This is a genomic window from Streptomyces sp. NPDC033178 (assembly GCF_055577685.1).
The window spans coordinates 284,136-340,930 of the sequence record NZ_JBVIPT010000012.1 but is presented as its reverse complement, the minus strand read 5'-3'; the positions used below and the strand labels follow the sequence as shown (position 1 = coordinate 340,930).

48 protein-coding genes (1 of these 48 only partly in view) are annotated in these 56,795 nt (G+C 69.9%); 23 read left to right on the top strand and 25 right to left on the bottom strand.

Going from position 1 to position 56,795, the window contains the following annotated elements:
* Positions 1-337, top strand: the 3' portion of a protein-coding gene (locus ACZ5VQ_RS29185) for a heavy metal translocating P-type ATPase (protein ID WP_469107472.1). Its footprint begins 1,934 nt before the window's first position; 337 of the gene's 2,271 nt are visible here — the last part of the coding sequence; the start codon falls outside the window, past its left edge; it ends in the stop codon at positions 335-337.
* Positions 338-934: 597 nt separating this feature from the next.
* On the opposite strand, the gene ACZ5VQ_RS29180 is transcribed toward ACZ5VQ_RS29185, so the two are convergent.
* Positions 935-2,224 carry a citrate synthase gene (locus ACZ5VQ_RS29180; protein ID WP_189837719.1) on the bottom strand — a complete coding sequence of 430 codons (1,290 nt, stop codon included), beginning with the start codon at positions 2,222-2,224 and terminating at the stop codon, positions 935-937.
* A gap of 243 nt (positions 2,225-2,467) precedes the next feature.
* Positions 2,468-4,729, bottom strand: coding sequence for an SF1B family DNA helicase RecD2 (gene recD2 / locus ACZ5VQ_RS29175; RefSeq protein ID WP_469107471.1), 2,262 nt, complete (start codon positions 4,727-4,729; stop codon positions 2,468-2,470).
* A 240-nt stretch (positions 4,730-4,969) separates the two neighbouring features.
* On the opposite strand from recD2, the gene ACZ5VQ_RS29170 reads away from it, so the two are divergent.
* From ACZ5VQ_RS29170 to rbsD, 5 genes are all read left to right on the top strand, one after another.
* Positions 4,970-5,986 (top strand): LacI family DNA-binding transcriptional regulator, encoded by a 1,017-nt coding sequence (locus ACZ5VQ_RS29170; protein ID WP_469107470.1) that lies wholly within the window; start codon positions 4,970-4,972, stop codon positions 5,984-5,986.
* Positions 5,983-7,530 (top strand): sugar ABC transporter ATP-binding protein, encoded by a 1,548-nt coding sequence (locus ACZ5VQ_RS29165; RefSeq protein WP_469107469.1) that lies wholly within the window; start codon positions 5,983-5,985, stop codon positions 7,528-7,530. The genes ACZ5VQ_RS29170 and ACZ5VQ_RS29165 overlap by 4 nt, the downstream gene beginning before the upstream one ends.
* Entirely contained in the window at positions 7,520-9,475 is a 1,956-nt protein-coding gene (locus ACZ5VQ_RS29160; RefSeq protein ID WP_469107468.1) for an ABC transporter permease/substrate-binding protein, read from the top strand. The genes ACZ5VQ_RS29165 and ACZ5VQ_RS29160 overlap by 11 nt, the downstream gene beginning before the upstream one ends.
* Positions 9,476-9,554: 79 nt before the next feature.
* A complete protein-coding gene (gene rbsK, locus ACZ5VQ_RS29155) occupies positions 9,555-10,454 on the top strand; it encodes a ribokinase (protein WP_469107467.1) in 900 nt (299 codons plus the stop codon).
* Complete coding sequence (gene rbsD, locus ACZ5VQ_RS29150) at positions 10,451-10,843, top strand: D-ribose pyranase (protein WP_200398053.1); 393 nt, start codon at positions 10,451-10,453, stop codon at positions 10,841-10,843. Before rbsK ends, rbsD begins: the two co-directional genes overlap by 4 nt.
* Positions 10,844-11,117: 274 nt before the next feature.
* Here rbsD and ACZ5VQ_RS29145 read toward each other — a convergent pair whose 3' ends face one another.
* Positions 11,118-12,320: a serine hydrolase domain-containing protein gene (locus ACZ5VQ_RS29145; RefSeq protein ID WP_469107466.1), complete on the bottom strand. Its 1,203-nt coding sequence runs from the start codon at positions 12,318-12,320 to the stop codon at positions 11,118-11,120.
* Positions 12,321-12,451: 131 nt separating this feature from the next.
* Between ACZ5VQ_RS29145 and ACZ5VQ_RS29140 the strand changes: the two genes are divergently transcribed.
* Entirely contained in the window at positions 12,452-12,985 is a 534-nt protein-coding gene (locus tag ACZ5VQ_RS29140; protein WP_469107465.1) for a hypothetical protein, read from the top strand.
* A 60-nt stretch (positions 12,986-13,045) separates the two neighbouring features.
* Here the strand turns inward: ACZ5VQ_RS29140 and ACZ5VQ_RS29135 are convergent, their stop codons facing one another.
* The 3 genes from ACZ5VQ_RS29135 to ACZ5VQ_RS29125 are packed head-to-tail and all read right to left on the bottom strand — an operon-like array spanning position 13,046 to position 16,220.
* Positions 13,046-13,843: a sugar phosphate isomerase/epimerase family protein gene (locus ACZ5VQ_RS29135; RefSeq protein WP_469107497.1), complete on the bottom strand. Its 798-nt coding sequence runs from the start codon at positions 13,841-13,843 to the stop codon at positions 13,046-13,048.
* A 44-nt stretch (positions 13,844-13,887) separates the two neighbouring features.
* The gene (locus tag ACZ5VQ_RS29130; RefSeq protein WP_469107496.1) at positions 13,888-15,051 is read right to left on the bottom strand and encodes a dihydrodipicolinate synthase family protein; all 1,164 of its coding nucleotides are present in this window, start codon (positions 15,049-15,051) and stop codon (positions 13,888-13,890) included.
* An 11-nt stretch (positions 15,052-15,062) separates the two neighbouring features.
* The gene (locus ACZ5VQ_RS29125) at positions 15,063-16,220 is read right to left on the bottom strand and encodes a Gfo/Idh/MocA family protein (protein ID WP_469107464.1); all 1,158 of its coding nucleotides are present in this window, start codon (positions 16,218-16,220) and stop codon (positions 15,063-15,065) included.
* Between the two features lie 358 nt (positions 16,221-16,578).
* On the opposite strand from ACZ5VQ_RS29125, the gene ACZ5VQ_RS29120 reads away from it, so the two are divergent.
* Positions 16,579-17,631, top strand: coding sequence for a LacI family DNA-binding transcriptional regulator (locus tag ACZ5VQ_RS29120; RefSeq protein ID WP_469107463.1), 1,053 nt, complete (start codon positions 16,579-16,581; stop codon positions 17,629-17,631).
* Between the two features lie 391 nt (positions 17,632-18,022).
* Here ACZ5VQ_RS29120 and ACZ5VQ_RS29115 read toward each other — a convergent pair whose 3' ends face one another.
* The gene (locus tag ACZ5VQ_RS29115) at positions 18,023-18,856 is read right to left on the bottom strand and encodes an aldo/keto reductase (RefSeq protein WP_469107462.1); all 834 of its coding nucleotides are present in this window, start codon (positions 18,854-18,856) and stop codon (positions 18,023-18,025) included.
* A 161-nt stretch (positions 18,857-19,017) separates the two neighbouring features.
* Here ACZ5VQ_RS29115 and ACZ5VQ_RS29110 point away from each other — a divergent pair, with 161 nt between their 5' ends.
* Positions 19,018-19,953 (top strand): bifunctional helix-turn-helix transcriptional regulator/GNAT family N-acetyltransferase, encoded by a 936-nt coding sequence (locus ACZ5VQ_RS29110; protein WP_469107461.1) that lies wholly within the window; start codon positions 19,018-19,020, stop codon positions 19,951-19,953.
* A gap of 163 nt (positions 19,954-20,116) precedes the next feature.
* The gene (locus tag ACZ5VQ_RS29105; protein ID WP_469107460.1) at positions 20,117-20,917 is read left to right on the top strand and encodes a sugar phosphate isomerase/epimerase family protein; all 801 of its coding nucleotides are present in this window, start codon (positions 20,117-20,119) and stop codon (positions 20,915-20,917) included.
* Between the two features lie 46 nt (positions 20,918-20,963).
* On the opposite strand, the gene ACZ5VQ_RS29100 is transcribed toward ACZ5VQ_RS29105, so the two are convergent.
* Positions 20,964-21,320 carry an ATP-binding protein gene (locus tag ACZ5VQ_RS29100; protein ID WP_469107459.1) on the bottom strand — a complete coding sequence of 119 codons (357 nt, stop codon included), beginning with the start codon at positions 21,318-21,320 and terminating at the stop codon, positions 20,964-20,966.
* 211 nt (positions 21,321-21,531) lie between these two features.
* On the opposite strand from ACZ5VQ_RS29100, the gene ACZ5VQ_RS29095 reads away from it, so the two are divergent.
* The 5 genes from ACZ5VQ_RS29095 to ACZ5VQ_RS29075 all read left to right on the top strand — a co-directional run bounded on the left by ACZ5VQ_RS29095 (position 21,532) and on the right by ACZ5VQ_RS29075 (position 26,646).
* Positions 21,532-22,350 carry a helix-turn-helix domain-containing protein gene (locus ACZ5VQ_RS29095; protein ID WP_469107458.1) on the top strand — a complete coding sequence of 273 codons (819 nt, stop codon included), beginning with the start codon at positions 21,532-21,534 and terminating at the stop codon, positions 22,348-22,350.
* Entirely contained in the window at positions 22,347-22,538 is a 192-nt protein-coding gene (locus ACZ5VQ_RS29090) for a DUF397 domain-containing protein (protein WP_469107457.1), read from the top strand. Before ACZ5VQ_RS29095 ends, ACZ5VQ_RS29090 begins: the two co-directional genes overlap by 4 nt.
* Entirely contained in the window at positions 22,532-23,503 is a 972-nt protein-coding gene (locus ACZ5VQ_RS29085) for a hypothetical protein (protein WP_469107456.1), read from the top strand. The genes ACZ5VQ_RS29090 and ACZ5VQ_RS29085 overlap by 7 nt, the downstream gene beginning before the upstream one ends.
* 536 nt (positions 23,504-24,039) lie before the next feature.
* A complete protein-coding gene (locus ACZ5VQ_RS29080; RefSeq protein WP_469107455.1) occupies positions 24,040-25,854 on the top strand; it encodes a glycoside hydrolase family 3 protein in 1,815 nt (604 codons plus the stop codon).
* 153 nt (positions 25,855-26,007) lie between these two features.
* Positions 26,008-26,646, top strand: coding sequence for a hypothetical protein (locus tag ACZ5VQ_RS29075; RefSeq protein ID WP_469107454.1), 639 nt, complete (start codon positions 26,008-26,010; stop codon positions 26,644-26,646).
* A 64-nt stretch (positions 26,647-26,710) separates the two neighbouring features.
* On the opposite strand, the gene ACZ5VQ_RS29070 is transcribed toward ACZ5VQ_RS29075, so the two are convergent.
* From ACZ5VQ_RS29070 to ACZ5VQ_RS29050, 5 genes are all read right to left on the bottom strand, one after another.
* Positions 26,711-28,159: a S28 family serine protease gene (locus ACZ5VQ_RS29070; protein ID WP_469107453.1), complete on the bottom strand. Its 1,449-nt coding sequence runs from the start codon at positions 28,157-28,159 to the stop codon at positions 26,711-26,713.
* 128 nt (positions 28,160-28,287) lie between these two features.
* Positions 28,288-28,674 (bottom strand): hypothetical protein, encoded by a 387-nt coding sequence (locus ACZ5VQ_RS29065; protein WP_469107452.1) that lies wholly within the window; start codon positions 28,672-28,674, stop codon positions 28,288-28,290.
* 96 nt (positions 28,675-28,770) lie between these two features.
* A complete protein-coding gene (locus ACZ5VQ_RS29060) occupies positions 28,771-32,505 on the bottom strand; it encodes an ABC transporter ATP-binding protein (RefSeq protein WP_469107451.1) in 3,735 nt (1,244 codons plus the stop codon).
* Positions 32,506-32,613: 108 nt separating this feature from the next.
* Positions 32,614-33,630 (bottom strand): esterase-like activity of phytase family protein, encoded by a 1,017-nt coding sequence (locus ACZ5VQ_RS29055; RefSeq protein ID WP_469107450.1) that lies wholly within the window; start codon positions 33,628-33,630, stop codon positions 32,614-32,616.
* A 189-nt stretch (positions 33,631-33,819) separates the two neighbouring features.
* Positions 33,820-34,689 (bottom strand): calcium-binding protein, encoded by an 870-nt coding sequence (locus ACZ5VQ_RS29050; RefSeq protein WP_469107449.1) that lies wholly within the window; start codon positions 34,687-34,689, stop codon positions 33,820-33,822.
* On the opposite strand from ACZ5VQ_RS29050, the gene ACZ5VQ_RS29045 reads away from it, so the two are divergent.
* Positions 34,688-34,831, top strand: a complete 144-nt coding sequence (locus tag ACZ5VQ_RS29045) for a hypothetical protein (RefSeq protein WP_362088301.1) — start codon at positions 34,688-34,690, stop codon at positions 34,829-34,831. The genes ACZ5VQ_RS29050 and ACZ5VQ_RS29045 overlap by 2 nt on opposite strands.
* Positions 34,832-34,930: 99 nt before the next feature.
* Here the strand turns inward: ACZ5VQ_RS29045 and ACZ5VQ_RS29040 are convergent, their stop codons facing one another.
* The 3 genes from ACZ5VQ_RS29040 to ACZ5VQ_RS29030 form a co-directional block, all read right to left on the bottom strand.
* On the bottom strand, positions 34,931-35,530 hold the full coding sequence (locus ACZ5VQ_RS29040; RefSeq protein WP_469107448.1) for a P-loop nucleotide/nucleoside kinase family protein: 600 nt from the start codon (positions 35,528-35,530) through the stop codon (positions 34,931-34,933).
* On the bottom strand, positions 35,527-36,444 hold the full coding sequence (locus ACZ5VQ_RS29035) for a serine hydrolase (RefSeq protein WP_469107447.1): 918 nt from the start codon (positions 36,442-36,444) through the stop codon (positions 35,527-35,529). Before ACZ5VQ_RS29035 ends, ACZ5VQ_RS29040 begins: the two co-directional genes overlap by 4 nt.
* Before the next feature lie 201 nt (positions 36,445-36,645).
* Positions 36,646-37,401, bottom strand: a complete 756-nt coding sequence (locus ACZ5VQ_RS29030; RefSeq protein ID WP_469107446.1) for a hypothetical protein — start codon at positions 37,399-37,401, stop codon at positions 36,646-36,648.
* A 287-nt stretch (positions 37,402-37,688) separates the two neighbouring features.
* Between ACZ5VQ_RS29030 and ACZ5VQ_RS29025 the strand changes: the two genes are divergently transcribed.
* The 3 genes from ACZ5VQ_RS29025 to ACZ5VQ_RS29015 all read left to right on the top strand — a co-directional run bounded on the left by ACZ5VQ_RS29025 (position 37,689) and on the right by ACZ5VQ_RS29015 (position 42,688).
* On the top strand, positions 37,689-39,983 hold the full coding sequence (locus tag ACZ5VQ_RS29025; protein WP_469107445.1) for an ArnT family glycosyltransferase: 2,295 nt from the start codon (positions 37,689-37,691) through the stop codon (positions 39,981-39,983).
* Positions 39,984-40,220: 237 nt separating this feature from the next.
* A complete protein-coding gene (locus ACZ5VQ_RS29020) occupies positions 40,221-41,024 on the top strand; it encodes an endonuclease I family protein (RefSeq protein WP_469107444.1) in 804 nt (267 codons plus the stop codon).
* Between the two features lie 176 nt (positions 41,025-41,200).
* Positions 41,201-42,688, top strand: a complete 1,488-nt coding sequence (locus ACZ5VQ_RS29015; RefSeq protein ID WP_469107443.1) for an FG-GAP-like repeat-containing protein — start codon at positions 41,201-41,203, stop codon at positions 42,686-42,688.
* A gap of 85 nt (positions 42,689-42,773) precedes the next feature.
* Here the strand turns inward: ACZ5VQ_RS29015 and ACZ5VQ_RS29010 are convergent, their stop codons facing one another.
* The 3 genes from ACZ5VQ_RS29010 to ACZ5VQ_RS29000 all read right to left on the bottom strand — a co-directional run bounded on the left by ACZ5VQ_RS29010 (position 42,774) and on the right by ACZ5VQ_RS29000 (position 47,059).
* A complete protein-coding gene (locus tag ACZ5VQ_RS29010) occupies positions 42,774-44,459 on the bottom strand; it encodes a thiamine pyrophosphate-binding protein (protein ID WP_469107442.1) in 1,686 nt (561 codons plus the stop codon).
* Positions 44,456-45,457, bottom strand: a complete 1,002-nt coding sequence (speB, locus tag ACZ5VQ_RS29005; RefSeq protein WP_189837687.1) for an agmatinase — start codon at positions 45,455-45,457, stop codon at positions 44,456-44,458. Before speB ends, ACZ5VQ_RS29010 begins: the two co-directional genes overlap by 4 nt.
* Positions 45,458-45,520: 63 nt before the next feature.
* The gene (locus ACZ5VQ_RS29000; protein ID WP_469107441.1) at positions 45,521-47,059 is read right to left on the bottom strand and encodes a sodium:solute symporter family protein; all 1,539 of its coding nucleotides are present in this window, start codon (positions 47,057-47,059) and stop codon (positions 45,521-45,523) included.
* Positions 47,060-47,303: 244 nt separating this feature from the next.
* Here ACZ5VQ_RS29000 and ACZ5VQ_RS28995 point away from each other — a divergent pair, with 244 nt between their 5' ends.
* Both ACZ5VQ_RS28995 and ACZ5VQ_RS28990 read left to right on the top strand, forming a co-directional pair.
* A complete protein-coding gene (locus tag ACZ5VQ_RS28995; RefSeq protein WP_469107440.1) occupies positions 47,304-48,863 on the top strand; it encodes a PucR family transcriptional regulator in 1,560 nt (519 codons plus the stop codon).
* 346 nt (positions 48,864-49,209) lie between these two features.
* A complete protein-coding gene (locus ACZ5VQ_RS28990; protein ID WP_469107439.1) occupies positions 49,210-50,031 on the top strand; it encodes a phosphatase in 822 nt (273 codons plus the stop codon).
* 48 nt (positions 50,032-50,079) lie between these two features.
* On the opposite strand, the gene ACZ5VQ_RS28985 is transcribed toward ACZ5VQ_RS28990, so the two are convergent.
* The 3 genes from ACZ5VQ_RS28985 to ACZ5VQ_RS28975 form a co-directional block, all read right to left on the bottom strand.
* Positions 50,080-50,961 carry a hypothetical protein gene (locus tag ACZ5VQ_RS28985; protein WP_469107438.1) on the bottom strand — a complete coding sequence of 294 codons (882 nt, stop codon included), beginning with the start codon at positions 50,959-50,961 and terminating at the stop codon, positions 50,080-50,082.
* A gap of 43 nt (positions 50,962-51,004) precedes the next feature.
* Positions 51,005-51,910, bottom strand: a complete 906-nt coding sequence (locus tag ACZ5VQ_RS28980; protein WP_469107437.1) for a helix-turn-helix domain-containing protein — start codon at positions 51,908-51,910, stop codon at positions 51,005-51,007.
* Positions 51,911-52,072: 162 nt separating this feature from the next.
* Complete coding sequence (locus tag ACZ5VQ_RS28975; RefSeq protein ID WP_469107436.1) at positions 52,073-52,627, bottom strand: ATP-binding protein; 555 nt, start codon at positions 52,625-52,627, stop codon at positions 52,073-52,075.
* 154 nt (positions 52,628-52,781) lie between these two features.
* Here ACZ5VQ_RS28975 and ACZ5VQ_RS28970 point away from each other — a divergent pair, with 154 nt between their 5' ends.
* On the top strand, positions 52,782-53,657 hold the full coding sequence (locus ACZ5VQ_RS28970) for a helix-turn-helix domain-containing protein (protein ID WP_469107435.1): 876 nt from the start codon (positions 52,782-52,784) through the stop codon (positions 53,655-53,657).
* Entirely contained in the window at positions 53,654-53,863 is a 210-nt protein-coding gene (locus tag ACZ5VQ_RS28965) for a DUF397 domain-containing protein (RefSeq protein ID WP_469107434.1), read from the top strand. The genes ACZ5VQ_RS28970 and ACZ5VQ_RS28965 overlap by 4 nt, the downstream gene beginning before the upstream one ends.
* A 22-nt stretch (positions 53,864-53,885) precedes the next feature.
* Here the strand turns inward: ACZ5VQ_RS28965 and tesB are convergent, their stop codons facing one another.
* The 3 genes from tesB to ACZ5VQ_RS28950 all read right to left on the bottom strand — a co-directional run bounded on the left by tesB (position 53,886) and on the right by ACZ5VQ_RS28950 (position 56,650).
* Positions 53,886-54,758 (bottom strand): acyl-CoA thioesterase II, encoded by an 873-nt coding sequence (tesB, locus tag ACZ5VQ_RS28960; RefSeq protein WP_469107433.1) that lies wholly within the window; start codon positions 54,756-54,758, stop codon positions 53,886-53,888.
* A 34-nt stretch (positions 54,759-54,792) separates the two neighbouring features.
* Positions 54,793-55,950 carry an acyl-CoA dehydrogenase family protein gene (locus tag ACZ5VQ_RS28955; RefSeq protein ID WP_189843518.1) on the bottom strand — a complete coding sequence of 386 codons (1,158 nt, stop codon included), beginning with the start codon at positions 55,948-55,950 and terminating at the stop codon, positions 54,793-54,795.
* Between the two features lie 109 nt (positions 55,951-56,059).
* Complete coding sequence (locus ACZ5VQ_RS28950) at positions 56,060-56,650, bottom strand: SACE_7040 family transcriptional regulator (protein WP_200398016.1); 591 nt, start codon at positions 56,648-56,650, stop codon at positions 56,060-56,062.
* Between the last annotated feature and the right edge of the window lie 145 nt (positions 56,651-56,795).

Sequence of the window (56,795 nt, the reverse complement as noted above, 5' to 3'; positions counted from 1 at the left end):
GACGGTGGCGATGGTCGGCGACGGCGTCAACGACGCGGCCGCGCTGGCCACCGCCGATCTGGGTCTCGCCATGGGCACCGGGACGGACGCGGCGATCGAGGCGAGTGACCTGACACTCGTACGGGGGGATCTGCGGGTGGCCGCGGACGCCATCCGGCTGTCGCGGAAGACCCTCTCCACGATCAGGGGAAACCTCGTCTGGGCCTTCGGCTACAACGTTGCGGCGCTGCCGCTGGCCGCGGCCGGACTGCTGAACCCGATGATCGCGGGCGCGGCCATGGCCTTCTCCTCGGTGTTCGTGGTGACGAACAGCCTGCGGCTCAGGGCATTTTCATGACGAAGAGGCAAGAGTCCCCCTAGAGTCCGGCACACGCCTTCACATAAGCTCTTCACAAGGCTCGCGCATCATCCTTACGCTTGGGTTCCGGTAGCGATATCGGAGCGCTTGCGCATCTTCAGGACATACGCAAGAGACGCAGATCACAGTGATGTGAACGTAACCATCGAAGGGGTTCGTGAGTCTAGATTGGCGATGTCAGAGACGTCTTGGGGGGCGTATCTGACATCTGGGGACGTCTTGGGGGACGTTCTCGGAATTGCGTTGCCGGGGCACGTACAGCGGGGAGCTTTGAGCGGCCCTCCCGTACGTACGGGTCCCGGCAGACCGCAGCTCACCGGTCCAACCAGTTTTGCTCGTTTTGCTCGCAGCGACTCAGGCGCTGCCTTCAGACGCCCGGCCGGATCCCGTGGGGGGAATCCGCACCGGGACATGGGAAGGCGCCCCGATCTACGGCCCGTGGGGGGACCGTAGCGGGGCGCCTTCTGTTATTCCGTACGACTTGTGCGACCGAAGGGGCGTCCCCGGCCGGGGACGCCCCTTCAAGGTGCGGGGGGCCGGGCGACCGGCCCCGCGACCCGCAGACGAACGAACTGCCTAGCGCTCTTCGACAGGAACGAAGTCCCGCTCGACCACACCCGTGTAGATCTGGCGCGGGCGGCCGATGCGCGAACCCGGCTCCTTGATCATCTCGTGCCACTGGGCGATCCAGCCCGGGAGGCGGCCGAGGGCGAACAGGACGGTGAACATCTCGGTCGGGAAGCCCATGGCCCGGTAGATCAGGCCGGTGTAGAAGTCCACGTTCGGGTAGAGGTTGCGCGAGACGAAGTAGTCGTCGGAGAGCGCGTGCTCCTCCAGCTTGAGCGCGATGTCCAGCAGCTCGTCGGACTTGCCGAGGGCCGAGAGGACGTCGTGCGCGGCAGCCTTGATGATCTTGGCGCGCGGGTCGAAGGACTTGTACACCCGGTGGCCGAAGCCCATCAGGCGGACGCCGTCCTCCTTGTTCTTCACCTTGCGGATGAAGGAGTCGACGTCGCCGCCGTTGGCCTTGATGCCTTCCAGCATCTCCAGGACCGACTGGTTGGCGCCGCCGTGCAGCGGGCCCCAGAGGGCGCTGATGCCGGCGGAGATCGAGGCGAACATGTTCGCCTGCGACGAGCCCACCAGACGGACGGTGGAGGTCGAACAGTTCTGCTCGTGGTCCGCGTGCAGGATGAGCAGCTTGTCGAGCGCGGAGACGACGACCGGGTCCAGGTCGTACTCCTGGGCGGGGACCGAGAAGGTCATGCGCAGGAAGTTCTCGACGTACCCGAGGTCGTTGCGCGGGTAGACGAAGGGGTGACCGATGGACTTCTTGTACGCGTACGCCGCGATCGTCGGAAGCTTGGCGAGAAGGCGGATCGTCGAGAGGTGACGCTGCTTCTCGTCGAACGGGTTGTGGCTGTCCTGGTAGAACGTCGACAGCGCGCTGACCACGGAGGACAGCATCGCCATCGGGTGGGCGTCGCGCGGGAAGCCCTGGTAGAAGCGCTTGACGTCCTCGTGCAGCAGGGTGTGCTGCGTGATCTCGTTCTTGAAGACGGAGAGCTCGTCGACCGTGGGCAGCTCGCCGTTGATCAGCAGGGAGGCCACCTCAAGGAAGGTGGAACGCTCGGCCAGCTGCTCGATCGGGTAGCCGCGGTAGCGGAGGATGCCCTGCTCACCGTCGAGGTAGGTGATGGCGGATTTATAGGCGGCGGTGTTTCCATATCCGCTGTCCAGCGTCACCAGACCGGTCTGGGCGCGGAGCTTCCCGATGTCGAAGCCCTTGTCGCCGACGGTGCTGTCGATCACCGGGTAGGTGTACTCGCCGTCGCCGTACCGCAGTACTACAGAGTTGTCGCTCACGTCATCCCTCACCGACGTTGTGCCTCTTCTTCGAGGTGCCCTGACTGTCTCTACCATCCCCCATTTGGCGCAGGAGAGTGCACTCGGGGTCGACCATTGGGCCTATTGGCGGCACTCAGTGCCGCCAACCTGTTCATCCTGCCCGGTTCCCCCTTCTTCCGAAAGTGCCGTGTGACGTTTCCGACTCGTTTGATCGATCATTTTTTGGCCGCGGGTCGGGCGGGGCCGGGCCGACGGATGAGGTCAGTCCGGGAGGCGGGCTCCGGAGAGGCGGTGGTCCAGGGCCGTGCAGCGGCGGCCGGCGGAGACCGTGCGGACCGCCTGGCCGAGGGCCTTGCGGGAGCCGACGAGGACCACGAGCTGCTTGGCCCGGGTGACGGCCGTATACAGAAGGTTGCGCTGGAGCATCATCCAGGCGCCCGTGGTGACGGGGATGACGACGGCGGGGTACTCACTGCCCTGGGAGCGGTGGATCGTCACCGCGTACGCGTGGGCCAGCTCGTCGAGTTCGTCGAACTCGTACGGGACCTCCTCGTCCTCGTCCGTCAGGACCATGAGGCGCTGGTCGTCGAGGTTGAGGGAAGTCACCACCCCCACCGTGCCGTTGAAGACGCCGTTCTCGCCCTTCTCGTAGTTGTTGCGGATCTGGGTGACCTTGTCGCCGACGCGGAAGACGCGGCCGCCGAACCGCTTCTCGGGGAGGTCGGGGCGGGCCGGTGTGATGGCCTGCTGGAGCAGGCCGTTGAGCGTGCCGGCGCCCGCGGGGCCGCGGTGCATGGGGGCCAGGACCTGGACGTCACGGCGGGGGTCCAGGCCGAACTTGGCCGGAATGCGCCGCGCGGCCACATCCACCGTCAGGCGCCCCGCCTCCTCCGTGTCGTCCTCGACGAAGAGGAAGAAGTCCTTGAGCTTGTCCGTGACCGGCTGCTGCCCCGCATTGATCCGGTGGGCGTTCGTCACCACGCCTGACTGCTGGGCCTGCCGGAACACCCGGGTGAGACGGACCGCCGGGACCGGGCCGCGCTCGGCGAGCAGATCCCGCAGCACCTCTCCCGCCCCCACACTCGGAAGCTGGTCGACATCCCCGACGAACAGGAGATGCGCCCCCGGAGGCACGGCCTTCACCAGCTTGTTGGCGAGGAGGAGGTCCAGCATCGACGCCTCGTCCACGACCACCAGGTCCGCGTCCAGCGGGCGGTCCTTGTCGTACGCCGCGTCGCCGCCCGGCCTCAACTCCAGGAGCCGGTGCACGGTGGAGGCGTCCGCGCCGGTCAGCTCGGCAAGTCGCTTGGCCGCACGCCCTGTCGGCGCGGCCAGCACGACCTTCGCCTTCTTCGCCCTGGCCAGCTCCACGATCGAACGGACCGTGAAGGACTTGCCGCAGCCGGGCCCGCCCGTGAGGACCGCGACCTTCTGGGTGAGGGCGAGCCGGACCGCCTGCTCCTGCTCGGGGGCCAGCTCCACCCCCGTACGGTCCTTGAGCCAGGCCAGAGCCTTGTCCCAGGCCACGTTCCCGAAGCCCGGCATGCGGTCCTCGTCCGTACGCAGGAGACGCAACAGCTGGGCCGAGAGGGACAGTTCGGCCCGGTGGAAGGGGACCAGGTAGATGGCGGTGACCGGATCGCCGCCGTCCAGGCCGGGCACGCGCTCCCGCACGACACCCGCCTCCTCACCGTCCTCGCCCGGTGCCGCCAGCTCGGCGAGGCACTCGATGACCAGGCCCGTGTCCACCTGGAGCAGTTTCACCGCGTCCGCGATCAGCTGCTCCTCCGGGAGGAAGCAGTGGCCCTGGTCGGTGGACTGTGAAAGGGCGTACTGAAGACCGGCCTTGACGCGCTCCGGGCTGTCGTGCGGGATGCCCACGGACTGGGCGATCTTGTCGGCGGTGAGGAAGCCGATGCCCCAGACGTCCGACGCGAGGCGGTACGGCTGGTTCTTCACGACCGAGATCGACGCGTCGCCGTACTTCTTGTAGATGCGGACCGCGATCGACGTCGACACCTCGACGGTCTGGAGGAAGAGCATGACCTCCTTGATCGCCTTCTGCTCCTCCCAGGCCTCGGCGATCTTCCTGGTCCGCTTGGGACCGAGCCCGGGCACCTCGATGAGCCGCTTCGGCTCCTCCTCGATGATCTGGAGCGTGTCCAGGCCGAAGTGCCGCGTGATGCGGTCGGCGAAGATCGGGCCGATGCCCTTCACCAGGCCGGAGCCCAGATAGCGGCGAATGCCCTGGACCGTGGCCGGGAGGACCGTCGTGTAGTTCTCCACCGTGAACTGCTTGCCGTACTGCGAGTGGGAGCCCCAACGTCCCTCCATCCGCAGCGACTCCCCCACCTGGGCACCGAGCAACGCGCCGACGACCGTGAGGAGATCACCGCCGCCTCGGCCGGTGTCGACCCGGGCGACCGTGTAGCCGTTCTCCTCATTGGCGTACGTGATCCTCTCCAGCACGCCCTCCAGAACCGCCAGGTTCCGCTCCCCGTTCCCCGCCCCTTGCTTGGACATGATCCGACGCTACCGCCCACCTCTGACAGAGGGACGAAGTCCGCGGCATCTCCGAGGTCCATGTGCAGCCGCGGCCCGGTGGGGGCCGGTCGCGCCGATCCCCACGCCCACACGACACCCCCACCCACCCCACGCCCCTTCATCACGATCCGGTCTCAGGGGCTTGTTAACTTCCATGTAATCGATTCCAATCCTCCCTGTAGGCGCATGTAATCGATTCCACAAGGAGGTGGAGCGTCGATGGCGAGCATCAAGGACGTCGCCGCCGAGGCAGGCGTATCCGTCGCCACGGTCTCGCGCGTCCTGAACGACCACCCCTCGGTCAGCCCGGCGGCACGCGCCCAGGTGCTGGCCGCGGTCGAGACGCTGGGCTACCGCCCGAACGCCGTCGCCCGCTCCCTGCGCACCGACCAGACCCGCACCCTCGGCCTGGTCATCAGTGACGTGCTCAACCCGTACTTCACCGAACTGGCCCGCTCCGTCGAGGAGGAGGCCCGCGCCCTCGGCTACAGCGTGATCATCGGAAACGCCGACGAGCGGCCCGAGTTGCAGGACCACCACGTCCGTACGCTCCTCGACCGCCGTATCGACGGCCTCCTGGTCTCCCCCACGGACGGCGGCTCCCCGCTGATGCTGGACGCCGCGCGCGCGGGGACCCCGATGGTCTTCGTGGACCGCTGGATCCCGGGCATGGACGTGCCCGTCGTCCGGGCGGACGGACGGCAGGCCGTGCGCGATCTCGTCGCCCACCTGCACGCCCTCGGCCACCGCAGGCTCGCCATCATCGCGGGCCCGGCGGCCACCACCACCGGCAGCGAGCGCGTCGACGCCTTCCGGGAGGCCCTCCAGGAGTACGGGCTCCCGCTGCCCGACGCCTACATAGGGCAGGGCGACTTCCAGGCGGCCAGCGGTCGCCGGGTCACCGAGGAGTTCCTCGACCTCCCCGAACCGCCCGAGGTCGTCTTCGCGGCCGACAACCTGATGGCACTGGGCGCCCTGGACGCCATCCGCGCGCGCGGGATGCGGGTTCCCGACGACATCGCGCTCGCGGCGTTCGACGACATCGCCTGGTTCGTGCACACCGATCCGCCGATCACGGCGATCGCCCAGCCCACCCCCGAGCTGGGCCGCGCCGCCGTACGCGCCCTCGTCGACCGCATCGAGGGCCGGCCCCCGCAGTCCGTCACCCTCCCCGCCCGTCTCGTCGTCCGCCGCTCGTGCGGCGAGCCCCTGTCCCCGCAAAGGAGCAACACGTGAGCAGTCCCGACGAGTTGCTGCGTATCGAAGGCATACGCAAGACCTTCCCCGGTGTGGTCGCACTCGACAGCGTCGACTTCGATCTGCGCCGCGGCGAGGTCCACGTGCTGCTCGGTGAGAACGGCGCCGGCAAGAGCACGCTCATCAAGATGCTGTCCGGCGCCTACCGGCCCGACGCCGGGAAGATCGTGGTCGACGGCAAGAAGGTCCGTATCCATGGTGCGCAGGACGCCGAGCGCCTCGGGATCGCGACCATCTACCAGGAGTTCAACCTGGTCCCCGATCTGACGGTCGCCGAGAACATCTTCCTGGGCCGCCAGCCGCGTCGCTTCGGGATGATCGACCGCAAGACGATGGAGGCCGACGCCGCCAAGCTGCTTGAGCGGGTCGGCGTGAACGTGTCCCCCCGCGCGCGGGTGCGTGAACTCGGTATCGCGCGTCTCCAGATGGTCGAGATCGCCAAGGCGCTGAGCCTGGACGCACGCGTCCTGATCATGGACGAGCCGACCGCGGTGCTCACCTCCGGAGAGGTCGAGAAACTCTTCCGGATCGTGCGGCAACTGCGCGAGGACGGCGTCGGCGTCGTCTTCATCACGCACCATCTGGAGGAGATCGCCGCCCTGGGAGACCGGGTCACGGTCCTCCGGGACGGCCGGAGCATCGGCCAGGTGCCCGCGTCCACGCCCGAGGACGAGCTCGTACGCCTCATGGTGGGCCGCTCCATCGAGCTGCAGTACCCGCGCGAACGGGCCGACACCGGGACCGCGTTGCTGACCGTGGAGGGGCTCACCCGGGACGGTGTCTTCCACGACGTGAGTTTCGAGGTGCGGGCCGGTGAGGTCGTCGGCATCGCGGGGCTCGTCGGCGCGGGGCGTACCGAGGTCGTACGGGCCGTCTTCGGGGCGGATCCGTACGACAAGGGGTCGGTGGCCGTGGCCGGCACCCGGCTGCCGCGCCACGACGTGGGCGCGGCGATGACCGCCGGGATCGGGCTCGTCCCCGAGGACCGCAAGGGCCAGGGCCTCCTGCTCGACGCCTCCGTCGAGGAGAACCTCGGGCTCGTCACGCTCCGGGCGGCGACCCGCGGCGGGCTCGTCGATCTCAAGGGGCAGCGGACGGCAGCCGCGAGGATCGCCGAGCAGCTCGGCGTACGGATGGCCGGGCTCGGCCAGCATGTGCGCACGCTCTCCGGTGGCAACCAGCAGAAGGTCGTCATCGGCAAGTGGCTGCTCGCCGACACCAAGGTGCTGATCCTCGACGAGCCGACGCGCGGTATCGACGTCGGCGCCAAGGTCGAGATCTACCAGCTGATCAACGAACTCACCGCAGCCGGCCATGCCGTCCTGATGATCTCCAGTGATCTGCCCGAGGTGCTCGGTATGAGCGACCGGGTGCTGGTGATGGCCCAGGGCCGGATCGCCGGCGAACTCTCCGCCGACGAGGCGACCCAGGACTCCGTGATGGCACTCGCCGTCAGCACACCCATCGCACCACCCACTACTACTGACTCCGTTACCGCTGTGGAGGGCTCCCGTGGCCACTGACACGCTCAAGAGCACACCGGGCGCGAGTGGCGCCTCGGGCGGCCTGCGCCGGCTCCTGCTCGACAACGGCGCGCTCACCGCGCTGATCATTCTCGTCATCGCGATGTCGGCCCTGTCGGGCGACTTCCTGACGACGGACAACCTGCTGAACATCGGCGTCCAGGCGGCCGTGACCGCCATCCTCGCCTTCGGTGTGACCTTCGTGATCGTCTCGGCGGGCATCGACCTGTCGGTCGGTTCGGTCGCCGCCCTGTCCGCCACCGTCCTTGCCTGGACGGCGACTTCGGAGGGCGTACCGGTCTGGATCGCGGTGATCCTCGCGATCGCCACCGGCATAGCCTGCGGTCTGGTCAACGGTGTGCTGATCTCGTACGGGAAGCTGCCGCCGTTCATCGCGACGCTCGCCATGCTGTCGGTGGGCCGCGGTCTCTCCCTGGTGATCTCGCAGGGCAGCCCGATCGCGTTCCCGGAGTCGGTCTCGCACCTCGGTGACACGCTCGGCGGCTGGCTGCCGGTGCCGGTCCTCGTGATGATCGTCATGGGGCTCATCACCGCGCTGATCCTGGGGCGTACGTACATCGGGCGTTCCATGTACGCGATCGGCGGCAACGAGGAGGCGGCCCGTCTCTCCGGTCTGCGGGTGAAGAGGCAGAAGCTCGTCATCTACGCGCTGTCCGGTCTGTTCGCGGCCGCCGCGGGCATCGTGCTGGCCTCGCGGCTCTCCTCCGCGCAGCCGCAGGCCGCGCAGGGCTACGAGCTGGACGCGATCGCCGCGGTCGTCATCGGCGGTGCCTCGCTCGCGGGCGGTACGGGCAAGGCGTCCGGGACGCTGATCGGCGCGCTGATCCTGGCGGTGCTGCGCAACGGCCTCAACCTCCTTTCCGTGTCGGCGTTCTGGCAGCAGGTCGTCATCGGTGTGGTCATCGCGCTGGCGGTGCTCCTCGACACCGTGCGGCGCAAGGCCGGGGCGACTCCGGTCACGGCCGGTGCCGGGGGCTCGTCGGGTCTCAAGGGGCCACAGGCCATCAAGTACGGGCTCGCCGTGGTTCTCGTGGCGGCGATCGTGGGCGGGCTGTCCCTGTTCAACAACGGCTCGTCCTCGGCGAACCCGAAGGTCGGCCTGTCCCTCTCCACCCTGAACAACCCCTTCTTCGTACAGATCAAGGAGGGTGCGCAGGCGGAGGCGAAGAAGCTCGGTGCCGATCTGACCGTCACGGACGCGCAGAACGACGCCTCGCAGCAGGCCAACCAGCTGCAGAACTTCACCAGCGAGGGCGTCGACTCGATCATCGTCAACCCGGTGGACTCGGACGCGGCGGGCCCGTCCGTGCGCTCCGCGAACAAGGCCGACATCCCCGTCGTCGGCGTCGACCGTGGCGTCAACAAGGCGGAGACGGCCGCGCTCGTGGCCTCCGACAACGTCGAGGGCGGCAAGCTGGGCGCCAAGGCGCTCGCCGAGAAGCTGGGCGGCAAGGGCAAGATCGTGATCCTTCAGGGTCTGGCCGGTACGTCCGCGAGCCGTGAGCGCGGCGCGGGCTTCGCGGAGGGCCTCAAGGCCTACCCGGGCATCGACGTGGTGGCCAAGCAGCCGGCCGACTTCGACCGCACCAAGGGCCTCGACGTGATGACGAACCTGCTCCAGGCCCACCCGGACGTCCAGGGCGTCTTCGCCGAGAACGACGAGATGGCGCTCGGCGCGGTCAAGGCACTCGGCTCCAAGGCCGGAAAGTCCGTCCAGGTCATCGGCTTCGACGGCACGCCCGACGGTCTGAAGGCTGTCAAGGAGGGCACGATGTACGCCTCCGTGGCACAGCAGCCGAAGGAACTCGGCAGGATCGCGGTGGAGAACGCGCTGCGGGCGGCCGACGACAAGGAGGTCGAGAAGACGGTGAAGGTTCCGGTGAAGGTGGTCACGGCGAAGAACGTGGACGAGTTCACCGGCTGACCCCGACCGATGTCGAGGGGCGGGTGCACGGCTGCTGCCGTCCACCCGCCCTCAACTCACCCCCACAGGGAGACTGTTCATGTACGACTACGACCTGCTGGTCGTGGGATCGGCCAACGCCGACCTCGTCATCGGAGTCGAGCGGCGGCCGGGCGCCGGGGAGACCGTCCTCGGCTCCGACCTGGCCCTCCACCCGGGCGGCAAGGGCGCCAACCAGGCGGTCGCCGCCGCCCGGCTCGGGGCGCGTACGGGGCTGCTGGCCCGGGTCGGCGACGACGCGCACGGCCGACTGCTGCTCGACTCGCAGCGGGCGGCCGGGGTCGACACGGCCGGGGTCCTCGTCGGCGGGGCGCCCACCGGGGTCGCGCTGATCACGGTGGACCCGTCGGGCGACAACAGCATCGTCGTGTCGCCCGGCGCGAACGGCCGCCTCACCCCGGCCGACGTCCACGCGGCCTCGGCCCTGCTCGCGGCCTCCCGGGTGGTCTCGGCCCAGCTGGAGATCCCGCTGGAGACGGTCGTGGAGGTCGTACGGAGTCTGCCGTCCGGCACCCGTTTCGTACTGAACCCGTCCCCGCCCCGGGAGTTGCCCGAGGAGGTGCTCGCGGCCTGTGACCCGCTGATCGTGAACGAGCACGAGGCGCGGGTGGTGCTCGGCGCCGACGCGGGCGACACGCCCGAGCAGTGGGCCGAGGCGCTCCTCGCCCTCGGTCCGCGCTCGGTGGTCGTCACCCTGGGCGAGGAGGGCGCGCTGGTCGCCGACGCCTCCGGCACGGCCCGGGTGCCGTCCGTGAAGGTGAACGCCGTGGACACGACCGGCGCGGGCGACTCCTTCACCGCGGCCCTGGCCTGGCGCCTCGGGGCCGGGGAGTCCCTCGCGGACTCGGCGGCGTACGCGGCCCGCGTGGGCGCCGTCGCCGTCACCCGCGAGGGCGCGCAGGCGTCCTTCCCCACCGCCGAAGAGGTCGCCGCCGTATGAAGAAGGCCGGAATCCTGAACCGTCATCTCGCGGGTGCGATAGCCGAGCTGGGGCACGGCGACGGCGTACTGATCTGCGACGCGGGCATGCCCATCCCGGCCGGACCACGGGTGGTGGACCTCGCCTTCCGCGCGGGCGTCCCGTCCTTCGAGGAGGTCCTTGAGGGCCTGCTGGAGGAACTGGTCGTGGAGAGTGCCACGGCGGCGAAGGAGGTACGGGAGGCGAACCCGGAGGCGTCCGCGCTGCTGGCCGACCGCTTCCCCTACGCGCTGACCCACGTCTCCCACGAGGACCTGAAGATCCTCTCGGCCGGCGCCCGCCTGATCGTGCGGACCGGCGAGGCCCGCCCTTACGCGAATGTGCTGCTGCACTGCGGGGTCTTCTTCTAGGCCCCGGTGAGCCCTGGGCATGAGTGCCCGGACCAGCTTCGAGCCGGACAAGCTTCGAGGGGGCCCGGTCCGTCGACCGGGCCCCCTCGGTTTCCCCTCCCCCAAAACCAGAACCCCCGCGATCCCCCCGGATCCCCCTCCAGAAGTCCTGATGCCAAGTACGACCCACGGAGTGCGGGGAGGGTTGCACGGTCTCCTGAGATTTTTTTGAGGTCCGACGAGGGGGCTGATGTGAGGTCCGTCGGCGCCGGGCCGGCCGGGGACGGTCGCTGCCTCAGTCGCCCTCGGCGCGGACCCGGTCGGCGATGCCCAGGGTCAGCTTCTCCGCCTGGTCCTCAAGATTCCACTTGCCGTCCTGGTAGGCGTGGTTGCTCACCCAGTACACGAGGACGCCGTCGCGCAGCGACCTCGTGAGGACCGCCAGCGACCAGTCGTTTCCCCCGTCGTGCCAGACGACCCGGCCTTCGGGGCTCTCTCGGACGGCCCAGCCGTATCCGTACCAGCCGTCGTCGGAGTCGGGCACCCGCACGCGGGGCGCGAACAGCTTCTGCCTGGCCCGCTCCGGCAGGATCTCGTCGCCCGACAGGGCCCGGTGCCAGCGGAACATGTCCTCGGCGGTGGAGAGCATTCCGCCGTTGCCGCGCAGGTTCCAGTACGGTCCGTCGGCGGCCCAGGGATGGTCGAGGGGCCTGCCCTTGCTGCGCCCCTTGCTGTCGTACTCCACCGCGACCAGGTGCCGCGGCCACCGGGGCAGTACGTATCCGGTCCGCTTCATCCCCGCCGGACCGAACAGCCGCCGGGCGAGGAACGGCTCGTAGCCCTCCCCGGACGCCTTCTCGACGATCGCGGCGAGCAGGCTGTAGCCGGTGTTGGAGTAGTGGAACTCCCTCCCCGGGGCCGACTGCGGCTTCGACGCCAGGGCCTGCCGCACCATCTCGTCGCGGGAGACCGGGTCGTAGTCGTCGCCGAGCCCCTCGACCAGGCCCGATGTGTGCATGAGCAACTGCTCGATGGTGATGTCCTGTTTGTCGTCGGGAACCGGACCGAGGAACCGGCTGATCCGGTCGCTCACCCGCAGCCGTCCCATCACCTCCAGCTTCAGGATCGCGGCGGCGGTGAACTGCTTCGTGATCGACATGATGTCGTAGACCGTGCGGCAGCTCGCGGGGGTGCCGGCGGCGCGGTCCGCCGTCCCGAAGCCTCCGCAGTACGCGAGCTCGTCGCCGCGTGCGGCGACGACGGTTCCGCCGGGACCGGCGGGGACGGTCCGGCGGAGGAAGTCGGCGACCGACTCCCCGTCGCGCGCCTTCGCGGCGGACCCGGCGGCCGACCGCTCCTTGGCAGGCTCTCTGGCGGGCTCTCTGGCGGGCTTCTTGCCGGGCCCGGCAGCGCGCTCCTCGGCGCACGCGCCCAGCGTCAGCAGGGTCGCCAGGGCGGTGACGACGGCGGCAGTACGGCGGCGGCGGGGCTGACCCATATGACCTATGACCTCCAACATCGGGAATCCGCACCGAGGTTGACCACCGCTGTCGCCGTTCCTCAAGCTGTCAGGGTGTTCGAGCTTGTGCGAACCCGTGTACGTCCAGCTCACCAGGGGGGACCACCGTCATGACCACCGCACCGCCCACCCCGCCGGACACCGACGCCGCCGCCTTCGTGGCGGGGCTGCGGCGCCTCAAGGCGTGGTCGGGCCTCAGCTACCGCCGGCTGGAGCGCCGGGCGGCGGAGGCGGGCCACTGCCTGCCGTACTCCACGGCGGCGAGCATGCTCGGCCGGGAACGGCTGCCCCGCGAGGAACTGGTCGCCGCGTTCGTCGCGGCGTGCGGGGTTCGGGGCGCCGAAGCGGAGGCATGGCTGGACGCCCGCACCGACATCGCGTGCGGGCCTGTGTCTGTGCCTATGCCCACGCCTGTGCCCACGCCTGTGCCCACGTCTTTGCTTGCGGACGCCGCACCTGCCTCCGTACCCGCGGTCGTCGCGCCCTTGAACACCGCACCGGCGCGCACCGGGCCCTGGCGGACGCGGTGGACCCTGGTCGGTGCGGCGGCGCTCGTCACCGCGCTCCTCGGCGGGGCGTCGGCGTCCGGCGTCTTCACCGACGACGAAGAGGTGCACGAGACGCGGACGTCGGTCCGCCTGTGACAGGGTCACGGGCGGACCGACGTCCGCGGTCCGGGGCGTACGGAACGGTACGGCCGTTTCTCAGGCCGCGTGCTCCACGAACCGTGCCGCGGTCTCCGCGAGCACCTCGCGGCCGTCCCTGGCCCACAGCCCGTCGTTGAACAGCTCGACTTCGATGGGGCCGGTGTAGCCGGCCGCCTCCACGTACCCCTTCCACTCGCGCATGTCGATCGCGCCGTCGCCGATCTGGCCCCGGCCGTTCAAGACGCCCTCGGGCAACGGGGTTGTCCAGTCGGCGAGTTGGAAGGTGTGGATGCGATCGCCCGCACCCGCGCGGGCGATCTGCGCGGGCGCCCGGTCGTCCCACCAGATGTGGTACGTGTCGACCGCGACGCCGACCTGGTTCGCGGGGAAGCGTTCCGCGAGGTCGAGGGCCTGGGTGAGGGTGGAGACCACACAGCGGTCGGAGGCGTACATCGGGTGGAGCGGCTCGATGGCCAGCCGGACGCCGTTGGAGGCCGCGTACGGGCCCAGCTCCCCCAGCGCGTCCGCGATGCGCTCCCGTGCGCCGTGGAGGTCCTTCGAGCCCGCCGGGAGGCCGCCGGACACCAGCACGAGCGTGTCCGTGCCCAGGGTGGCCGCCTCGTCGATGGCACGGCGGTTGTCGGCCAGGGCCTCGGCGCGCTCGGCCGGGTCGATGGCCGTGAAGAAGCCGCCGCGGCAGAGGGTGGTGACGGCCAGACCGGCGTCACGGACCAGCTTGGCCGTCTCCTCCAGACCGTACGCCTCGACCGGCGCACGCCACAGTCCGACGCCCGGGACGCCCAACTCCAGGCAGGCCTGGACCAGTTCGGGCATCGAAAGCTGCTTGACCGTCATCTGGTTGATGCTGAAGCGGGAGAGGTCGCCGAGGGGGCTGGGGCTCACTGGTTCACTCCGTACAGGGAGAGCAGGTTCTTCATACGGGCCTCGGCGAGGGCCGGGTCCGGGAACAGGCCCAGGCCGTCGGCGAGTTCGTACGCGCGGGCGAAGTGCGGGAGCGAGCGGGACGACTGGAGGCCGCCGACCATCGTGAAGTGCTCCTGGTGGCCCGCGAGCCAGGCCAGGAAGACCACGCCCGTCTTGTAGAAGCGGGTCGGGGTCTGGAAGAGGTGGCGGGACAACTCGACGGTGGGGTCGAGGAGTTCACGGAAGCCGCCCGTGTCGCCGGTGTCGAGGACGCGTACGGCCTCGGCGGCCAGGGGTCCCAGCGGGTCGAAGATGCCGAGCAGGGCGTGGCTGAAGCCCTGGTCGTCGCCCGCGATCAGCTCGGGGTAGTTGAAGTCGTCGCCGGTGTAGCAGCGCACCCCGTCGGGGAGCTTGCGGCGCAGGTCGATCTCGCGCTGGGCGTCGAGGAGGGAGACCTTGATGCCGTCGACCTTGTCGGGGTGGGCGGCGATGACTTCCAGGAAGGTGCTGGTGGCGGCGTCGAGGTCGGTGCTGCCCCAGTAGCCTTCGAGCGCCGGGTCGAACATCGGGCCGAGCCAGTGCAGGACCACTGGCTCGGCGGCCTGGCGCAGCAGGTGGCCGTAGACCTCCAGGTAGTCCTCGGGTCCCTTGGCGATGGCGGCCAGCGCCCGCGAGGCCATGAGGATGGCCCGCGATCCGGACTCCTCGACGAGGGCCAGCTGCTCCTCGTACGCGGCCCGCACCTCGTCCAGGCTGTACGGGTAGCCGACCTCGGTGACCTGCAGCTGATCGGTGCCGACACCGCAGGCGATCAGCCCGCCGACCGCCTTCGCCTCGGCCGACGAGCGGCGGATCAGCTCGGCCGCCCCCGCCCAGTCGAGCCCCATCCCCCGCTGGGCGGTGTCCATCGCCTCCGCGACGCCGAGCCCGTGGGACCACAGATGGCGGCGGAAGGCGAGGGTGGCGTCCCAGTCGACGGCGGCCGGCGAGTCGGGGGTGGTGTCGGCGTACGGATCGGCGACCACGTGGGCCGCCGAGTAGACCGTACGGGAGGTGAAGGGGGAGCCGGTGGTGAGGGGCAGGGGTTCGGCGCGGGGGGTGTAGGCGCGCAACACGCCTTCTGTGTTTGGTAGTTGGATCTGCCCGTTCGTCACAGTGCGATCTCCGGTACGTCGAAACGGCGGCCCTCGGCCGAGGACTTCAGGCCCAGTTCGGCGAGCTGGACGCCGCGGGCGCCGGCCAGCAGGTCCCAGTGGTAGGGCGTGTCGGCGTAGACGTGCTTGAGGAAGAGCTCCCACTGGGCCTTGAAGCCGTTGTCGAACTCGGCGTTGTCGGGGATCTCCTGCCATTGGTCGCGGAAGGAGTAGGTGGCCGGGATGTCGGGGTTCCAGACCGGCTTGGGCGTCGAACTACGGTGCTGGACACGGCAGTTGCGCAGGCCGGCGACGGCGGATCCCTCGGTGCCGTCGACCTGGAACTCGACGAGTTCGTCGCGGTTGACGCGGACGGCCCAGGAGGAGTTGATCTGGGCGATGGCTCCGCCTTCGAGCTCGAAGACGCCGTAGGCCGCGTCGTCGGCGGTGGCGTCGTACGGCTTGTCCTGCTCGTCCCAGCGCTGCGGGATGTGCGTGGCGGTCAGGGCCTGTACGGACTTCACGCGGCCGAACAGCTCGTGGAGGACGTACTCCCAGTGCGGGAACATGTCGACCACGATGCCACCGCCGTCCTCGGAGCGGTAATTCCAGGACGGGCGCTGGGCCGACTGCCAGTCGCCCTCGAAGACCCAGTAGCCGAACTCTCCACGGATGGAGAGGATGCGGCCGAAGAAGCCGCCGTCGATGAGCCGCTTCAGCTTGAGCAGGCCCGGGAGGAAGAGCTTGTCCTGGACGACGCCGTGCTTGATGCCCGCGGCGGTGGCCAGCCGGGCCAGCTCCAGGGCGCCGTCCAGGCCCGTCGCCGTCGGCTTCTCGGTGTAGATGTGCTTGCCCGCGGCGATCGCCTTCGTGATCGCCTCCTCGCGGGCCGAGGTGACCTGGGCGTCGAAGTAGATCTCGACGGTCGGGTCGGCGAGGACCGCGTCGACGTCCGTGGAGATGTTCGCCGGGTCCAGGCCGTGCTGCTCCGCGAGCGCCTTCAGGGCGTGCTCGCGGCGGCCCACGAGGACCGGCTCGGGCCACAGCACGGTGCCGTCGCCGAGGTCGAGACCGCCCTGTTCCCGCAGGGCGAGGATCGAGCGGACGAGGTGCTGGCGGTAGCCCATGCGTCCCGTCACACCGTTCATCGCGATGCGCACCGTCTTGCGTGTCACGTGATTCCCTTCGTACGCGTCCCGCGCCGCGTACGCCCCACAGGTGGACCCCGGTACGTCCGGTGCACCCTGGTGAACTGGTGAGCGTCACAGCAAGCGCTTTCTATGTGTAGAGAAGCTAGCCTCTGAGGAGCGGTCTGGACAAGACCGTGACGGGGATGAGTTGTTCGAGGGGGCGAACAACTGGGGGGTTCGGCCTTAGGGTCTGCACGGAGCGGTGCGGTGCGCCTGTGCGGCGTGCCCATGCGGTGTGTGCACGTGGGGTGTGTGCACGTGCGCGTCGGGGCTTGGAGCGCCCGCGTGTGCAGGGGCTTGGACGAGGACGTATGACGAGATGCGCGACCGGAGGACGACGAAGATGACGGTGACCCTGGCGGACGTGGCGGCCCGCGCGCAGGTCTCGCCCGCGACGGTGTCGCGCGTGCTGAACGGGAACTATCCCGTGGCCGCCTCCACCCGTGAGCGGGTGCTGCGGGCCGTGGACGAGCTGGATTATGTACTGAACGGCCCCGCGAGCGCGCTCGCCGCGGCGACGTCCGACCTGGTCGGGATTCTGGTCAACGACATCGCCGACCCGTTCTTCGGGATCATGGCGGGGGCGATCCAGGGCGAGATCGGGGGGCCGGGGGGCCGGGCCGGCGGGGAGCGGCTCGCCGTTGTGTGCAACACCGGAGGTTCCGCCGAGCGGGAGCTCACGTATCTCACGCTGCTTCAGCGTCAGCGGGCCGCGGCGGTCGTGCTGACCGGTGGGGCCGTGGAGAACACCGCGCATGCGGAGGCCGTGGCCACGAAGCTGCGCAAGCTCGCGGCGGCGGGGACGCGGGTCGTGCTGTGCGGGCGGCCGCCGGCGCCGGCCGACACCGACGCGGTCGCTCTTACCTTCGACAACCGGGGTGGGGGGCGGCGGCTCACCGAGCATCTGATCGAGCTCGGGCACCGGCGGATGGGGTATATCGCGGGGCCGGAGGAGCGGACGACCACGCGGCATCGGCTTGAGGGGCATCGGGATGCGCTTGCCGCGCACGGTATTCCGGACGAGCCCTCGCGGACTGTGCACGGGCGGTACGACCGGCGGGCCGGGTACGAGGCGACGCTCGAACTGCTGCGGCGTGATCCGGAGTTGACGGCTGTTGTCGCGGCGAATGACACGGTTGCTCTTGGAGCGTGTGCGGCTCTGCGGGACTCCGGGTTGCGGATTCCGGATGACGTGTCCGTCGTGGGCTTCGATGACCTTCCCTTCAGCATTGATGCGGTGCCTGCGCTGACAACGGTGCGGTTGCCGTTGGCGGACGCGGGGACTCGGGCGGGGCGGATCGCCATGGGGCGGGAGGAGGCGCCGCCCGGGGGGATTGCCACGATTCGGGGGGAGTTGATGGTGCGGGGGTCTACGGGCGCGCCCAAGAACTCCTGAGGTTGGTGTGGTGGGTGGGGGTTGGTTGTGGCTGGGGTGCGCGGTTCCTCGCGCCCCTGAAAGATGCGCCTGCCGTTGGGTTCTCGGGTCGGGGCCGCGACGGGGCATCCGATCGCAGCTGTGTCATCCCGCACCAACACGTTGCCCATCAGAGGTCGTGCTGCGATCGGAAACCCCGACACGACCCCTTCGTCGGGAGGGCGGCAGCCGGAGGGGTGGGGGGCACTTGAGAGAGGGGCTTACGCCCCCGTCTTTCAGGGGCGCGAGGAACCGCGCACCGAGCCACGACCCACCCGCACTTCTAGGGGCGCGGGGAACGGCGCAATCTTTCGGCTTTTAGGGGCGCGAGGAACCGCGCAGTCAGTCCCCGCCCACCCGCACCCCGGGAGGGCTACAGCGCATCCAAGCGACCCCGTTGACCCCCGCCCAGGCGGAGCCCACCCGCCGCGACGTTCTCCTCCAGGTGGGAGAGCCGCCCCGTGCCAGGGATCGGCAGGATCACAGGTGAGTGCCCGAGGAGCCAGGCGAGGGCGACCTGGGTGGGCGTGGCGTCGAGTTCGGCCGCGATCGCCGCGATCTCGGCCCGGTCCCCGGACGTCCCCCACGCCACGGTCCGCCACGGCAGGAACGCGATACCGGCCGCCTCACAGGCGGCCAACACCGGCTCATGCTCGCGGTCGAGCAGGTTGTAGCGGTTCTGGACGCTCGCGATGTCCACGATCTGCCGGGCCTGGTCGAGTTCGTCGACGGTGACCTCGGACAGGCCGATCCGGCCCACCTTGCCCTCGTCCCGGAGGTCCCGCAGCGCGCCGAGTTGGTCGGCGAGCGGGGTCGCCGGGTCGATGCGGTGCAGCTGTAGCAGCTCGATTCGTTCCATGCGGAGGCGGCGCAGGGCCCGGTCGACCTGGGTCCGCAGGACCTCCGGGCGGCCGTTCAGCTCCCACTCTCCCGAGGCCTCCGACCGTTCGAGGCCGATCTTGGTGGTGACGAGCAGCCCGTCCGCGTACGGGTACAGGGCCTCGGCCAGCAGTTCCTCGTTGGCTCCCCCGCCGTACATGTACGCCGTGTCGATCAGTGTCACTCCGAGTTCGACGGCCCGCCGGGCCACCGCGATGGCGGTCTCGCGTGCGTCTGCCGGCTCCGTGGACAGGTGCATCGCCCCGAAACCGAGGCGCCCCACCTCCAGGTCCCCGCCGATACGGAACGTGCTCGATGTGCTCGTCATCACGAGTCTCCCCCTCGTTCGGACGGCCACGCTAACAGCGCGCGCGGCAAGGAAAAACCCGTGCGCTTATCGGCCACAGCGGGCATAATCTCTGACTGAGTCAGCTATCCAGCCCGATGTGCGAACCACAAGGCAGGTGTCAAAGGCAGGTGCCGGACGTCATGACCATTCAAGAGATCCGTGCCTTCAACCGCTTCTACACGAACCTCATCGGCGCGCTCGACTACAGCCGCCAGCTCCACGCCCCGTACACGCTCACGGAGTCCCGTGTGCTGTACGAACTCGCCCACTCGCCCCGTACGGACGCGGCCGACCTCCGCGGTGAACTCTGTCTGGATTCCGGCTACTTGAGCCGACTGCTCGCGAAGTTCGAGAAGGACGGGCTGATCGAGCGGTCACCGTCGGAGAAGGACACCCGGCGGCGCCGGATCACGCTCACGGCCCGCGGCCGGGAGACCGCCGATCTGCTGAACGAGCGCTCGCGGGAGGCCGTCGGCTCGCTGCTCTCCACCGTGCCGCCCCAGGACCGGCCCCGGCTCGCCGAGGCCATGCGGGACATCCGCGAGATCCTCTCGGACGCCGGCCGTCGGCCGCCGCGTCGCGAGGACGTGCTGCTGCGCGAGCCGGGACCCGGCGACCTCGGCTGGGTCGTGCAGCGCAACGCCGCGCTCTACGCCTCGGAGTACGGCTTCAACACGGACTACGAGGGCCTGGTCGCCCGGATCGTCGCCGACTTCGCCGAGGACCACGACCCGCACCTGGAGCGCGTGTGGATCGCGGAGCTCGACGGTCGTCCGGTGGGCTGCGTAATGTGCGTACGGGACGAGGCGCCCGGCGCCGCCCGGCTGCGCCTCCTGCTCGTCGAACCGGACGCGCGCGGCCTCGGCATCGGCGATCAACTGGTGGGCGCCTGCGTCGAGTTCGCACGCGGTGTCGGCTACCGGGAGATGGTCCTGTGGACGAACGACGTCCTTTCCGCCGCCCGCCGCATCTACCAGCGCCATGGCTTCGTCCTAGTCGACGAGAAACCCCACCGCTCCTTCGGCACCGACCTCAACGGCCAGGACTGGCGCCTGGACCTGCACACCACGGGCTGAGCCGAGACCTACCTGGCCGGGCGCGGCAGGGGGCGCCCGGGGGCTTCGGGGCGCGCTGCCCGGAGTCGGCCTCCGGACCCGCGAGGCGCCGCCGGGATTCGATCTCCGGAACCGTGCGGCACGCGCGAGTGACAGAAGACGAGTGGCGGGTACTGTCCGACTCATGAAGCTGGCCTTTTCCACCCTCGGCGTTCCCGGACTCCCGATCAGCGACGTGGTGCGGCTCGCCGCCACGCACGGCTATCACGGCGTCGAGCTGCGCGCGCATCCCGAGGAGCCGGTCCACCCCGGCATCGACCTCACCGAACGGGCCGACGTGGCAGCCGAGTTCAAGGCCGCGGGCATCGAGATCCTGGGCCTCGCCGGGTACGCGCGCGTCGCGGCGCCCGGCGACGACGGCCCCGTGATCGCCGAGATCCGCGGCCTCCTCGAACTGGCCCGGGACCTCGGCGCGCCCTACATCCGCGTCTTCCCCGGCGGCAGCCCCGACCAGAGCCCCGAGGAGGCCGACGCCACGGCCGCCCGGCGCCTGGGCACGGCCGCCGAGTACGCCGCCGACCTGGGCGTACGCATCCTTCTTGAGACCCACGACTCGCACCGCACGGGCGCCGACGCGATCCGCGTCCTCGGCCTGGTCGGCCACCGCCAGGCCGGCGCCCTGTGGGACGTCATGCACACCTGGCTCGGCGGCGAACAGCCCCCGGCCAGCTTCGCCGCGCTCTCCCCGCACCTCGGCTACATCCAGGTCAAGGACATCGCCTCCGCCGACGACACGACCCCGCTGCCGCTCGGCACGGGTGTCCTCCCCCTCACCGAGTGCGTCGAGCTTCTGTCCCGCGAGGGCTGGGACGGCTGGCTGTGCTGGGAGTACGAGAAGCGGTGGTACGCGTCGGCCGCGCCGCTCGAAGGGTTGCTGGGGGCGGGCCGGGAGCATCTGGCGCGGTTGCTGAACGAGTCGGCGTAGGGCGGCGCCGCGTCGACCGGCACGCCGGACCCCCCTGTAGGCGTGCCTACTGCGTGAGCACTCTCGCCCATACCGTCTTGCCGATCACTCTGTCTCTGAGTTCCCAGCTCTCCGCCAGCGCCGCCACGAGGGGCAGGCCCCGGCCCGACTCCGCTTCCAGGGACGGGACTTGGGGTTCCGGGAGGCGGAGCGATGCGTCGGAGACCTCGATCTGCACCGCCTTCTCGCCGTCGTAGGTGAGCGCCACCTCGAAGAAGCGGTCGGGGACGCGGGCGTGGCGTACCGCGTTCGTCGCCAGCTCCGAGACGATCAGTTCGATCGCCTCCGCCGCGTCTACCGGGATCCGCCATTCCGTGAGTACGGACCTGGCCCCGCGGCGGGCCTCCGGCACGGAGCGGGTCACCGGTGTGAGCCTGCGCCGCCATGTCCGGACTCGGAGGTCTCGGAGGTTTACTCCGTCACTTTCTGTGTTCACGTGAACACTGTCGGCCCTGGTGGCTACCGTCACCAGTGACCGAGCGTCGACGCCTGCGGGAGGTAACTCCGTGCGGGCGGGCGTTGATTGGCGTTGAGGTGTGTTGAGCACGGTGGCCGTGTGAAGGGGGAGGTTCGCGATGGCGCAACCCAAGAAGAACTCGTCGTCACCTGCCGCGCAGTATTTCGCGGAGGTACTGCGGATGCTGCGCACGAAGGCGGGGTTGTCGCAGACCGAGTTGGGCGAGCGGATGGCTTATACGGGGGCCGCGGTGAGCGCGGTCGAGACGTGCGCGAAGCCGGCGACGGATGAGTTCATCGAGGCTGCGGAGAAGGCGCTGGAGGCCGGTGGATTGATCGCGGCTGCGGCCAAGTATTTGCGCCTGGAGCGCTATCCGGCCCACTTTCAGGGGTTCGTTCAGCTTGAGCAGGAGGCGTTGAGCGTTTCCTCGTACTGCACGCAGCTCCTTCATGGCCTGCTGCAGACCGGGGAGTACGCCCGTGCCGTACTGAACTGCGCGTTCCCGCCGCTCGATGAGGACGAAGTCGAGCAATTGGTTTCGGCTCGCATGGAACGCAAGGCGCTCTTCGACCGCAAGCCGGTGTGTGTCATCAACGTCATCCTCGAAGAGGCTGCACTCCGACGGCAAACCGGTGGCTCCGAGGTCATGCGTGCACAGTACGAGTACCTCATCACCTGCATGGAACGACCGAACGTGGTGCTCCAGGTCATGCCGACGACCATGGCCGGACATGCGGGGCTCCAGGGGCCGTTGACCGTGCTGGAAACTCCTGAGAACACCACCTTGGTGTACATGGAGGGCAACGGTCAGAGCACCCTCGTTTCCAGGCCAGACGAGGTCGGGTTTCTGGCACGCCGTTATGCGATGATCAGAAGTCAGGCCCTCCACCCGGAGGAATCCGTCGCCCTGATCGAGCAGTTGGCAGGTGAGCTATGACCCAACTGACGTGGTTCAAAAGCAGCTACAGCGACTCCAGTGGCGGCGAATGCGTCGAGGTGGCCACCACCTCCGCCATCCACATCCGTGATTCCAAAGACATCACACGCCCCTCCCTCCGGGTCTCCCCCGTCGCCTGGGGCGTCTTCATAACCGAGGTAAGGACCGCTTCCCACCCCTCATGCTGATCCGCGAAGCCCTCCGCAATCTGCGCCTCACCTGGCGGCCCCTCTATCGGCTCACGCTCCTCGTCACCGGGCTCACCACCCTCGTGGGGAGCGCGGTCGTGGGGGCCGGGTTCCTCCTGTCGTGGGGGACGTTCGAGGAGGTGCGGAGGAGTGCGGACCAGGATGTCGCCTACGAGGACCCCATCGCGGCGTACATCGACGGGACGATGGAGAACCTTCAGCAGGTCGGCGCGGGCGTCACGGTGCTGCTGCTGGCCCTCGCCGCGGGCGTCGTCGCCGTGTTGCAGACCGCGTACACCGTGGCCTTCGAGCACACGCCGGAGGAGGGCCAAAGGAGCCTGACCGTCCGTGAGTTGTGGGCGCGGATGCGTCCGCATGTCGGGGTCGCCTACTGGGTGCAGTGGCGGGTCTGGCTGCGCGTCGGAGCGGTGGGATTCCTCGCGCTCATGACCTCCGTCCTCGCGGACTCTGGGGAAGTGCCGGGTGTCGAGCGGACGCTGGTGGGTGAGACCGCGACCTGGCAGTACCGGCTCGTGGGTGGCGTCCTGCCGATCACCATCGCGGCGCTCGCCCTGCTGGTGTACTTCCGCCACTGCGTGGCCACCGCCGCGCTGGTGACCGAGAACTCCTCGTCCAGGGCGGCGGTACGACGTGCCTGGGCGCTGACGAAGAGGGCGCCCTGGAAGACGTACGGCATCGGTCTGCTGCTCGCGGCCGCCGTCGTGCTCGTGTTCGTCGTTCTGCGGTACGCGGCGGCTCCCGTCGCGCACGTGCTGGGCCTCGGCATGCTGTGGCTGAGCGACGACAACCCGTACATCACCGGGGTGCTGGTCCTGATCACGCCGACGGCGGTGGCCCTGCTCCTGCTGCCGTTGGTGGTTCTGCCGTTCGTGTGCTCGGTGGTCGCCGTCCTGTACCGGGACCTCAGCGCGCGGGAGCCTCGCGTCGCCGCGTCTGTGGCGTGACACCGGCATCGGCGCCATCACGTCTGCGCCACAACGACTGCAATCGCGCGGCCCAAAACAGCACCACACCAACCCCGTTGTGCACTCCCGTGCCCACCTGTACCAATTTCCGGGAATCAGCGGAATCCGGGGAACCCATCCCCGCCACCCGCCGTCCAATTCGCATGCTGCCGGATGAGTCACCGCAGTGCGGTGTCGGCCTCGCTGCTGGCTGCGATCGCTGACTTACCCTCTCCGCCGCCTGCGGCCGGCAGCACGCCGTCATCGGCGCGCCCCCCTCCAACAGCGCCGATGGCGGCCCCTCTTGCGTCAGGCAGTCCGTACGTCGGCGAGTGGTGATTCCTCCCCTGGCCGCTCCCCCCACAGGCAGGACCCCGGGCATCCCCGCCGGAAGAGCCCAGGCGGGGTGTATCCGCCGTGTCCGCCGTCCGCGCTATTGACTGGCAGAAATTTCCCGGATATCCGTGACTCCTTGGAAGTTTCCTTCATGCTCGCCCCTCCACGGGCCCTTCGGGCCCTCTCCGGAAGGAGCGCACGTGCACACCTCCAGACGTACGCTGCTCGCGGCGACCGCGGGCGCGGCGGCGGTCGTCGCCGTCGGCGGCGGTCCGGCGCAGGCCGAGGACGACGACACCGGCAGGCACGACGACAAGCGGCTCCGGGCCCTGATCTCCCGTATGACGCTCGAAGAGAAGGTCGGCCAGCTCTTCGTGATGCGGGTGTACGGGCACTCGGCGACCGCGCCCGACCAGGCCGACATCGACGCCAACCTCAAGGAGATCGGCGTACGGACGGCCGTCGAGCTGATCGCGAAGTACCGGGTCGGCGGGATCATCTACTTCGGGTGGGCGCACAACACCCGTGACCCGCACCAGATCGCGGACCTGAGCAACGGCATCCAGAAGGCCTCGCTGGCACAGCCCCGCGGGCTGCCCGTGCTCATCTCCACCGACCAGGAGCACGGCATCGTCGCCCGGGTGGGCAAGCCCGCGACGCTCTTCCCGGGCGCCATGGCCCTCGGGGCCGGCGGCTCGCGCACGGACGCCCGTACGGCGGGGCGGATCGGCGGTGCCGAGCTGCGGGCGATGGGTATTCGGCAGGACTACGCGCCTGTCGCCGACGTGAACGTCAACCCGGCCAACCCGGTCATCGGCGTACGGTCCTTCGGTGCCAATCCGCAGGCGGTGGCGGGGATGGTCGCCGCGCAGGTGAAGGGGTATCAGAGCGCCGGGGTGGCCGCCACGTCCAAGCACTTCCCGGGGCACGGGGACACCGAGACCGACAGCCACTACGGCTTCCCCGTCATCGAGCACACCGAGGCGCAGTGGGCCGAGCTCGACGCGCCGCCGTTCCGCGCCGCGATCGCGGCCGGGATCGACTCGATCATGACCGCGCACATCATGGTCCCGGCGCTCGATCCGTCGGGCGACCCGGCGACCCTCTCCCGGCCCATCCTCACCGGCATCCTGCGCGAGCGGCTCGGCTACGACGGGGTCGTGGTGACGGACTCGCTGGGCATGCAGGGCGTACGGACCAAGTACGGGGACGATCGGGTGCCCGTACTCGCGCTCAAGGCCGGTGTCGATCAGCTCCTTAATCCGCCGAAGCTCGACGTCGCCTGGAACGCCGTCCTCCAGGCCGTCCGTGGTGGCGAGCTGACGGAGGCGCGCCTCGACGAATCGATCCTGCGCGTGCTGCGGCTGAAGGCCAAGCTGGGGCTGATCAAGGATCCGTATGTCACTCGGCGCGGGGTGGACCGGGTCGTGGGAATCTCGTCGCACCTCAAGGCCGCCGATCGCATCGCCGAGCGGACCACGACTCTTCTCGTCAACTCCGGGGGTCTGCTCCCGCTTTCGCGTCGTACGCATCGCAAGGTGCTCGTCGTCGGGGCCGATCCCGCCTCGCCGTCCGGTACCACCGGGCCGCCCACGACCGTGCTCGGCGCCGCGCTGACCGAGCTGGGCTTCACCGCCACGGTTCTCTCGACGGGCACGGCCCCCTCCGACGCGACCATCGCGAAGGCCGTCGCGGCGGCCCAGGACGTGGACGCGGTGCTCGTGGGGACGTACAACGTCACGGCCGCCTCCAGCCAGCGGACGCTCGTGAACCATCTGCTCGCCACGGGCCGTCCAGTGGTCGCGCTCGCCATCCGTAATCCGTACGACGTGGCCCAACTTCCCGATGTGAAGGCCTACTTGGCGGCGTACTCCTGGACGGACGTCGAGCTGCGCGCCGCCGTGCGTGTGCTCGCGGGGCGTGCCGACCCGGTGGGTGAACTGCCGGTGCCGGTGCAGAAGGCGGACGAGCCGACGGAGGTGCTGTACCCCGTCGGGCACGGTCTGAGGTACTAGCCACGACGTATCGGGCCCCGCCTACTGGTCCTGACGTACGGGACCTACGCCGCACACCCGGCGCACCGACCCCAACTGACGCAAAGCACCCCGTACGCCTGGCGGGGCCCGCCACGACGGGTCACGCTGGGCGGGGGGATCGGGGGGAGTGCCATGCGCGATGGACGGGGCGTGGGAGCACGTCGTACGGGGATGGTGTGCGCGCTGCTGATGCTGGCGGCGGCGCTCACGGGATGCCAGCAGTCGTCCGGGACCGAGGAGCGCAGGCTGGACGAGACGACTCCGGCTCCGACGCGGGCCTCGGGATACGGGGTGGTGTTCCTCGCGATCGACGAGTGCAGCTCGTTCGGGCGCGAGTCGTTCACCGAGGTGCCGTGCACCAGCGAGAAGGCGGCGGCACGGGTGGTCGCGCGGCACGACGGGAAGGTCGGCGAGGGGCCGCCCTGCCCCGCCACCACGGACTTCGTGCTGCACATCAGTGAGCAGAAGCCCTCGGCCGACGAGGACGGCGACGGCGCGGTCCCGCAGGGCTACGCCTGTATGCGCAATCTGGAGGCCCCGCATCCGGGCGACCCGGGCGGCGGCGGTGGCCCCCGCACCATCGTGGGCGACTGTGTCTACAGCGCGGGCGAGGGCGAGGTCCGTGAGACGTCGTGCGACAGCACGGGCAAGAAGGCGCCGGAGTTCAAGGTGACCGCGGCGGTGGAGAAGCGCACCGGCTGCCCCGCCTCGACGGCGTTGTACGTCCAGCTGGGCGGGCCGAAGCCGGTGGGCTGCGCCCGCCCGGTGTAGCCCCGGGAATTTCCCCGAGGACTCCACCGGACGGGCGCGGCAAGGCGATTGCCGCGTCGGCCGGTTACGGCCTGAGCTGGCGCTCCACCTTGCGCTTGTCGAGCTTCGAGTCGTACTTGGCCAGCGGCTTCGCCTTGTCCGGGTCCGCCTGGACGGCGGCGGAGGCGACGCCCGCCCACTCCAGGATCCGGGCCGTGGCGAGGGCCTTCTGGTCGGGGACGAGGCCCGCGACGTTGGCGCCGTGGTTCATGCCGGGGGCCGTGAAGACGTACGAGTCACGCGCGCCCTTGCCGACGCGGAACGGCTCGGCACCCCATGGGTCGTTCTGGCCGTACACGAACAGCATCTGGTTCGCGTTGCGCTTCACCCACGCGTCGACGTCGTGCATGACGCCGGGCTGGAACTTCATGGAGATGTCGCGCGGCACGAAGTTCCGCGGCGGCTGGTAGCCGTAGCGGATGTACTTCTTCTCGATGTGCGGGAAGACGATGGTCGGCGCGCCGAGCTGCGTACCCGCCTGGTAGAAGTACGGCGTGTACGGGTCCAGGCCCTGGTCCGTGTAGAACGAGAAGCCGGAGATCGTGTCGACGGACGTCCAGATCTCGTCGTCCGTCGCGTTCTTCGCGTCCGCCGGGATCGCGTCGCAGCCGGCGAGCGTGCCGTACTGCCAGAAGCCCCAGACGTAGTCGAGGACGACCGCCTCGTACGCCTTGTCCAGGCTGCCGATGGTGTTGAAGGTGTAGCCCTCGGCCGCGGCCACCTCCTTGTACTTCTTCTCCAGCGACGTACGGCGGACGAGTGCCTCGCGCTGCACCGCGTTCAGCCGGGTGCGGCACTCCTTGGTGCCGACCTTCGCGAAGAACCGGTCGTAGGCCGAGTCCTCCTTGTTCACCACGTCGTTGGGGGCGACGTACGCGACGACGCCGTCCATGTCACGCGGGTAGAAGCGCTCGAAGTAGGTGGCGGTCATGCCGCCCTTCGAGCCGCCGGTGGAGATCCACTTCTTGTCGTAGATCGGCTTGAGGGCCTTGAAGATGCGGTGCTGGTCGCTGGCGGCCTGCCAGATGTCCAGCTTGCTCCAGTCGGCCGGCGCGGGCCGGGACGGAGTGAAGAAGCGGTACTCCATCGAGATCTGGTTGCCGTCCACGATCTGGGCCGGCTCGCTGCGGCGCGGGGTCGTGGAGACGTTGTAGCCGCCGGTGAAGAAGACCGTCGGGCGGGCCATGTCCTTGTGCAGCACGGTGATCCGCTGCTGGAAGGTGCCCTTGGACGGCTTCCGGTGGTCGACGGGCTGGGTGTAGTTGAGGACGAAGAAGCGGTAGCCGGTGTAGGGCTTCTCCTCGATCAGGCTCATGCCCGGTATCGCGAGGAGCCGGTCCTTGATGTCCGCTGCGTCGTCGGTGACGACATTCGTGCCGGTGGCGTCCGGCTGGGCGGCGGTGGCCGCCCCGGCCGTGCTCACGGTGCCTATCAGCACCACGAGAGACAACAGCCATCTGAGCGTTTTGCGCATGCGTTCTCCCCTGAATACGCAGATGTCCGCCGGAACCTAGCGGAGCAACTGCTGTCGCACCAGGGGATGTTGCGCGCATTACGGACAGGAGGGCACGAAGATCGCACAACTCGGCCGGGAGTGTCCGCTCAGCAGAGAATCCAGCCCGTGCTCACCGAGCCCGAGCCGACGGCGCCCTTGATCCACACACAGCGGTTGCCGGCGTGCACCCTCACCGGGCCCGCGTACTTCTTGAACATTCCTTCGTTGGGGACCGCCTGGTTCCCCCACGCCCGCACGCTCACCAACATGTACTTGCGGGCGCCCACCTTCTTGGGACGGGTCACCGCGCAGACGTAGCCGCGCTTCTTGTAGACCTGCACGTACCCGGTGGAGAAGGTCACCGTGCGCACCTTCCGCCCCGAGCACGGGCTCGCCGCCGACGCGTCACCCACCCCGGGGCCCGCGAGCGCCAGCAGCCCCGACGCGGTCACCAGGGCGGTGCCCAGCGCCAGACGTCGGCGTATCACGCCCATGTCCACTGGTGTCCCTTCCACGGCCCGCAGCAATCGGCGTACTGATGTACGGACGCATGACGTACGGCGAATGGTTGCGTGGAAGGGGCTACCGGGTCACGTCGGCGTACCGACGGTCGCGGCCGTGTCCTGGTCGGGCTCCCCCACGAACGTCCGCCACAGCTCCGCGTACCGGCCGCCCCGGGCGAGCAGTTCGTCGTGCGTGCCGTCCTCCGCGACCCGGCCGTCGGCCATCACCACGACCCGGTCCGCGCGGGCGGCCGTGGTCAGCCGGTGGGCGACCACCAGCGTGGTGCGGCGGCCCGCGATGCGGTCGGTGGCCTGGTTGACCTGGGCCTCGGTGGCCAGGTCGAGGGCGGCGGTGGCCTCGTCGAGGAGCAGGATGTCCGGGTCGACGAGTTCCGCGCGGGCCAGCGCGATCAGCTGCCGTTGCCCGGCGGAGAGGTTGCGGCCGCGCTCGGCGACCTCGTGGAGGTAGCCGCCGTCCAGCGTGGCGATCATGTCGTGCGCGCCGACCGTGCGGGCCGCCGCCTCCACCTCGGCGTCGCTCGCGTCCGGACGGCCGTACGCGATGGCGTCCCGGACCGTGCCCAGGAAGAGGTACGCCTCCTGCGGGACGACGCCCAGACGGTGCCGGTACGACGTGATGTCGAGGGAGCGCAGATCGGTGCCGTCGACCGTGACCCGGCCACCGGTCGGGTCGTAGAAGCGGGCCACGAGCTTGACGAGGGTCGACTTCCCGGCGCCCGTCTCGCCGACGAACGCGACGGTCTGCCCGGCCGGGATGCTCAACGAGACCTCGCTGAGGGCCTCTTCTGCCTCGTCGGCGGAGCCGTACGCGAAGTCCACGTCCTCGAAGGCGATCTCGCCCCGCAGGGACAGGACTTCGAGCGGCTCGTCGGCGGCCTTCGTGGACGTCGGCTCCTGGAGCAGTTCCTGGATCCGGCCGAGCGAGACGGTCGCCTGCTGGTAGCCGTCGAAGACCTGCGAGAGCTGCTGCACGGGAGCGAAGAACAGGTCGATGTAGAGGAGGTACGCCACCAGCGCACCCGTGGTGAGGGTGCCCGCGTCGACCCGGCCCGCGCCCACGATCAGCACCGCTGCCGCCGCCACCGACGACAGCAACTGCACGAACGGGAAGTAGATCGAGATCAGCCACTGGCCGCGGATACGGGCCTGGCGGTAGCTGTCGCTGCGCTCCGCGAACCGCCTGCCGCCCGCGCCCTCGCGGCGGAACGCCTGGAGGATCCGCAGCCCGGACACCGACTCCTGGAGGTCCGCGTTCACCACGGACACGCGCTCACGGGCGAGTTCGTACGCCTTCACGCTGGAGCGGCGGAAGAAGAACGTGCCGATGATCAGCGGCGGCAGTGTCAGGAAGACGACCACCGCAAGACCCACGTCGATCACCAGCAGGGCGACCATGATGCCGAAGAAGGTGACCACCGAGACGAACGCGGTGACCAGGCCCGTCTGGAGGAACGTGGACAGCGCGTCCACGTCCGTCGTCATCCGGGTCATGATCCGGCCGGTCAACTCCCGCTCGTAGTAGTCGAGTCCGAGGCGCTGGAGCTGGGCGAAGATCTTCAGACGCAGTGAGTACAGGACGCGTTCGCCCGTACGCCCGGTCATGCGGATCTCGCCGGTCTGCGCCACCCACTGGACGACCACGGTCACCAGGGCGAGCGCGGACGCGGCCCAGACGGCGCCGAGGGCGACCTCGGAGACGCCCTGGTCGATGCCGTGCCGGATCAGGACCGGCAGGAGCAGGCCCATGCCCGCGTCCACGGCGACCAGACCGAGGCTGACGAGCAGCGGGAGCCCGAAGCCGCGCAGCAGACGCCTCAGGCCGTACGACTCCTCCGGCGTGACCGCGCGTGCCTCGTCGATCTCGGGAATGTCGGTGGCCGGGGGCAACGCGTCGACCTGGGCGAGGAGTTCGGGGGTCGCGGGCGAGCCGTCGAGGGCGGTGTCCTTCGGCTCGCGGTCACCCGTCCACAGGTGTGGGGTGACGCCCCGCTCGGCGTCGAACTCGGCGTCCAGCTCGTCCCGTACGGAGGTGTCCTCCTGAGGACAGGCCGGCCTGGCGTGACCGGGCGAGACGCCGCCCAGCTCGTCCGGGTCGGTCAGCAGGCGCCGGTAGAGAGGTGAGCGTTCGGTCAGTTCCTTGTGCGTGCCGATGTCGGCGAGGCGGCCGCCGTCGAGGACCGCGATGCGGTCGGCGAGGTTCAGGGTGGAGCGGCGGTGGGCGATCAGGAGCGTGGTGCGGTCCGCCATGACCTGTTTGAGGGCCTCGTGGATCTCGTGTTCCACGCGGGCGTCCACGGCCGAGGTGGCGTCGTCCAGGACCAGCAGGCGGGGGTCGGTGAGGATCGCACGGGCCAGGGCCACGCGCTGACGCTGGCCGCCGGAGAGGGTGAGGCCGTGCTCGCCGACCTTGGTGTCGTAGCCGTCGGGCAGCGCGGCGATGAAACGGTCCGCCTGGGCGGCCCGGGCCGCCTTCTCGATCTCTTCCCGGGTGGCCTCGGGGCGGCCGTACGCGATGTTGGCGCGGACGGTGTCGGAGAAGAGGAAGGAGTCCTCGGGGACGAGGCCGATCGCGGCCCGCAGCGAGTCGACGGTCAGCTCGCGCACGTCGTGGCCGCCGATGAGGACCGCGCCCCTGGTCACGTCGTAGAAGCGGGGCAGCAGGAGCGAGACCGTGGACTTGCCGGAGCCCGAGGAGCCGACGACCGCGAGGGTCTCGCCCGCGCGGATCTCGAACGAGAGGCCGTCCAGGACCGGGCGGCTGTCCTCGTACGCGAAGGACACGTCGTCGAACTCGACGGTCGCGGGGGCGTCGGCGGGCAGCGGTTTCGCGCCGTCCTTGATCGAAGGCTGGGTGTCGATCAGCTCCAGGACACGTTCGGCGCCGGCCCGGGCCTGCTGGCCGACCGTGAGGACCATCGCGAGCATGCGGACGGGTCCGACGAGCTGGGCGAGGTAGGCGGAGAAGGCCACGAAGGTGCCGAGGGTGATCTGTCCCTTGACCGCCAGCCAGCCGCCGAGGGCCAGCATGGCCACCTGCCCGAGTGCCGGGACCGCCTGGAGCGCGGGGGTGTACCTGGAGTTCAGCCGGATCGTGCGCAGCCGGCCCGCGAAGAGCTTGCGGCCGATCTCGCGGAGCTTGCCGGTCTCCTGGTCCTCCTGGCCGAATCCCTTGACCACGCGTACGCCGCTGACCGCGCCGTCCACGACACCGGCCACGGCGGCGGCCTGCGCCTGGGCGTACCAGGTGGCGGGGTGGAGCTTGGAGCGGCTGCGCTTGGCGATGACCCACAGGGCGGGGGCGACGGCGAGGGCCACCAGCGTGAGCGGCAGCGACAGCCAGGCCATGATCACGAGGGAGATCAGGAAGAGCAGTACGTTCCCGACCGTCATCGGGAGCATGAAGAGCAGGCCCTGGATGAGCTGGAGGTCGCTGGTCGCGCGGCCCACCACCTGGCCGGTCGACAGTTCGTCCTGGCGCCGGCCGTCGAGGCGGGTGATCGTCCCGTACATCTCCGTGCGCAGGTCGTGCTGGACGTCGAGCGCGAGGCGGCCGCCGTAGTAGCGGCGGATGTAGGTGAGGACGTAGACGACGACTCCGGCGCCGATCAGCATGGCGGCCCAGGGGGCCATGCCCCGCGTGTGGTCCCCGACGACGTCGTCGATGATCACCTTCGTGACCAGCGGGACCAGGGCCATGACGGCCATGCCCACGAGCGAGGCGCCCAGCGCGAGCACGACGTCCTTCGGGTACCGCCAGGCGTACCCGGCCAGCCGTCGTGCCCATCCCCGCTGTGTCGCCACGAGTGCCTTCCATCCGTCCAGTCGATCCTGATCGTCCGGAAGGCACCAACGCGGACGGGAGGGGATTTCATCCCTCCGCAACAATCGGGCCCATGTTCGGGGCAGCGGTCAGAGGCGGATCCGGAGGGAGTAGAAGCGGGTGATCTGGACCGGGTTCTGGTTGTCGTCGCTGACCAGGAGCAGGTTCAGACGGCCGTGGCCGCCGCCCGTGACCGCGAGACCCTCGATGTTGTCGAGGAGCGGGTTGGGCTGGGGCTGCTTGGCCTGGGCGCCGAGTGAAGGACAGTTCACGAGGTCGGCGAGCAGGGTCTTGCGGGCGAGGCGTACGCCGCTCTGGCCGGTCAGGTTGTCGATGCCGGACGTGTCCGTGGCACGGCGCAGATCGGCGAGGTAGAGGCGGACCGTGTTGCCGACGCCCGCGGTGAAGCCGCGTTCCAGGACGAGGAGGCGGCCGTCGGGGGTGGCCGTGGTCTCGGAGACGTTCAGACCGGTGTCGGTGCGGTAGCCGTACTGGGCGTCGAGGGCGAAGTGGCCCCGCTGCCGCTCCCAGGTCTGGAAGCGGACGATGCCCGTGGTGTCCCCCGCGAGGGAGCCCTCCATGCCGGCCAGCAGGGTGCGGCGGCCGGGGAGGAAGGTCAGGCCCTCGAAGGTCTGGTTCGACGTGGCCCGGCCGGCGGGGGCGACCCTGAGCGCGTCCGGTACGGGGAGGCGGTCGAGGATGCGGCCGTCGCGGGCGTAGCGGCGTATGGAGGGCTCGGTCTCGGAGGCGACCAGGCGGGTGCCGTCGCGGTCCACGGCCAGGCCCTCGGAGTCGAGCGCGGCACCGGTCTCGTCTGCGAGCGGCACGACGGAGGCGGGCCGGAGGGCCTTCCGGTCCAGCGTGAAGAGTGCGGACCGGTCGGAGACCGCGGCGATCCTGCCGTCGCGGTCCACGGCGAGCGCGGAGAAGTTGCCGACGAACGTGCCCTCGTACGTCGTCTTGTCGAGCGCGTCGGAGAAGCTCTCGATGGAGACGGAGGGCGAACAGGCGTTGCCGCGCTGGGCGTTGGCGGGCGCTGCCGCGGTGAGGCAGGCGGCTGCCGCCAGGGCGGCCGTGACGGTGGCGAGGAGTGGTCTCAGGCGCATGGCGTCACGGTAGGCGGAGGTGGGTTGAGGGGGAGGGTACTGGCCGTTAATTCCAGGGAGTCGGCAACTCCGGGGAGCCAAGGGCCGGAGTCGAGGGCTGGGGATCGAGGGTCGGGATCGAGGGCCGGGATCGAGGGCCGGAGTCACGTGGGCACCGGTGCCCACGCGACTCCGACCAAGCCCTGGATCTCAGTCCTGGTAGACCTTGTTGTTGCCCGCGCCGCCGGAGAGCGTGTCGTTGCCCTGGCCGCCGTGGATCACGTCGTCGCCAGTGTTGCCGAAGATCGTGTCGTCGCCCTGCAGGCCGTACAGGGTGTCGTTGCCCCGGCCGCCGTAGAGGGTGTCGTTGCCTGAGCTGCCGCGCACGATGTCGTTGCCGTCGTCGCCGTACAGAGTGGTGTAGCCGAGGTCGTCCTCGCCGGTCACCGTGAGGATGTCGTTCCCGGCACCGCCGCTGCAGTGGTACGCGCAGCCGGTGAGGATGGTGTCGTCGCCGGCCTCGCCGAAGGAGCCGTTGACCCAGACACCGTCGATGCCTTCGAGGTGGTCGTCGCCGTCCCCGCCCTTGAGGACGTTCGCGCCCTTGCCACGGATGACGTCGTCGCCCGGGCCGCCGTCGAGGGTGCCCTGCGTGAAGACGTCGTCGCCGACCGTCACCGTGTCGTCTCCGTCACCGAGGTCGACGTCGTAGATGTCCGAGTCGTCGGACCCCAGGGGCTCGGGCTCCACGCACTCGACGACGGTGCGGTCGGTCGCCGACGGGTACGTGCACGCGTCCGTGGTGATGGTGATCTCGAACTTGTCCCGGAAGGTGACGAGGTAGTCGCCGCCGAACTCGTTCGGGTCGACGTCGATCACCTTGGTGGAGATCTGCAGGTCGTTCACCTGTCCGGCGGCGGCCCGGTACCAGATCGCGCCGTCATAGCGCTCGACGGTGGCGGTGGTCGTAGCGGCCGCCGTGTCCGTGGTGTCCGCCTGGGCGGCGGGCGCGGCGAGTACGGCTCCTCCCAGAGCCAGGACGAGGGTGGAGGTGGCGGCGATGCTTCCTAAAAAGCGCATGCGAAAAAGACCCTTCGTGGAGTGTGTGCTGAACGGAGTCGGCGTCTGCGGCGAGGGCGCCGGTGAAGTCGTCGGCGCCCTCGCCGCGATCGGCGATCGGACGGCCGGTGCGGCCTGTGTGCGCGGTCCGTGCGGTCTGTGACGGGTGTGGCGGGTGTTGTTTTCCGATCACCCATTCAGACAGCGGACCGAGTGCGAGGGTTGCCCCCGGAAATCGCTTCTTTTCGCCGAACTCAGCAGGTCAGCGGGGGTTGCTAGCACTCCTTGGTGAGCTCTTGCGGAAGCCCGGGTGAACGTTCTCCCTCATCGTGGAGGCGCCCTGATGCCGGACCGTCGTCATGGCGAGTTTCGCGACCGTGGCCGGCGGGATGCCGGTGGTGTCGATCAACTCGGCCTCCCCGCGCAGCCAGGGCAGCGCCTCGTCGTAGTCGTGGAGATGGTCCAGGCGCCACCGGCGGGCGCCGATGCTCTCGGGATCCGTGTCGTTCTGGATGCGTTCGACGAGCGTGTTGTGGTCGGCGTGGAGGACGAAGTGGCGTAAGGGAATGCCGGCTTGGACCAGTCCCGTGCGGATCTCACGCCAGTACGGCTTCTCCAGCACGGTCTGCGGGACGACCAGCGTGCCGCCCACGTGGTCGAGCACCTGTCGCGCGGTCTCCACGACGAGACCGCGCCACGGCGGGAATTCCTGGAAGTCGCGGGCCGGCTTCCCCAGGACGTGCCGGAGCATGTAGCCGACCTGTTCGGTGTCCAGGAGCCTGGAGTCCGGGAGGAGGGTGGTGAGTTGCCTGGCGGTCGTGGTCTTGCCCACTCCGAAGGCGCCGTTGAGCCAGATGATCATGAAGCGGGCACCGCCGGGAAGGCCTCCTGCGGGTCGGTCGTGGGCGTGTAACGCTGCGCTCTGGTCGGCACGAGGTCCTTGTGGATGGCCTTGGCCACGGCCTGGATCGTCGTCACGCCGTAGTTCATGGTGCTGTTGCCGTGGGTCAGGATCGAGATCGTGTAGTCGTGGCCGGCTCCGTTGAAGGTGCCCACGCTGTGGACCCGCCAGCCATGGGTGGAGCGGGACAGCCAGCCGTTCTTCACATGGACGGCGACGGAGGAGGGGGCTCCCGCCGGGGTGCCCCAGCGCTGCGAGGAGACGACCCTGCCCATGAGTTTGAGTACGTAGGCCCGGGAGTTGTCGCTCAGCACCGTGTTCCTGGCGGTGAGCAGCGCGAGGAGCTTCTGCTCGTCCTGGACCGTGATCTGGGTGAGGCCCCAGTAGCCGTTCGCCCCCGGCCTGGTCCGGGACATGCCGGCCGCGGCGAGGAAGCCCTTCACCTTGGTGGTGCCCAGCTGGTTCCAGAGCTTGGTCGTGGCCGCGTTGTCCGACTTGGTGATCATGGCGGTGGCCAGATCGGACTCCCGCTGGGTGAGATGGCGGTTGTGCTTCTTGGCGTCCCAGAGAAGCGTGGCGAGGACGGTCACCTTGACGACGCTGGCCGAGTCGTAGGCCTGGGTCGGTCTCAGCGTGCAGGTGGTGTTGGTGCTCCGGTCGTGGAGGCCGACCGCCACGGTGCCCCTGCGGTTCGCGAGGGCCGTGGTGATGTCCTTCTGCAGTTTGGTCGCCAGGGCCGACTGGTTCGACGTGCAGGTCGCCTGCGGTGTCGTGGCCGCGGTCGCTGGTGCCACGGCCACGGTGAGCGGCACTAGGACCCCGGCACCGAGGCCCGCGCAGAACACGCGGGTACGCCGGGATATCCGGTGAGTCATCGAGTACTTCCATCCCCTTGGGTACGAACGAGCGCGCCTCGGCGCACTCGCCTCTCTCGACTCATCGGGATGGCTGGGGGTTGTACGCGTGTACGCGTGTTCCTGGAAGGGAAGTTGGGTGGCTTCGGGGCCCGGAGAGGGGATGCCGAATCCCCCGTGCGCGGATCCCCCCTCGCGCGACAGCGGTCGCGGCTGCTGCGGCTACTTCTGGGTGACCTGCTCGGCGATCCCCTTCTTGATCGTCACCTCCACCGTCAGGTTGCCTGCCTCGGCGGCGGCGTCCAGGTCATCGGCGGTGCACTTCTCCGCTCCCGCGGTCTCGGGGTCACCGCAGATGTCGCCGCCCGTGATCTCCGTGTCCTCGGCGACCCAGAAGGCACGCTCGCCGACCAGCAGCTTGCCCGGCGCCAGGAACGTCAACGTGCCGGAGAACGTACCGTCCGAACCCGCCGGCGGCTCCGAGGAGTCGCCGCCCCCGCCCTCCGCGGCGAAGACCTTGGTGGCTATGCCCTTCTCGATCGACACCTCGGCCTCGGTGTTCCCGGCCTTCGCGGTGTCGTCCAGCTGGTCGGCGGTGCAGTTCTCCGCTCCCGCGGTCTCGGGGTCGCCACAGATCCCGGCGCCCTGGATCACCGTGTCCTCCGCGACCCAGAAGGCACGCTCGCCGACCAGCAGCTTGCCCGGCGCCAGGAACGTCAACTTGCCGGAGAACGTACCGTCCGAACCCGCCGGCGCCTCCGAGGCGTCGGCGCCACCGGAAGCCGCGGGAGAACCGGCGGGGGCCGAGGCGCTGGGAGAGTCCGAGGCACCGGCAGGCGAGGAGGCATCCGCGCCGGCGGAGTCCTCGGGGCCGCACGCGGTGAGGAACAGACCCGTGGCGGCCAGGAAACCGACGGCGGCGAGCGTGCGGGTGCGGGTGCGGCTGAGCGACATGTCGGGGTGCCCTTTCGGCGTCATTGCTTGTTGATCTCAACACGTCAAACGCCGTACGCAGCAAGCGCGTTCATCGGCAGCCACTCCTGTTGCACAGCCGGTATGAACCGCCGGTAACTGTTACAGGGCAGCGCCCTCTGTGACCGTCCGGCCCTGTCGCCGATCAGCGCCCTCTATCTATGACCGTCCGGCTATGGCCGTCCGGCCCTTTACGTGTTCATACGCTTCCATGGGACCCCCCTTCCCCCACTCACAGCCGGGGCCCAGGTTCACCACAGCCCTCGCCCACACGGCGCTCGCACGATGCATGCGTGACATCTGCCACCGATCCGTTCCCCCACGCCCCCGAGGCCGCTCAGGCCGCCCCTGCAGCAGACCGGGCCGCCTCCTGCCCGCCTCCCGCCGAGACCGGCGCGCGGCCAGGGAAGCCACCCCGCTGGTCGCTTCCCGCGCTGGTCGCGATCATGGTCCTGGCCGGGGTGCTGTACTCCTGGAACCTCTCCTCGTCCAGCCTGAACAGCTTCTACAGCGCCGCCGTGTTCAGCGGTACGCAGAGCTGGAAGGCGTGGTTCTTCGGGTCGTTGGACGCGGGGAACTTCATGACCGTCGACAAGCCCCCCTTCGTCCTGATGGTGATGGGGCTGTCCTGCCGGGTCCTCGGGTACGGCACCTGGCAGATGATGCTGCCGCTGGTCGCCTCCGCCCTCGGCACGATCTGGATCCTGCACGCGTCGGTCAAGCGGGTCTGGGGCCACGGCGCCGCGGCCGTCGCCGCGCTCGTCCTCGCCCTCACCCCGATCACCGTCGCCATCAACCGCGACAACAACCCGGACACACTGCTCGTCTTCCTGATGGTCGCGGGCGCCGCCCTGGCCCTGCGCGCCGTCCACAACGGCAGGCTGCTGCCGCTCGTCGGCTCGGCCGTCTGCTTCGGCCTCGCCTTCAACACCAAGATGCTCCAGGGCTACATCGCCCTGCCCGCCGTCTTCGCGGTCTACCTGTACGCGGCCCGGGGCGGCCTGCTGCGCCGGGTACGCAACCTCGCGATCGCCGCGGTCGCCCTCGCCGTCTCCAGCTTCTGGTGGGCGGCGGCCGTGTCGCTGGTGCCCGCCGCCGACCGGCCGTACATCGGCGGCTCGACGGACGGCACCGCCTGGAACCTGATCATGGGCTACAACGGCCTGGGCCGCGTCTTCGGCGGCGAGGGCAACGGCGGCGGTGGAGGCGGTGGCGGAGGCGGCTTCTCCGGGACCGCCGGGATCGGCCGGATGTTCAACGAGGTGCTCGGCGGCCAGATCTCCTGGCTGCTCCCCTTCACCGCCATCGCACTCGTCGGCGGTCTCGTACTGCGCGGCCGCGCCCCCCGTACGGACCTGACGCGGGCCGCGCTGGTGCTGTGGGGCGGCTGGACCGCGCTGCACTACCTGACCTTCAGCCTCGCCGAGGGCACGATGCACCCCTACTACACGACCGCCCTCGCCCCCGGCATCGCGGCGCTGTGCGGAGGCGGCGGGCTGATGCTCCTGCACGCCTTCCGGACCGACAAGAAGTGGCTGTGGGTCCTGCCCGTCGCGTTCGCCGCCACCGGCATCTGGGCCGTCGTGCTGCTGCGTCGGGCCTCCGACTGGAACTCGTGGCTGTGGCCGACCGTCGCCGCGGTGATGGTCCTGGCGATCGTCGGACTCTTCCTCTTCCGGTCCGGCCGGCGCGTACGGCTGCTCGCCGTCGCCCTGACCGCGGCCGTCGCCGCCTCCCTCGCAGGACCGACCGCGTACGCGGCCTCGGTGACCGCGGGTTCGAGCGGCGGCATGAGCGGTACGAACCCGACGGCCGGCCCCACCACGGGCGGCGGCATGGGTGGCGGACCCGGCGGTGGCGGTGGCGGCCGGGGCGGCTTCCCCGGCGGCGGTGGCGGCCAGGCCCCGGGCGGCCAGCAGCAAGGCAACCAGCAGGGCAACCAGCAAACCGGTGGCGAGGCCCCGGGTGGCGGCCAGACGGGTACGCCGCCCAGTGGCGCGCCCAGCGGCCAGCAGCCCAGCGGCGGGCAGCAGCAGAACGGCCAGGAACAGGGCACCGGCCAGACCGGCACCCCGCCGAACGGCACCTCCGGCACGGGCGAGCAGGGCGGCGACGCCGGCTCCCGCCCCGGTGGCATGGGCGGCGGCGGTGGCATGGGCGGCGGTCCCGGCGGCGGCGCGGACAGCGCGATGGTCACGTACCTGGAGAAGCACCGCGACGGCGCCAAGTGGCTGGTGGCGGTGTCCAGTTCGCAGAGCGCGGCCCAGCTGATCGTCAGCACGAAGCAGCCCGTCATCTCCATGTGGGGCTGGTCCGGCAGCGACAAGGCCATGACCCTCGCCAAGCTGAAGGAGCTCGTGAAGAAGGGCGAGCTGCACTACATCGTGCTCGGCGGCGGCATGGGCGGTGGCAGGGGCGGCGGCGACAGTGCCAGCTCCGAGGTGACCGCCTGGGTCCAGGAACACGCGACGGCGGTGAAGGCGAGCGAGTACAGCGACGCGTCGTCCGAGTCCTCCGCCGACTCCGACAGCTCCGACTCCCAGAACACCCAGGCGCTCTACCGCCTGGACGCCTCGGACGTCAACTAGGGCAAACCCTCCCCCGATTGGGGAGAACCCTCGCTCTTCGCAGCCCCTGGACCGGCAACGGCCAGGGGTTGCGTCGTATGCGAGAACGTCACACAAACGCCTCCCCCCGGTTACACGAGCGACCCCATGTCCATGTCACGCTCCCGATTGACCGAAGTGTCAACACGCGTAGAACGCGGGCCCGTTGAGCTGGATTCCGCGTCCTGGCGCGTGCCGTTCCCGGGAAAGGGCACCCCCATGTCCGTTGCGCACAAAGGCAGTTGGAAGGCGCTGACGGTAGGCGTTTCCGCCGTCCTCGTCGGCCTCACGCTCCCGACGGTCGCCGCGACCCCCGCCGCGGCGACGACCACCGCGTACGACGACACGTACTACGCGGGCGCGATCGGCAAGACCGGCACGGCCCTCAAGAGCTCGCTGCACTCGATCATCAGCGACCAGACCGCGATCTCGTACTCCGCGGTCTGGAACGCGCTGAAGGTCACCGACCAGGACCCGAACAACAGCAGCAACGTGGTTCTGCTGTACTCCGGCATCTCGCGGAGCAAGACCCTCAACGGCGGCGCGACCGGCAACTGGAACCGCGAGCACACGTGGGCCCAGTCGCACGGCGACTTCGGCACCTCGGCCGGCCCCGGCACCGACCTGCACCACCTGCGCCCCGAGGACGTCCAGGTCAACAGCATCCGCGGCAACAAGGACTTCGACAACGGCGGCAGCAGCTTCACCAACAGCGGCGGCAGCCTCACCGACTCGAACTCCTTCGAGCCCCGCAGCGCCGTCAAGGGCGACGTCGCCCGCATGATCCTCTACATGGCCGTCCGTTACGAGGGCGACGACGCCTGGGAGGACCTGGAGCCCAACGACGCCGTCACCAACGGCAGCGTCCCCTACCACGGCCGGCTCTCGGTCCTGAAGCAGTGGAACGAGGCGGACCCGCCCAGCGCCTTCGAGGAGCGCCGCAACGAGCTCATCTACTCGAACTACCAGGGCAACCGGAACCCGTTCATCGACCACCCCGAGTGGGTCGAGGCGATCTGGTAGACCGACGGTGACCCGCGCTGAACTCCCTGTGACAGAAAGGGAGTTCAGCGCCACTCCTGTCCCCTCGGTTACGAATCCATGACATTGGGGCGTACAACTGGGGGCGCTCGGATCGAGTCGAACTCACTGAACGCGGCATTCCGCGTGCAGAACCGACCGACTCGAAAGGCTTACGTATGTCCCGAGCACACCGCCGAACTCGTACCGCGCTCACCGCACCCCTGGCAGCCGCGGTGCTGCTCGCCGGAGGATTCGGCGCCATGGCCCTCTCCGGGGCCTCGGCGCAGGCGGCCACCGGGTCCGCGGACGCGCAGGACGACTTCAACGGCGACGGATACGCCGACCTGGTCGTGTCGGCCCCGGACGCCACGATCTCCAGCAAGACCAAGGCGGGTTACGTGGCCGTCACGTACGGCTCCGCCAATGGCGTCTCCGCCGCCAACAAGAAGCTCATCAGCCGCTCCACAACCGGCGTTCCCGGCTCCGCCACCGCGAACCAGCGCTTCGGGACCAACTTCACCAAGGGCGACCTGGACGGTGACGGCTTCAGCGACCTGGTGATCTCGGGTGGCACTGCCGGTTCCGTCATCCTCTGGGGCTCCGCCTCCGGACTCACCGGTGGCACGGCGATAGCCGGGTACGGCCAGTCCCCCACGACCGGTGACTTCGACGGCGACGGCAAGACGGACCTCGCCCTGTTCGAGCAGGTGTCCTCCTTCGGCGACGAAGCCCCCAGCAGCGCCGCCGCCGTGTGGAAGGGACCGATCTCGCGAACCGGCACGCCCACCGCCGTCCTGCCCGTCCTGGACAAGTCCCTGTGGTGGGGCTACGACGCCGACGACGCCTCCTGCGCCACCAACGGCGGCTGCGAGGAGGACGCCGACTCCATCAGCGGCCCCTACACCTCCACCGAGACCGGTGACGTCAACGGTGACGGCAAGGACGACATCGTTGTCTGGGAGTACAAGGGCGACGGCGTCTACGGCAACCGCCTGCTCCTCGGTGGCGGCAGCACGGGCTTCAAGAGCGGCTGGGTCCCCGGTGAGGCCGCCGGCAACAGGACGGGCACCGGCGTCGGGGACGTCAACAACGACGGCTTCGACGACGTCGTGGTCGGCAACGACTGGGGCAGCGGCACCGTCAAGGTCGCTCTCGGTTCGGCCACCGGCCTGTCCTCGGACCGCGTCCAGACCTTCAACCAGGACAGCCCCGGGTTCCCCGGAGTCGAGGAAGAGGAGGACGAGATCGGCGGGTCGGTCTCGGTCGCGGACGTCACGGGTGACGGCTACGCCGACATCGCGCTCGGCATCCCGGGCGAGGACATCGGCGACATCTACGACGCCGGCTCGATCGCCCTGGTCCCCGGCAGCGCCTCCGGCGCCACGGGCGCCGGAACGAAGACCTTCCATCAGAACACCGCCGGTATCCCCGGAGTCGCCGAGAACAGCGACGAGTTCGGTGTGAGCACCGCTCTCCTGGACCTCAACGGCGACGGTCACTCCGACCTCGCGGCCGGTTCCACGGCCGAGAACGCCCAGAACGGCGCGGTCTGGGTGCTGAAGGGCACGGCGAGCGGCCTCACCGCCACGTCGTCGTTCGCGTTCGGCGCCGGTGACCTCGGCGCGCCCGCCACGGCGGCGCACTTCGGCGCGCACCTGCGCTGAGCGAGCCGTCTACGGACATGACGGTGGGGCGGCCTCGTGCCGCCCCACCGTCATGTCCGGGCCGGATCTCCCGGTCAGGGGCGGTTCAGCCCAGATGCGTCGGCGCGAACATCCGCAGCAGCGCCGGCAGCACGACCACCGAAGGCCCGGGCGTGGCAAGGGACTTGGCGAGGTCGTCGGCGAGGGTGTCCGGGGTGGTCCGTACGCCGGGGACGCCGAAGGACTCCGCGAGGGCCACGTAATCGGGGCGGGACAGTTCCGTCGCCGTGGACTGGCCGAAGGCGTCGGTCATGTACTCGCGCAGGATGCCGTAGCCGCCGTCGTCGACGATGAGCCAGGTCACGTCGAGGTTGTGCTGCCTTGCGGTGGCCAGTTCGGCGATGGAGTACAGCGCGCCGCCGTCGCCGGAGACCGCGAGGACGGGGTGGGTAGGGTCGGCCACCGCGCCGCCGATGGCCGCCGGGAAGGCGTAGCCGAGGCCGCCCGCGCCCTGGGCGGAGTGCATGGTGTTCGGCCTGCGGGCGTCGAAGGCGGACCAGGCCCAGTAGGCGAGGATCGTCATGTCCCAGAAGCTGGCCGACCGGTCGGGCAGGGCCTCGCGGACGGCGGCCAACACCCTTTGTTCCAGGGTGAGTTCCTGGGAGTCGATGCGCTCGCGGACGAGGTCGAGCACGGTCCGTACGCGGTCCGCGGCCTCCGCGTCCTCCCGTACGGGCACGGTTTCGAGGAGGGCCGACAGGGCGAGGCGGGCGTCCGCGTGGATGCCGAGGGCCGGGTGGTTGGACTCCAGTTTGCCGAGGTCGGCCTCGATCTGGATGACACGGCCGCGGGGCTTGAACGTGTAGTAGTTCGAGGAGAGTTCACCGAGCCCCGAGCCGACGACGAGCAGGACGTCGGCGTCCTCCAGGAAGTCCGTGGTGTGCCGGTCCTCCAGCCAGGACTGGAGGGAGAGCGGGTGGTTCCAGGGGAAGGCGCCCTTGCCGCCGAAGGTGGTGACGACGGGCGCGTTCAGCCGCTCGGCGAGCTGCCGCAGCTTGCCGGACGCGTCGGACCGTACGACTCCGCCGCCCGCGATGATCGCGGGGCGGGCCGCCTTCGAGAGCAGGTCGGCGGCCACGGCGGTCAGTTCGGGGCGGGGCGGGAGGTCGTGGGGCGCGGCGTCCGCGGCCGTGACGACGGGCAGTGACGTCTCGGCGAGGAGCACGTCCTGCGGGATCTCCAACCACACCGGGCCGTGCGGGGCGGTGAGCGCCGATTCCCAGGCCTCGGCGATCGCGGACGGGATCTGCGACTGCGTACGGACCGTGTGGACGGACTTCACGACGCCCCTGAACGAGGCCTGCTGGTCGGGGAGTTCGTGCAGATAGCCGTGCCGTCCGCCGCCGAGTCCCGCGCTAGGGATCTGGCTGCTGATGGCGAGGACGGGGGCGCTCGCGGCGGCGGCCTCCTGGAGCGCGGCCAGCGAGGTCAGCGCGCCCGGGCCGGTCGACAGGAGCAGCGGGGCGGCCTCGCCGGTGATGCGGCCGTACGCGTCCGCCGCGAACCCGGCGTTGTTCTCGACCCGCAGGCCGATGTAGGCGAGGTCGGAGCGGCGCAGCGCGTCGAACATGCCGAGCGCGTGCTGGCCGGGCAGGCCGAAGACGGTGGTCGCGCCGAGACCAGTGAGGGTCTCCACGACCAGGTCTCCGCCGTTGCGTCCGGGGGGAGGGTTGAGTGCGGCCTCCGTCTGTGCGGCGGTCGGGCGGAGCACCAGGTCGTGGTCGTGGGTCACTTGGCGTCGGTCTCCTCGGGCGCCTGCGCGTTCTTCTCGCGGGCCTGCGCGATCTGGCGGGACATGATGGTGGTGAGTTCGTACGCCGTGTGGGACGCGGCGACGGAGGTGATCTCGGCGTGATCGTACGCGGGGGCGACCTCCACGACGTCGGCGGAGACCAGGTGGCAGGAGGCCAGGCCGCGCAGGATCTCCAGGAGTTCGCGGGAGGTCATGCCACCGGCCTCGGGCGTGCCGGTGCCGGGCGCGTGGGCCGGGTCGAGGCAGTCGATGTCGATGGAGATGTAGAGCGGACGGTCGCCGATGCGCTGCCGGAGCTGGTCGGCGACCTCGTCGGCGCCACGCCGGTAGATGTCGGCGGAGGTGACGATGCCGAAGCCGAGCTTCTCGTCGTCGGTGAGGTCCTGCCGTCCGTAGAGCGGGCCGCGCGTGCCGACGTGGGAGAGGGCCTCCGTGTCCAGGATCCCCTCCTCGACGGCCCGGCGGAACGGGGTGCCGTGGGTGTACTCCGCGCCGAAGTACGTGTCCCAGGTGTCGAGGTGCGCGTCGAAGTGGAGCAGCGCGACCGGGCCGTGCTTCTTGGCGACCGAGCGCAGCAGCGGCAGCGCGATGGTGTGGTCGCCGCCGAGGGTCATCAACCGGGCGCCGGTGCCGAGGAGTTCGTCGGCGGCGCCCTCGATGGTCTCGACGGCCTCGTTGATGTTGAACGGATTCGCGGCGATGTCACCGGCGTCCGCGACCTGGGCGAGGGCGAAGGGCGAGGCGTCCTGGGCCGGGTTGTAGGGGCGCAGGAGCCGGCTCGCCTCGCGGATCGCGTTGCCGCCGAAGCGGGCCCCCGGCCGGTACGAGACGCCCGCGTCGAACGGCACACCGACGACGGCGACGTCGGTGGTGCCGACCTCGTCGAGCCGGGGCAGCCGGGCGAAGGTCGCCGGTCCCGCGAACCGCGGCACGCGGGACGAGTCGACGGGGCCGCGGGGCGTCTCGTAACTGCTCATGGGGGTAATGCCTTCTTTCCTGCGATTCACACGCTTCATCGCGTATGTGCTGCTTCTCCGACTCTACTGGTGAGCCGGAACCGATTCGGACACGGGTTCGGAGCCGCGGCCCGCCAGCCGCTCGCGCCAGGCGGCGAGGACGGCCGCGTCGGTCGCCGGGGTGGCCAGCGAGACGATCACGTAGACGGCCAGGGAGGAGAGGAGCCCGTAGTAGATGGGTTCGTTGGCGAGGATTCCGTAGGACGCCATCAGGCCGATCACCGCGAGGCCGCCGACCACGACGGCGGCGAGTGCGCCCTGGGCGGTACCGCGCTTCCAGAGCAGACCGCCGAGGATGGGCACGAGGAGGCCGCCGACGAGCAGGTTGTACGCGACGGTCAGGGCCTCGATGACGTTGTTGAGCGCGATGGCCGTACAGATCACCGCGATGCCCATGATGAGGATGAAGGCGCGGTTGTCTCTCACCTCGTCGCGCTCCTCGCCGGAGGCGATGGCGTCGGAGGCGGTGGTGACGGAGGCGGTGGTGACGGAGGCGGTGGTGACGGAGGCGGTGGTGACGGAGGCGGTGGTGACGGCTCCGCGCAGCCGCGACCAGATGTCGTTGTTGGCGACGGTCGCGCAGGCGATGAGGGCTCCGGAGGACGTGGACATCACGGCGGCGAGGGCTGCGGCAAGCACCAACCCCCGTACGCCCATGGGCAGTTCGTCCTTCACGATGGTCGCGAAGGCGTCGTCGGCGCTGCCCAGCTTCGGGTAGAGGACCTTGGCCGCCGTGCCGATGACGGCACCGGCGAGCGCGTAGACCAGGCAGTACGTGCCCGCGACGGTGCCGCCCCACTTGGCGGTGCGGTCGCTCCCCGCGGTGAACACGCGCTGCCAGATGTCCTGCCCGATCAGCATGCCGAACGTGTAGATCAGCACGTACGTGAAGATCGTCTCGCCGCCGATGCCCAGCGGGTCGAAGTACTCGGTGGGCAGCTGCGCCTTCATCTCGCTGAACCCGCCGGCCTTGACGACCGCGATGGGCAGCAGGAGCAGCAGCACACCGATGGTCTTGACGACGAACTGCACCATGTCGGTGAGGGTGATCGACCACATGCCCCCGAGCGTCGAGTACGCGACGACGATCGAGCCGCCGAGGATGATCGCGATCGTGCGGTTCATGTCGAAGAGGACGTCGAAGATCGTGGCGTACGCGATGGTCGACGTGACCGCGAGCATGAGGGTGTACGCCCACATGACGACGCCGGAGATGACACCGGCCCGGCCTCCGTACCGGAGATCCAGCATCTCGGAGACGGTGTAGACCTTCAGGCGGGCGATGCGGGCCGAGAAGAAGACGGACAGGGCCAGCAGCCCGAGGCCGATGGTGAAGACCATCCAGGCGCCGGAGAGCCCGTACTGGTAGCCGAGTCCGACGCCGCCGATGGTGGACGCGCCGCCGAGGACGATCGCGGCCATGGTGCCGGAGTACATCGTCGGCCCGAGCCGCCGCCCGGCGACCAGGAACTCGCTCTTGGACTTGGCGCGGCGCATGCCCCACCAGCCCATGGCCAGCATGCCGACCAGATAGACGACGATCACTGTGTAGTCGACGGCCATTGGGGGCTCCTCTTCGCGCGTTCGGTGGCGTGTCGTGCGGGTGGGTGTGTGCTGGGGGTTCGCCGGTGACTGACCGCTCGCAACGTCACGTGCGTGTTCGCTCGACGTTTTCGCGTGGCCGGTGCGCGGGGACATCCGCCCGTACCCGCGGCCTCCGGTGGGGACGACCCTAGGTGGCCGGAAAGCAACGATGAAGTGTACGTTTCATCCACAGTCACCAGATCCGATGGAGGAAACGTCCACCATGCCGGACTCTGCCGTTCCAGGCCCCGCCCCTGCAGTCCCGCCCACACCTCCTGTCCCCCTCGCCGCACTGCTGGCCCGGGAGGACCTCGGGCTGCGGCAGATCGCGGGGCCCCAGGATTCGGCCACGGTGATCCACTGGGCGCACACCTCGGAGATGGCGGACCCGTACCCCTATCTCCTCGGCGGCGAGCTGCTGCTCACGGCGGGGGTACATGTGCCGGAGGCGGCGGGCTCGGGCACGTACTTCGACGACTACGTCTCCCGGATCGTCGAGGCGGGCGGCGCCGCTCTCGGCTTCGGCGTGGCCCCGGTGCACGACACGGTCCCGCGCGCCCTGGTCGTGGCCTGCGACGACTACGGGCTGCCGCTCGTGGAGGTCCCGCCCCGCACGACCTTCTCCGGCGTGGCCCGGGCCGTCTGGCAGCTCATGGCCCAGGCCCGCCACACCGAACTGCGCCGCGTCACGGAGGCCCAGCAGAGCCTGGCCGCCGCCGCGGCCCGCCCGGACCCGGTCCCGTCGGTCCTGCGCCAACTCGCCCAGCGGGTGGGCGGCCGGGCCACGCTGTACGCCCCGGACGGCGGGGAGGTGGCTTCGGCGGGGCGGATGCCGGGGGCCGGCGCGGGCGGGGGATTGCGCTCGGGCGGGGGCGCGGGCGCCGGCGGGGAGGTGAGCGGGGCGTTGGCGGGGCTGGTGGCGGTGGTGCGGCCGACGGCGGAGGACGGTTCCGGGGGTGGGGGCCCCACTCCCTCCTCCGCGAGTGACACCGCCGCCGGGGTCCACCTCGCGGCGTACGCGCTCGGCACCGGGCAGGGTTTCGTGCTGGGCGTGGCGGCCCCGCGCCGCGATCCCGGCGACCACACGATCGCGTCCGTCGGGGCCGTACTCCTCTCCCTCCTCACCGGCGAGCACCAGAGCAGCGCGGGTGCGGCCCGCTCCTCGGCCCTCGTACGGCTACTGCTGGGCGCCCCTCCGGAGGAGGTCGCGCCGCTGCTGGGCGGGGGTGAGCGCTGGGTGGTGGTGCACGCGCGGCCGGACGGTCCGGCGCCGGACGCCGTGACCGCGTCCGCGCTGGGGGCGGCGCTCGGTTCGGCGCTGGTGGATGTGGACGGTGACGTCGTACGGGTCCTGGTGCCCGCGGGCCACCGTGAGTTGACCGTCCAGCCGGGCTGGACGTGCGGGGTGAGCGCCCCGGTCGGCGCCCACGAGTGGGCGTCCGCGGACACTCAGGCGGGCCGCGCCCTGTCCCGCGCGAGGGCGACCCGAGCCCGCCTGGTCCGCCACGGCGAACACCAGGGCCTGGCCGACCTGGTCCCGACGACGGAGGCCGCCGCCCACGCGCGTACGTTGCTGGCCCCCATCACCGCGAACCCGGCCCTCACGGAGACCCTCCGAACCTGGCTCTCCCTCCACGGCAGCTGGGACCGCACGGCAGTCGCCCTCTCCGTCCACCGCAACACGGTCCGCCAACGCATCGCCCGCTGCGCGACCCTGCTGTCCACGGACCTGGATGACCCGGACGTCCGCATGGAGATGTGGTTCGCGCTGCGGCACACATAAAAACGTTCCTCGCCCCCGCCGCCCTTACCCATTCCCGTCCCTTACTCGGGGGCTCCGCCCCCGAACCCCCGCTCCTCAAACGCCGGAGGGGCTGAAGATTTCGCAGCCCGGGCCGACACACCCAGCCCGTCCGGCGTTTGAGGACGAGCGCGTCAGCGCGATGCGGGGGTCTGGGGGCGGCAGCCCCCAGGGACGGGACGGGTAGGGGCGGCGGGGGCGAGAACCCGGTCGTGCCGTCGTCGCATCACGGAATCCCCCCACCCCCAGCCCAAACCCCGAGTGACCCATGTCCCACGGTTCGATACACCGGCGCCACCCAGCGGACCGCACCGGCAGAATGGGAGGCATGCCGATACCCGGGACCCCCAGCCGCGCCGACCTTGTCGACCACCTCGTACGGACGCGTATCGCGGGCGACGTAGCCACCCCCCGCGAGAACAACCTCTCCCACTACCGCAAGCTGGCGAACGGCGACCGCAACTACTGGCTCGGCCTGGAGCTCGGCGACCGCTGGACCGACGAGCAGGACGTCCTGGCGGTCATGGCCGAGCGATGCGGCGTGAACGACGACCCGGAGTACCGCTACGGCCAGGACACCATCGACCCGGACCTGACGGTCGACGCCCTGGAGCGGATGGCGGGCAGGCTGCGCAAGGCGGCCGCGGGCAAGCAGCGCGTGCTGTTCGCGACGGGCCACCCGGGCGGCCTCCTCGACGTGCACCGCGCCACCGCCGCCGCCCTGCGCTCCGCCGGCTGCGAGATCGTCGTGATCCCGGACGGCCTGACCACGGACGAGGGATACGTCTTCCAGTTCGCGGACGTCGCGGTCCTGGAGCACGGCGCGACCCTGTGGCACACGCACTCGGGCGAGCCGATGCGCGCGATCCTGAAGGGCCTGGAGAGCGCGGGCCGCCCGCTGCCGGACCTGGTCGTCGCCGACCACGGCTGGGCGGGCTGCGCGGGCCAGCTGGGCATCGACTCCATGGGCTACGCGGACTGCAACGACCCGGCCCTGTTCCTCGCGGAGTCCGAGGGCACGGTCCAGGTGACCATCCCCATGGACGACCACGTCACGAGCCCTCGGTTCTACGACCCGATGACGGCGTACCTACTGGACGCGGCGGGCCTCACCGAAACCGACACGGAGACAGACACGGACACCAACTGAGCTCTACCGACTGAGCTCTTGGGAGATCGCCCCTGCGGAGGCCCGTGGCTACTCGTCTTCGAAGATCTCCCCGGCGGACGTGGCGGTGGCAGCGCGGGTGAGCCAGGTGCTCAGGGTCGCGTGGTCCGTGCAGTTGCTGATTCGTTCTCGGACTTCGTCGGAGACGTCGATACCGCGGCCGGCCAGAACCAGCAGGAGCGCTTTGGCTTCGCCTTGAACTTCACCTTCGTCGCGCAGCTCTTGCGCCAGCGGGGACTGGAAGAAGGAGAGGTCCATGGTCACGAGTTTCCTCCAGTATTCGGCGACCGTGCCTGTACCCAGGCCCTGTGCGGTCAGTTCGATGAAGATGTCCGCTGCGCTCTCGTCGCGCTTGTGCAGATCTTTCAGGACGGCTGCCAGCGCATCCAGTATGGCCTGGGCCTCCGGATCGTTGTGGTGCAGAACGGCGGAAAGAACCGTCATCGGGATGTCGCGGGCCGCTGCCTCGGGGGTGGAGATGACAGGGATGTTGTCCGGTCCCAGAACCAGCGGTCGCACGGTGAGCGAGGGCCACTGGGGCGGTCCGATGTCCAGGTGCCGGGCGGCCCAGGCGGCGGTGCCACGGTCCTGGCAGACGACGACCAGCACCGGAGGCAGTTGGTACTTGGCATACAGGTAGGCCAGGTAGTAGGTCCAACTCGCAGGTTTCTTCGGGTCCTTCTTCCGCTGGGCCTCAACGGCGAGGACGAAGCTTCCGGAGGCGGCGGTGTCGACTCGCACCAGCGTGTCCACGCTCCGTTCGAGGGGGTGGTTCTCCGTGAGATCGGTAGGGAGCGGCGAGGAGGACACCGGGTCGTCGAACGGGATGCCGATCGCCCTGGCGGCGCGGACGAAGACACCGGGGTGCTGCTGGAAGATCCGGTGCATCGCCTCGTGTGGGGAACTGACCATGATCGTGCCGGGAACCTCTCGACGGGGCTGGACGGGTCGCCTGTCAGACGGCCGCGGGCAGGTGGGTACGAGAACGGCAGTCGCGACAGCGGCCGGGTTCGGGCGCGCGGAAGGCCCGGTCGCAGCTGTCGCAGTTGCGGAGCGGGTGCCTGACCGACGGGGGCGATTCGGGAGCGCGATACGGAGGTAGCGGCGGGAGTTGGGCCGCGAGGCGGTGGGCCAGGAACGCGGCTGGGCGGCGCAGCGGCTCAGGTGGCAGATCGGACGCCAAGGCGTCGCGTACGGCGGTGGGGGTTAGGTCCCGCTCCAGCCAGGCTGCGACTCCGGGGGCGAGGTGTTCGGCGTCGGTGGCGGAGAGGAGCAAGCGGGGGTCCTCGCGACGGAGGCCCGCCAGGACGTCGATGGCCGTCCGGAGGAGATCCGGGGAGGCGTACGCGGGCTTCGGTACGGCGGGAAGGGCGCGGCGTGTGGGCTGTTTCCGCTGCTCGGCCGCCCGCCGGGCCGGTGGCCTGGCCGAGGGGTCGGGCACGTCGTCGGTCGCGTCCCCGTGTCGCCCCGGCTGGTTGCAGGAGACTGTGCGGGTGATGATCCGGCCGCTCTCAGTGCGTTCACGGGTGCGGCGCAGGTAGCCGTGGGCCTCCAGTTCGCGCAGAGCGGCGGCGATACGGGTCGGCCCTTCGGGGAAACGTGCGGCGAGGGTCTTGATGTCGGCACGGGCGCCGGTGGGGAGCGACTGGATGTGGACGCCGAGCCCGATGGCCAGCCCTGACAGTTCCGGGTGCTGGGCGAGGTGGTTGCCGACGACCGTGAAACGGGTGGTGTGGCGTGAGTTGTCGTGCACGATGCCGCCGCCCGGGTGGGTGTTCGCGCGGGCGTTTCGACGGGGGTGGTTTTTGCCCGCGGTACGGGCCTGGGCGTGCGGGCGCACGCTAGGGTTCTGCGTATCCATCAGGAAGTTTGAGCCTTCCTCGGTGGTCAGGCCCTCGCACTGGGATTGCCGTCCCGGCGGGGGCCGTCGCATGTCTACGGTTGTTTGGCTGCTGCGGTTGTGCGGTGCCGCGCTGAGCGTAGAGCAGCCAACCTGTCCCGAAGCCAGCCCAGTTGGTGATGTTCACTCGCGCGAGTGAGCGCCCGCCGTGGGCGGGAGGGGTGTGGCTTGGTGAGGTTCCTTTCCCTCGCGTGGTCCTTTGGGAAGAGCGCCAGGGTCACCGGAACACACGGCGTCAGGCTCCGGTGAGTGCGGTGCCAGGTCGAACTCCGCCCATACGGTTTTTCGGGGGACGGGGCCCAGTTCGACGCCCCAGCGGTCCGCGAGGGCCTCAACGAGGAGCAGGCCGCGTCCGGACTCGGTGTCGGGGGACGGGTGGCGGTGGCGCGGGAGGTCGTCGCCGCGTGTATCCGTCACCTCGATGCGGAGAGTCTCACCGCGGGCCAGGAGGGCGAGACGGAAGTCCCGCCCTGGGAGACGGCCATGGGTGGCGGCGTTCGCGGCCAGCTCTGCGACCAGTTGCTCGGCGGCCTCGGTGACTCGGTACGGCAGGTCCCAGGTACGCAGCCACTCCGTGCCCAGGAGCCGGGCGAGGCGGGCACCGCGTGGCGTGGGCGACAACAGGACGCTGAAGTGACGGATGGGGGTGTCGAGTTGGGTGGACTTTTCCTTGTTCACGTCACTGAGCGTGGCGGCGCGTGCTTACCGTGAACAGTGACGACGCCGATGCGTACGGTGACTGTCCGGAGCTTGTCCGCTGTTGTCCGGGCTGTCGTGACCGGCCGTAGGGGTACGGGCGTTGCGGCACAGCGGTACGACGGAGGGGTGCGGTATGTCGGTGGACGGCGAGGTACGACGGCTCAAGAACGAGGCGGACGAGCCGGGTTGGGAGGTCGACCCGGACGACGACTGGGGAGTGGCGGTCGTCGCAACCGTGGGGCGACAGCTCAGGCTGCGGCGGGAGGCAGTGGGGATGAGGGCCGCCGAGTTCGGGGCGGCGGTGGGGTACGGGGAGGACCTGGTCTACAAGATCGAGGGCGGCAAGCGGATCCCCCGGGGCGAGTATCTGGACAGGGCGGACGAGGTGTTGGGGGCGGGTGGGTTGCTTTCGGCGATGAAGGAGGATGTGGCCAAGGTCCGGTATCCGAAGAGGGTTCGGGACCTCGCACAGTTGGAGGCGAAGGCAGTCGAGATCGGGGTCTACGAATGCAACGCCGTCAACGGGCTGTTGCAGACGCCTGAGCATGCACGGGCCTTGATCGAAGCCGGGCAGCCTCCCTACTCGCCGGACGACGTGGAGCGCATGGTGGCTGCTCGTGTGGCCCGACGGTCGGTCTTCGACAGGGACCCGGCGCCTTCTCTCAATTTCGTGCTGGAAGAGGCTCCACTGCGACGGGGCGTCGGGGGCACAATGGTCTGGCAGCAGCAGCTCGAACGTCTGCTGGAGGTGGGGCGGTTGCGTAACGTCACGCTTCAGGTGATGCCGACGAACAGCGACGCCCACCCAGGAATTGACGGCAGGATCGAGTTGCTCAAATTCGCCGACGGTACAGCGGTCGGACGCTCTGACGGCGCGTTCAACGGTCGGCCGGTCACTGATCCGAGGCAGCTTCGCGTACTTGAGCTGCGGTATGGAACCATCCGGGCTCAGGCTCTCGCCCCCAGGGAGTCGCTGGCCTTCATCGAGCAACTGCTGGGAGAAACATGATCCGCAAGGCCTCTGCCGGTGACGCCGTTGAACTGGCGTGGTTCAAGAGCAGCTACAGCAGCGGCACTGATGGCAACTCCTGCGTCGAGATCGCCCTCGCCCCCAACGCGGTGCACGTCCGTGACTCCAAGAACGACCGCGGACCTCAGCTCGCGCTCGCGCCGGGCGTGTGGGCGGACTTCGTGACGTACGCGTCGAGGAGCTGACCTCACCGCCCCCGGATCCGGATCACCGCGGAATCCGTACGACACCCTCCTGGATCACCGTGACCGCCAGCCGCCCGTCCTGCGTGTAGATACGGGCCTGGCCGAGGCCGCGCCCGCCGGAGGCGGACGGTGACTCCTGGTCGTACAGGAGCCATTCGTCGGCGCGGAACGGGCGGTGGAACCACATCGCGTGGTCCAGGGAGGCCCCGACCACGTCGCCCGTGACCCAGCCGCCGCGCCCGTGGGCGAGCAGTACGGAGTCGAGGAGCGTCATGTCGGAGACGTACGTGGCGAGACAGACGTGCAGGAGCGGGTCGTCGGCGAGCTTGCCGTTGGTGCGGAACCACACCTGGGAGCGGGGCTCGCGCTCCTCCCCCACGCTGGCGAACGGCGGCGCGTCGACATAACGGAGGTCGACGGCCTCACGCGCCTCCAACAGCCGCTCCACGACGCCCTGTTCGCGGTACAGGTCGACGTACTTCGGCAGCAGCTCGGCCGCCGTCGGCAGGGTCTCCGGATCGGGCGCGGGCGGCATGTCGGCCTGGTGCTCCATGCCCTCCTCGTACGTCTGGAAGGACGCGGAGAGGTGGAAGATCGGCTGGCCGTGCTGGACGGCGACCACCCGGCGGGTCGTGAAGGACCGGCCGTCACGGATCCGGTCGACGGTGTAGACGATCGGCGCGCCCGCGTCCCCGGCGCGCAGGAAGTACGCGTGCAGGGAGTGGGCGAACCGGTCGTCGGGGACCGTACGCCCCGCGGCGACCAGTGCCTGCGCGGCGACCTGCCCGCCGAAGACGCGGGGGACGACGGCGAACCGGGACTGGCCGCGGAAAATGTCCTGCTCGATCTGCTCAAGGTCGAGCAGATCGAGCAGGGCTTCAAGTGCCTTGCTCATGGGTCGGTTGTACCGTGCGGTAATTTCGCGGACCTTACAGGCCCATGTCCTTGGCGATGATCGACTTCATGATCTCGCTGGTGCCGCCGTAGATGCGGTTGACGCGGTTGTCCGCGTACAGGCGGGCGATCGGGTACTCGTTCATGAAGCCGTAGCCGCCGTGCAGCTGGAGGCAGCGGTCGATGACGCGGTGCGCGACCTCGGTGCAGAACAGCTTCGCGGACGCGGCCTCGGCGGGGCTGAGTTCGCCCGCGTCCAGGGCTTCGAGCGAGCGGTCGGCGACGGCCTGCGCGGCGTCCACCTCGGCCTGGCACGCGGCCAGTTCGAACTTGGTGTTCTGGAAGTGCGAGACCGGCTTGCCGAAGACGGTGCGCTCCAGCACGTACTCCTTGGCGAACCGCACGGCCGCCGCGGCCTGCGCGTACGCGCCGAAGGCGATGCCCCAGCGCTCGGAGGGCAGGTTGCCGCCGAGGTAGTAGAAGCCCTTGTTCTCCTCGCCGAGGAGGTCCTCGACGGGCACCTTCACGTCGACGAACGCCAGCTCGGCGGTGTCGGAGGTCTTCAGGCCGAGCTTGTCGAGCTTGCGGCCCACCGAGTAGCCCTCGGCCTTGGTGTCCACGGCGAAGAGGGAGATGCCGAAGCGGCGGTCCTCGGCCGTCGGGGCGGACGTACGGGCGCAGACGATCACGCGGTCGGCGTGCACGCCACCGGTGATGAAGGTCTTGGCGCCGTTGAGGACGTAGTGCGAGCCGTCCTCGGAGAGCTTCGCGGTGGTCTTCATGCCCGCGAGGTCGGAGCCGGTGCCCGGCTCGGTCATCGCCAGCGCCCACATCTCCTCACCGGAGACGAACTTCGGCAGGAAGCGCTTCTTCTGCTCGTCGGTGGCGAGCGCCTTGATGTAGGGCAGGCCGAGCAACACGTGCACACCGGAGCCGCCGAAGGAGACACCCGCGCGGGCGGTCTCCTCGTACATCACGGCCTCGAACTTGTACGAGTCGATGCCTGCGCCGCCGAACTCCTCGTCCACACGGATGCCGAAGACACCCAGCTCGGCGAGCTTGTAGTAGAAGTCGCGCGGCGCCTGGCCGGCCGCGAACCACTCGTCGTAGACCGGAACGACCTCGGCCTCGATGAAGGCCCGGAGGGTCTCCCGGAACGCCTCGTGATCCTCGTTGAACACCGTACGGCGCACCGCCGCCACCTCCACCTGGCTCATGAGTCCATGTCTAAGCGCTTGCTCAGAGCATCACCGTACCGGCGAGTAGGTGGCAGCGTCCAGAGGAGCACCCGCGTAACGCTCGTCACGCCGCCGCGGCGGCGAAGGCCCCCTTCGCCATCCGGTGCAGCAGCTCCGACGTGCCCGCGCGGCCCGGGAGCGCTCCGGGGCGGCCCAAGTGCGGGGTGGAGTTCAGCAGTCCGAACACCGAGTGCACCGCCGAGCGGGCCGCCGGTTCGGCCAGCCCCGGATAGACCTCGCGGACGACCTCCACCCACAGCTCGACGTACTGCCGCTGCAGCTGCCGCACCAGCTTGCGGTCACTGTCCCGGAGGCGGTCCAGCTCACGGTCGTGCAGGGTGATCAAGGGGCGGTCGTCGAGCGCGAAGTCGATGTGCCCCTCGATGAGCGAGTCGAGGAGCGCCTCGGGATTCCCGTCGGACTCCGCCAGCCGACGCTTGCCGCCGGTCAGCAGCTGCCCGCTGATCCCCACCAGCAGCTCGGCGAGCATCGCGTCCTTGCCCGGGAAGTGCCGGTACAGGCCGGGGCCGCTGATGCCGACCGCCGCCCCTATCTCGTCGACCCCGACCCCGTGGAAACCGCGCTCGGCGAAGAGCCGCGCAGCCTCCTTGAGGATCTGCTCGCGGCGGGTGGGGGCGTCGGTTCTCGTGGCCATGGACGCAATTCTAGACAGGGAGGTTAGCGCTCGTTAACCTGAAGGAAACGCGTTAACGCTCATTAACTTGGTCCGTGGACCGACGGAAGCTCGTTCATGGGCCGACAGCAACTCGGCTCATGGGCCGACGACAGCTCGGCTCACG

Bases quoted from the DNA above. Each gene is read 5' to 3' on its own strand.
- ACZ5VQ_RS29145 (WP_469107466.1), bottom strand. From the start codon at position 12,320: ATGGGTCAGCCCCGCCGCCGCCGTACTGCCGCCGTCGTCACCGCCCTG.
- ACZ5VQ_RS29095 (WP_469107458.1), top strand. From the start codon at position 21,532: ATGGCGCAACCCAAGAAGAACTCGTCGTCACCTGCCGCGCAGTATTTC.
- ACZ5VQ_RS29110 (WP_469107461.1), top strand. From the start codon at position 19,018: ATGACCATTCAAGAGATCCGTGCCTTCAACCGCTTCTACACGAACCTC.
- ACZ5VQ_RS29170 (WP_469107470.1), top strand. From the start codon at position 4,970: ATGGCGAGCATCAAGGACGTCGCCGCCGAGGCAGGCGTATCCGTCGCC.
- ACZ5VQ_RS29045 (WP_362088301.1), top strand. From the start codon at position 34,688: ATGCGAAAAAGACCCTTCGTGGAGTGTGTGCTGAACGGAGTCGGCGTC.
- ACZ5VQ_RS29050 (WP_469107449.1), bottom strand. From the start codon at position 34,689: ATGCGCTTTTTAGGAAGCATCGCCGCCACCTCCACCCTCGTCCTGGCT.
- recD2 (WP_469107471.1), bottom strand. From the start codon at position 4,729: ATGTCCAAGCAAGGGGCGGGGAACGGGGAGCGGAACCTGGCGGTTCTG.
- ACZ5VQ_RS29065 (WP_469107452.1), bottom strand. From the start codon at position 28,674: ATGGGCGTGATACGCCGACGTCTGGCGCTGGGCACCGCCCTGGTGACC.
- ACZ5VQ_RS28995 (WP_469107440.1), top strand. From the start codon at position 47,304: ATGCCGGACTCTGCCGTTCCAGGCCCCGCCCCTGCAGTCCCGCCCACA.
- ACZ5VQ_RS29000 (WP_469107441.1), bottom strand. From the start codon at position 47,059: ATGGCCGTCGACTACACAGTGATCGTCGTCTATCTGGTCGGCATGCTG.
- ACZ5VQ_RS29055 (WP_469107450.1), bottom strand. From the start codon at position 33,630: ATGCGCCTGAGACCACTCCTCGCCACCGTCACGGCCGCCCTGGCGGCA.
- ACZ5VQ_RS28970 (WP_469107435.1), top strand. From the start codon at position 52,782: ATGTCGGTGGACGGCGAGGTACGACGGCTCAAGAACGAGGCGGACGAG.
- ACZ5VQ_RS29135 (WP_469107497.1), bottom strand. From the start codon at position 13,843: ATGACGGTCAAGCAGCTTTCGATGCCCGAACTGGTCCAGGCCTGCCTG.
- ACZ5VQ_RS29120 (WP_469107463.1), top strand. From the start codon at position 16,579: ATGACGGTGACCCTGGCGGACGTGGCGGCCCGCGCGCAGGTCTCGCCC.
- ACZ5VQ_RS28990 (WP_469107439.1), top strand. From the start codon at position 49,210: ATGCCGATACCCGGGACCCCCAGCCGCGCCGACCTTGTCGACCACCTC.
- ACZ5VQ_RS29090 (WP_469107457.1), top strand. From the start codon at position 22,347: ATGACCCAACTGACGTGGTTCAAAAGCAGCTACAGCGACTCCAGTGGC.
- speB (WP_189837687.1), bottom strand. From the start codon at position 45,457: ATGAGCAGTTACGAGACGCCCCGCGGCCCCGTCGACTCGTCCCGCGTG.
- ACZ5VQ_RS29105 (WP_469107460.1), top strand. From the start codon at position 20,117: ATGAAGCTGGCCTTTTCCACCCTCGGCGTTCCCGGACTCCCGATCAGC.
- tesB (WP_469107433.1), bottom strand. From the start codon at position 54,758: ATGAGCAAGGCACTTGAAGCCCTGCTCGATCTGCTCGACCTTGAGCAG.
- ACZ5VQ_RS29115 (WP_469107462.1), bottom strand. From the start codon at position 18,856: ATGACGAGCACATCGAGCACGTTCCGTATCGGCGGGGACCTGGAGGTG.
- ACZ5VQ_RS29040 (WP_469107448.1), bottom strand. From the start codon at position 35,530: ATGATCATCTGGCTCAACGGCGCCTTCGGAGTGGGCAAGACCACGACC.
- ACZ5VQ_RS29070 (WP_469107453.1), bottom strand. From the start codon at position 28,159: ATGCGCAAAACGCTCAGATGGCTGTTGTCTCTCGTGGTGCTGATAGGC.
- ACZ5VQ_RS29085 (WP_469107456.1), top strand. From the start codon at position 22,532: ATGCTGATCCGCGAAGCCCTCCGCAATCTGCGCCTCACCTGGCGGCCC.
- ACZ5VQ_RS29140 (WP_469107465.1), top strand. From the start codon at position 12,452: ATGACCACCGCACCGCCCACCCCGCCGGACACCGACGCCGCCGCCTTC.
- rbsD (WP_200398053.1), top strand. From the start codon at position 10,451: ATGAAGAAGGCCGGAATCCTGAACCGTCATCTCGCGGGTGCGATAGCC.
- ACZ5VQ_RS28985 (WP_469107438.1), bottom strand. From the start codon at position 50,961: ATGGTCAGTTCCCCACACGAGGCGATGCACCGGATCTTCCAGCAGCAC.
- ACZ5VQ_RS28980 (WP_469107437.1), bottom strand. From the start codon at position 51,910: ATGGATACGCAGAACCCTAGCGTGCGCCCGCACGCCCAGGCCCGTACC.
- ACZ5VQ_RS29030 (WP_469107446.1), bottom strand. From the start codon at position 37,401: ATGACGCCGAAAGGGCACCCCGACATGTCGCTCAGCCGCACCCGCACC.
- ACZ5VQ_RS29015 (WP_469107443.1), top strand. From the start codon at position 41,201: ATGTCCCGAGCACACCGCCGAACTCGTACCGCGCTCACCGCACCCCTG.
- ACZ5VQ_RS29075 (WP_469107454.1), top strand. From the start codon at position 26,008: ATGCGCGATGGACGGGGCGTGGGAGCACGTCGTACGGGGATGGTGTGC.
- ACZ5VQ_RS28950 (WP_200398016.1), bottom strand. From the start codon at position 56,650: ATGGCCACGAGAACCGACGCCCCCACCCGCCGCGAGCAGATCCTCAAG.
- ACZ5VQ_RS29020 (WP_469107444.1), top strand. From the start codon at position 40,221: ATGTCCGTTGCGCACAAAGGCAGTTGGAAGGCGCTGACGGTAGGCGTT.
- ACZ5VQ_RS28965 (WP_469107434.1), top strand. From the start codon at position 53,654: ATGATCCGCAAGGCCTCTGCCGGTGACGCCGTTGAACTGGCGTGGTTC.
- rbsK (WP_469107467.1), top strand. From the start codon at position 9,555: ATGTACGACTACGACCTGCTGGTCGTGGGATCGGCCAACGCCGACCTC.
- ACZ5VQ_RS29035 (WP_469107447.1), bottom strand. From the start codon at position 36,444: ATGACTCACCGGATATCCCGGCGTACCCGCGTGTTCTGCGCGGGCCTC.